54 protein-coding genes (2 of these 54 cut by a window edge) are annotated in these 56784 nt (G+C 58.9%); 23 read left to right on the top strand and 31 right to left on the bottom strand.

The window, feature by feature from the left end:
* The 8 genes from ACR0J0_RS00825 to alr all read right to left on the bottom strand — a co-directional run.
* On the bottom strand, positions 1-497 hold the 5' portion of the coding sequence (locus ACR0J0_RS00825) for a CvpA family protein (RefSeq protein ID WP_480660527.1). It extends 103 nt beyond the left edge of the window; the window shows 497 of its 600 coding nt (coding positions 1-497); the start codon lies at positions 495-497; its stop codon lies off the left edge, out of view.
* Positions 498-537: 40 nt separating this feature from the next.
* Complete coding sequence (gene radA, locus ACR0J0_RS00820; protein WP_480661200.1) at positions 538-1902, bottom strand: DNA repair protein RadA; 1365 nt, start codon at positions 1900-1902, stop codon at positions 538-540.
* A 120-nt stretch (positions 1903-2022) separates the two neighbouring features.
* Complete coding sequence (locus ACR0J0_RS00815; RefSeq protein ID WP_480660525.1) at positions 2023-2805, bottom strand: DNA repair protein; 783 nt, start codon at positions 2803-2805, stop codon at positions 2023-2025.
* A gap of 147 nt (positions 2806-2952) precedes the next feature.
* Positions 2953-3405 (bottom strand): paraquat-inducible protein A, encoded by a 453-nt coding sequence (locus ACR0J0_RS00810; protein WP_480660523.1) that lies wholly within the window; start codon positions 3403-3405, stop codon positions 2953-2955.
* Positions 3406-3507: 102 nt separating this feature from the next.
* Positions 3508-3807 (bottom strand): hypothetical protein, encoded by a 300-nt coding sequence (locus tag ACR0J0_RS00805; RefSeq protein WP_480660521.1) that lies wholly within the window; start codon positions 3805-3807, stop codon positions 3508-3510.
* On the bottom strand, positions 3807-4553 hold the full coding sequence (locus tag ACR0J0_RS00800) for an ABC transporter ATP-binding protein (RefSeq protein WP_480660519.1): 747 nt from the start codon (positions 4551-4553) through the stop codon (positions 3807-3809). The genes ACR0J0_RS00805 and ACR0J0_RS00800 overlap by 1 nt, the downstream gene beginning before the upstream one ends.
* Positions 4550-5332, bottom strand: a complete 783-nt coding sequence (locus ACR0J0_RS00795; RefSeq protein ID WP_480660517.1) for an MlaE family ABC transporter permease — start codon at positions 5330-5332, stop codon at positions 4550-4552. Before ACR0J0_RS00795 ends, ACR0J0_RS00800 begins: the two co-directional genes overlap by 4 nt.
* Positions 5329-6363 (bottom strand): alanine racemase, encoded by a 1035-nt coding sequence (alr, locus tag ACR0J0_RS00790; protein ID WP_480660515.1) that lies wholly within the window; start codon positions 6361-6363, stop codon positions 5329-5331. Before alr ends, ACR0J0_RS00795 begins: the two co-directional genes overlap by 4 nt.
* Positions 6364-6560: 197 nt before the next feature.
* On the opposite strand from alr, the gene ACR0J0_RS00785 reads away from it, so the two are divergent.
* Complete coding sequence (locus ACR0J0_RS00785) at positions 6561-7100, top strand: GNAT family N-acetyltransferase (RefSeq protein ID WP_480660514.1); 540 nt, start codon at positions 6561-6563, stop codon at positions 7098-7100.
* A 3-nt stretch (positions 7101-7103) separates the two neighbouring features.
* Here the strand turns inward: ACR0J0_RS00785 and ACR0J0_RS00780 are convergent, their stop codons facing one another.
* From ACR0J0_RS00780 to ACR0J0_RS00755, 6 genes are all read right to left on the bottom strand, one after another.
* Positions 7104-8594, bottom strand: coding sequence for a replicative DNA helicase (locus ACR0J0_RS00780; protein WP_480660512.1), 1491 nt, complete (start codon positions 8592-8594; stop codon positions 7104-7106).
* Between the two features lie 201 nt (positions 8595-8795).
* Positions 8796-9473: an orotate phosphoribosyltransferase gene (locus tag ACR0J0_RS00775; protein ID WP_480660510.1), complete on the bottom strand. Its 678-nt coding sequence runs from the start codon at positions 9471-9473 to the stop codon at positions 8796-8798.
* Positions 9474-9614: 141 nt separating this feature from the next.
* The gene (locus tag ACR0J0_RS00770; protein ID WP_480660508.1) at positions 9615-10796 is read right to left on the bottom strand and encodes an ammonium transporter; all 1182 of its coding nucleotides are present in this window, start codon (positions 10794-10796) and stop codon (positions 9615-9617) included.
* A gap of 145 nt (positions 10797-10941) precedes the next feature.
* Complete coding sequence (locus ACR0J0_RS00765; RefSeq protein ID WP_480660506.1) at positions 10942-11424, bottom strand: CinA family protein; 483 nt, start codon at positions 11422-11424, stop codon at positions 10942-10944.
* The gene (locus tag ACR0J0_RS00760; RefSeq protein ID WP_480660504.1) at positions 11421-11918 is read right to left on the bottom strand and encodes a phosphatidylglycerophosphatase A family protein; all 498 of its coding nucleotides are present in this window, start codon (positions 11916-11918) and stop codon (positions 11421-11423) included. Before ACR0J0_RS00760 ends, ACR0J0_RS00765 begins: the two co-directional genes overlap by 4 nt.
* Complete coding sequence (locus tag ACR0J0_RS00755) at positions 11915-13045, bottom strand: bifunctional 2-C-methyl-D-erythritol 4-phosphate cytidylyltransferase/2-C-methyl-D-erythritol 2,4-cyclodiphosphate synthase (RefSeq protein WP_480660502.1); 1131 nt, start codon at positions 13043-13045, stop codon at positions 11915-11917. The genes ACR0J0_RS00760 and ACR0J0_RS00755 overlap by 4 nt, the downstream gene beginning before the upstream one ends.
* A 185-nt stretch (positions 13046-13230) precedes the next feature.
* Here ACR0J0_RS00755 and dusB point away from each other — a divergent pair, with 185 nt between their 5' ends.
* The 7 genes from dusB to ACR0J0_RS00720 all read left to right on the top strand — a co-directional run bounded on the left by dusB (position 13231) and on the right by ACR0J0_RS00720 (position 22310).
* Complete coding sequence (dusB, locus tag ACR0J0_RS00750) at positions 13231-14214, top strand: tRNA dihydrouridine synthase DusB (protein WP_480660500.1); 984 nt, start codon at positions 13231-13233, stop codon at positions 14212-14214.
* Positions 14211-15278: a two-component system sensor histidine kinase NtrB gene (locus ACR0J0_RS00745; protein WP_480660498.1), complete on the top strand. Its 1068-nt coding sequence runs from the start codon at positions 14211-14213 to the stop codon at positions 15276-15278. The genes dusB and ACR0J0_RS00745 overlap by 4 nt, the downstream gene beginning before the upstream one ends.
* 40 nt (positions 15279-15318) lie before the next feature.
* Positions 15319-16686, top strand: coding sequence for a response regulator (locus ACR0J0_RS00740; RefSeq protein ID WP_480660496.1), 1368 nt, complete (start codon positions 15319-15321; stop codon positions 16684-16686).
* A gap of 99 nt (positions 16687-16785) precedes the next feature.
* Positions 16786-19074: a sensor histidine kinase NtrY-like gene (locus tag ACR0J0_RS00735; protein ID WP_480660494.1), complete on the top strand. Its 2289-nt coding sequence runs from the start codon at positions 16786-16788 to the stop codon at positions 19072-19074.
* Positions 19071-20480 (top strand): nitrogen assimilation response regulator NtrX, encoded by a 1410-nt coding sequence (ntrX, locus tag ACR0J0_RS00730; RefSeq protein ID WP_480660492.1) that lies wholly within the window; start codon positions 19071-19073, stop codon positions 20478-20480. The genes ACR0J0_RS00735 and ntrX overlap by 4 nt, the downstream gene beginning before the upstream one ends.
* 17 nt (positions 20481-20497) lie before the next feature.
* The gene (locus tag ACR0J0_RS00725; protein WP_480660490.1) at positions 20498-21091 is read left to right on the top strand and encodes a helix-turn-helix domain-containing protein; all 594 of its coding nucleotides are present in this window, start codon (positions 20498-20500) and stop codon (positions 21089-21091) included.
* Between the two features lie 43 nt (positions 21092-21134).
* Positions 21135-22310 carry an MFS transporter gene (locus tag ACR0J0_RS00720; protein ID WP_480660488.1) on the top strand — a complete coding sequence of 392 codons (1176 nt, stop codon included), beginning with the start codon at positions 21135-21137 and terminating at the stop codon, positions 22308-22310.
* 5 nt (positions 22311-22315) lie between these two features.
* Here ACR0J0_RS00720 and ACR0J0_RS00715 read toward each other — a convergent pair whose 3' ends face one another.
* Positions 22316-22795 carry a hypothetical protein gene (locus ACR0J0_RS00715; protein WP_480660486.1) on the bottom strand — a complete coding sequence of 160 codons (480 nt, stop codon included), beginning with the start codon at positions 22793-22795 and terminating at the stop codon, positions 22316-22318.
* 96 nt (positions 22796-22891) lie between these two features.
* On the opposite strand from ACR0J0_RS00715, the gene trkA reads away from it, so the two are divergent.
* The 5 genes from trkA (at position 22892) to ACR0J0_RS00690 (ending at position 27745) form a co-directional block, all read left to right on the top strand.
* Positions 22892-24268, top strand: coding sequence for a Trk system potassium transporter TrkA (trkA, locus tag ACR0J0_RS00710; protein WP_480660484.1), 1377 nt, complete (start codon positions 22892-22894; stop codon positions 24266-24268).
* Positions 24268-25806 (top strand): TrkH family potassium uptake protein, encoded by a 1539-nt coding sequence (locus tag ACR0J0_RS00705; protein ID WP_480660482.1) that lies wholly within the window; start codon positions 24268-24270, stop codon positions 25804-25806. The genes trkA and ACR0J0_RS00705 overlap by 1 nt, the downstream gene beginning before the upstream one ends.
* A 126-nt stretch (positions 25807-25932) precedes the next feature.
* Positions 25933-26172, top strand: coding sequence for an RNA chaperone Hfq (gene hfq, locus ACR0J0_RS00700; protein WP_010440340.1), 240 nt, complete (start codon positions 25933-25935; stop codon positions 26170-26172).
* Positions 26172-27443: a GTPase HflX gene (gene hflX / locus ACR0J0_RS00695; protein WP_480660480.1), complete on the top strand. Its 1272-nt coding sequence runs from the start codon at positions 26172-26174 to the stop codon at positions 27441-27443. The genes hfq and hflX overlap by 1 nt, the downstream gene beginning before the upstream one ends.
* Before the next feature lie 17 nt (positions 27444-27460).
* Positions 27461-27745 carry a putative quinol monooxygenase gene (locus ACR0J0_RS00690; RefSeq protein WP_480660478.1) on the top strand — a complete coding sequence of 95 codons (285 nt, stop codon included), beginning with the start codon at positions 27461-27463 and terminating at the stop codon, positions 27743-27745.
* Positions 27746-27757: 12 nt separating this feature from the next.
* Here the strand turns inward: ACR0J0_RS00690 and ACR0J0_RS00685 are convergent, their stop codons facing one another.
* From ACR0J0_RS00685 to hemB, 4 genes are all read right to left on the bottom strand, one after another.
* The gene (locus tag ACR0J0_RS00685) at positions 27758-28153 is read right to left on the bottom strand and encodes an ester cyclase (RefSeq protein WP_480660476.1); all 396 of its coding nucleotides are present in this window, start codon (positions 28151-28153) and stop codon (positions 27758-27760) included.
* Between the two features lie 107 nt (positions 28154-28260).
* Positions 28261-30723: a penicillin acylase family protein gene (locus ACR0J0_RS00680; protein WP_480660474.1), complete on the bottom strand. Its 2463-nt coding sequence runs from the start codon at positions 30721-30723 to the stop codon at positions 28261-28263.
* A 175-nt stretch (positions 30724-30898) separates the two neighbouring features.
* Positions 30899-31471, bottom strand: coding sequence for a lipid-binding SYLF domain-containing protein (locus ACR0J0_RS00675; RefSeq protein ID WP_480660472.1), 573 nt, complete (start codon positions 31469-31471; stop codon positions 30899-30901).
* A gap of 142 nt (positions 31472-31613) precedes the next feature.
* Positions 31614-32612: a porphobilinogen synthase gene (hemB, locus tag ACR0J0_RS00670; protein WP_480660470.1), complete on the bottom strand. Its 999-nt coding sequence runs from the start codon at positions 32610-32612 to the stop codon at positions 31614-31616.
* Between the two features lie 119 nt (positions 32613-32731).
* On the opposite strand from hemB, the gene ACR0J0_RS00665 reads away from it, so the two are divergent.
* Positions 32732-33259: a component of SufBCD complex gene (locus ACR0J0_RS00665; RefSeq protein WP_480660468.1), complete on the top strand. Its 528-nt coding sequence runs from the start codon at positions 32732-32734 to the stop codon at positions 33257-33259.
* 19 nt (positions 33260-33278) lie between these two features.
* Positions 33279-36737, top strand: a complete 3459-nt coding sequence (gene mfd / locus ACR0J0_RS00660) for a transcription-repair coupling factor (protein ID WP_480660466.1) — start codon at positions 33279-33281, stop codon at positions 36735-36737.
* Here the strand turns inward: mfd and ACR0J0_RS00655 are convergent.
* From ACR0J0_RS00655 to ACR0J0_RS00635, 5 genes are all read right to left on the bottom strand, one after another.
* Positions 36734-37408, bottom strand: a complete 675-nt coding sequence (locus ACR0J0_RS00655) for an SH3 domain-containing protein (protein WP_480660465.1) — start codon at positions 37406-37408, stop codon at positions 36734-36736. The genes mfd and ACR0J0_RS00655 overlap by 4 nt on opposite strands.
* Entirely contained in the window at positions 37405-39069 is a 1665-nt protein-coding gene (locus ACR0J0_RS00650; protein ID WP_480660463.1) for a tetratricopeptide repeat protein, read from the bottom strand. The genes ACR0J0_RS00655 and ACR0J0_RS00650 overlap by 4 nt, the downstream gene beginning before the upstream one ends.
* A 57-nt stretch (positions 39070-39126) precedes the next feature.
* Positions 39127-40335, bottom strand: coding sequence for a multidrug effflux MFS transporter (locus ACR0J0_RS00645; RefSeq protein WP_480660461.1), 1209 nt, complete (start codon positions 40333-40335; stop codon positions 39127-39129).
* 75 nt (positions 40336-40410) lie between these two features.
* Positions 40411-41070, bottom strand: coding sequence for a DsbA family oxidoreductase (locus ACR0J0_RS00640; RefSeq protein ID WP_480660459.1), 660 nt, complete (start codon positions 41068-41070; stop codon positions 40411-40413).
* A complete protein-coding gene (locus tag ACR0J0_RS00635; RefSeq protein WP_480660457.1) occupies positions 41067-42584 on the bottom strand; it encodes a class I adenylate-forming enzyme family protein in 1518 nt (505 codons plus the stop codon). Before ACR0J0_RS00635 ends, ACR0J0_RS00640 begins: the two co-directional genes overlap by 4 nt.
* 65 nt (positions 42585-42649) lie before the next feature.
* Between ACR0J0_RS00635 and ACR0J0_RS00630 the strand changes: the two genes are divergently transcribed.
* On the top strand, positions 42650-43273 hold the full coding sequence (locus tag ACR0J0_RS00630) for a helix-turn-helix domain-containing protein (protein WP_480660455.1): 624 nt from the start codon (positions 42650-42652) through the stop codon (positions 43271-43273).
* On the opposite strand, the gene ACR0J0_RS00625 is transcribed toward ACR0J0_RS00630, so the two are convergent.
* Entirely contained in the window at positions 43262-43498 is a 237-nt protein-coding gene (locus tag ACR0J0_RS00625) for a hypothetical protein (RefSeq protein ID WP_239334904.1), read from the bottom strand. The genes ACR0J0_RS00630 and ACR0J0_RS00625 overlap by 12 nt on opposite strands.
* Positions 43499-43956: 458 nt before the next feature.
* Complete coding sequence (locus ACR0J0_RS00620; RefSeq protein ID WP_480660453.1) at positions 43957-45771, bottom strand: extracellular solute-binding protein; 1815 nt, start codon at positions 45769-45771, stop codon at positions 43957-43959.
* A gap of 292 nt (positions 45772-46063) precedes the next feature.
* On the opposite strand from ACR0J0_RS00620, the gene ACR0J0_RS00615 reads away from it, so the two are divergent.
* Both ACR0J0_RS00615 and ACR0J0_RS00610 read left to right on the top strand, forming a co-directional pair.
* Entirely contained in the window at positions 46064-46837 is a 774-nt protein-coding gene (locus ACR0J0_RS00615; RefSeq protein WP_480660451.1) for a 3-hydroxybutyrate dehydrogenase, read from the top strand.
* Between the two features lie 15 nt (positions 46838-46852).
* Complete coding sequence (locus tag ACR0J0_RS00610; RefSeq protein WP_480660449.1) at positions 46853-47878, top strand: patatin-like phospholipase family protein; 1026 nt, start codon at positions 46853-46855, stop codon at positions 47876-47878.
* Here ACR0J0_RS00610 and ACR0J0_RS00605 read toward each other — a convergent pair whose 3' ends face one another.
* The 4 genes from ACR0J0_RS00605 to ACR0J0_RS00590 all read right to left on the bottom strand — a co-directional run bounded on the left by ACR0J0_RS00605 (position 47879) and on the right by ACR0J0_RS00590 (position 51103).
* Positions 47879-48556: a DUF502 domain-containing protein gene (locus tag ACR0J0_RS00605; protein ID WP_480660447.1), complete on the bottom strand. Its 678-nt coding sequence runs from the start codon at positions 48554-48556 to the stop codon at positions 47879-47881. It abuts the gene before it with no gap.
* 67 nt (positions 48557-48623) lie between these two features.
* Positions 48624-49538 (bottom strand): pseudouridine-5'-phosphate glycosidase, encoded by a 915-nt coding sequence (locus ACR0J0_RS00600; RefSeq protein ID WP_480660445.1) that lies wholly within the window; start codon positions 49536-49538, stop codon positions 48624-48626.
* Positions 49535-50428: a PfkB family carbohydrate kinase gene (locus ACR0J0_RS00595; protein ID WP_480660443.1), complete on the bottom strand. Its 894-nt coding sequence runs from the start codon at positions 50426-50428 to the stop codon at positions 49535-49537. Before ACR0J0_RS00595 ends, ACR0J0_RS00600 begins: the two co-directional genes overlap by 4 nt.
* A 54-nt stretch (positions 50429-50482) precedes the next feature.
* Positions 50483-51103: a thiamine phosphate synthase gene (locus tag ACR0J0_RS00590; protein WP_480660441.1), complete on the bottom strand. Its 621-nt coding sequence runs from the start codon at positions 51101-51103 to the stop codon at positions 50483-50485.
* 389 nt (positions 51104-51492) lie between these two features.
* Between ACR0J0_RS00590 and ACR0J0_RS00585 the strand changes: the two genes are divergently transcribed.
* The 5 genes from ACR0J0_RS00585 (at position 51493) to yghX (ending at position 56164) form a co-directional block, all read left to right on the top strand.
* Entirely contained in the window at positions 51493-51684 is a 192-nt protein-coding gene (locus ACR0J0_RS00585; protein WP_480660439.1) for a hypothetical protein, read from the top strand.
* A 93-nt stretch (positions 51685-51777) separates the two neighbouring features.
* Positions 51778-52521, top strand: a complete 744-nt coding sequence (locus tag ACR0J0_RS00580; RefSeq protein ID WP_480660437.1) for an RNA methyltransferase — start codon at positions 51778-51780, stop codon at positions 52519-52521.
* A gap of 62 nt (positions 52522-52583) precedes the next feature.
* Entirely contained in the window at positions 52584-53729 is a 1146-nt protein-coding gene (gene ctaA, locus ACR0J0_RS00575) for a heme A synthase (protein WP_480660435.1), read from the top strand.
* 5 nt (positions 53730-53734) lie between these two features.
* On the top strand, positions 53735-55204 hold the full coding sequence (locus tag ACR0J0_RS00570) for a carboxypeptidase M32 (protein ID WP_480660433.1): 1470 nt from the start codon (positions 53735-53737) through the stop codon (positions 55202-55204).
* 63 nt (positions 55205-55267) lie between these two features.
* Positions 55268-56164 carry a YghX family hydrolase gene (yghX, locus tag ACR0J0_RS00565; RefSeq protein ID WP_480660431.1) on the top strand — a complete coding sequence of 299 codons (897 nt, stop codon included), beginning with the start codon at positions 55268-55270 and terminating at the stop codon, positions 56162-56164.
* Positions 56165-56206: 42 nt separating this feature from the next.
* On the opposite strand, the gene gyrA is transcribed toward yghX, so the two are convergent.
* Positions 56207-56784: the 3' portion of a DNA gyrase subunit A gene (gene gyrA, locus ACR0J0_RS00560; protein ID WP_480660429.1), read on the bottom strand. 2146 nt of this gene lie beyond the right edge of the window; only the last 578 of its 2724 coding nucleotides appear in the window; its start codon lies off the right edge, out of view; it ends in the stop codon at positions 56207-56209.

Raw genomic sequence — 56784 nt, 5'->3', positions numbered from 1 at the left:
GCTTCGGGGTTCTGCTCTTCGATCTTGTCGCTGAATTGCTCAAACACCTTGGCCGAGCGGCTTTCGTCGACAATCGTGTAAGACTGACCTGTCATGACCGTGTCGTAGACAAAGAAAGCGATGGCAACCAGCAGGATGCCGCGTGCAATGCCAAAGAAAAAGCCCAATGCCTGATCAAGCCCGCCCAATGCGGAACGCTGAACAATGGAAGAGAACAAGGGCGTGAAGATGCTGACGATAATCAACGCAATGGCAAACACCGCTGCAAAGCCCGTGATCACGGACAATTCACAGCTGTCGCGCAGGAAATCACCGACCACCGGGATTTCTTTGACCAAAGGCACCGCCTGCGGTGCGAAAATAAAGGCCAAAACTGCCGCAGCGACCCAGCCTGCAATGGCCAGAACCTCACGCAGGAAGCCGCGTGAATAGGCCAGAATGCCTGACACGACGATGATCAGGGCGACCACCCCGTCAATAATTGTAAAACCTTCCATGGCCCTCGCCTGTTCTTTTTCTGCCCCTCAAGGCGCAACTTTAACCTGCTCCGAAGGTTTCGCCAACAAACCCCACCAAGTCAGAGGGTCGGGTGAGTGTCAGACCTGCCACAGTGCCGGTTTTGCCACCGGCCGGAGCTATGGCCGATGTGAAACCAAGTTTTTGGGCTTCTTTCAACCTGTTTTCGGTCTGCGGGGCCGGTCTAAGTGCTCCTGATAGCGAGATTTCTCCGAAAACAACGGTGTCGGCGGGCAGGGCGGTGTCTTCACGAGCGCTGAGTAACGCAGCGGCAACAGCCAGATCAGCGGCAGGCTCGCCGATTTTTAGACCGCCGGCGACGTTGAGGTAGACGTCGAGCCCGGCAAAAGGGATGCCGCAGCGCGCTTCAAGCACTGCGAGGATCATCGCCAAACGGCCGCTATCCCAGCCGACGACCGTGCGGCGCGGCTGGGAATGCGGGGAAGGGGCCACCAGAGCCTGCAGCTCGACCAGAACAGGGCGGGTGCCCTCGATTCCGGCAAACACGGCCGATCCCGGGCTCGGCGTGCCACGCTCGGACAGGAACAGGGCCGAAGGGTTGGTGACTTGGGCCAGACCTTTGCCGGTCATCTCGAACACACCGATTTCGTCTGCTGGACCAAAGCGATTTTTGACGGCGCGCAAGATGCGGAATTGATGTCCGCGTTCGCCTTCAAAATAAAGAACGGTATCGACCATGTGTTCGACCACACGGGGACCCGCAATTTGACCTTCCTTGGTAACGTGACCGACCATAATGACGGAAACGCCATGTCGTTTCGCAAACGTGGTCAATTCATGCGCAGCGGCCCGTACTTGTGATACTGAACCCGGTGCGCTGTCGACATTGTCGGCCCACATGGTCTGAATCGAATCGATAATAGCGAGCCCCGGCTTTTCGGCCTCAAGCGTCGTCAGAATGTCGCGCAGGTTGGTTTCAGCCGCGAGTTGTACCGGCGCGTCCTCCAACCCCAGACGCCGCGCGCGCATACGGACCTGTGCGCTGGCTTCTTCGCCAGACACGTAGACGGTTTTTACGCCTGCACGCGCAAACCGAGCTGCGGCCTGTAACAGCAACGTCGATTTGCCAATGCCCGGGTCTCCTCCGACCAGCAGGGCCGAAGCCGGGACCAGACCGCCACCCAAAACGCGGTCCAGCTCTTCTACGCCGCACAAAGTGCGAGGTGGTGGTGTTTCCTCGGTCGAAAGGTCCGTGAGTGCAATGGACTGGCCGCGTTTGCCACCGAGGGATTTCTTAGCTGGACCAGCCGAAAGGGGTACGTCCTGGACGATGGTGTTCCATTCACCGCACCCGTCGCAGCGCCCGGACCAACGGGTATGGGTCGCGCCACAGGCCGAGCAGGAAAAAGAAGTCGTTTTTGCCATGCGGCCCTTGGTGCCCGAGGTTGAGCGGTTCTTCAAGCCCTTGCGGGCTTTCCTCACCGCCGGTGGGGTGCCGTGTCCTCAGGCCCGATGGGCCATCGTCCACGGCGGGCGCTGAGGCGCCTACTCCGCAGCGCGGGGCGGCGACATTGCTATGACGCTCGACTTCTTGGATTCCCGTTCGCCCGAAGCCGATTGTAGCTGTGCCGACAATTCGGGCAGCAGTTCGAACAATTCGTCCCGCAGGCGCGCCAATTGCGACTTGGCAATGGATTCTTCCATCTCAATATCATGGGTCCATTGGCGCAATTCATGCTGGATGACCTGCGCTTCTTCGATCCGCTTCTGGAAAAGTTCGATCTCTTCCTGCCGCTGTTGTAGGAACATGCGGGCGCGGTTCACGCGGGCATCGCCATAGGTTTCTGCCAGTTCGTGGCTGATATGGCTCATTTGCGCGGCCAGTTCGAGAATCTGCGGCTCGAGCGATTGCAGGTCGGGGTGGTGGCGCAGGAAGGCCATTCTTTCCTTAACCGCATCAAACTCGGAGGACATCGTGAATGTATCACCGCGATCAGCAGCATGGGCCAGCTGATAAGCCTGTGAAATGTCATGCATGTTGAGTGCGAATTTCCGATGAGAGTTTTCCAGAGACATCATGCGGGCATTTGCAGGAAGGTAAAACGCCAGCATGAGAATCAGTACCGTCAGGCCGATCTGGATATACATCCCGGCGTCCACGACGGGGCCAGTGCCGAATCCGGCTTGCATTGAGAGCCAGGGTAAGACGCCCAAAGCGGCTAAAAAGCATGCGCCAACCGAGAATATCGCCGCTGTGCATATCAGGAAAAAAGTCAGCTTTAAAAAGGCATTCTGAAATTGCAATGTGATGTTGTGAAGGGCTGTCATGATAGACGAACTCCTTTAGGAACCGGAACCAACCAGCCCAAAGCGGAGAACAACTAAAGCACACAGATTGATCCGCTAAGGACCGAAACTACAAATTTTCACTGCTCGAAATATAAAGATGATACTCAGATTAACGTTTTCAATCAATTACGTCTGAGGATTTCGTGAACTGCGTGTCATTTCGGTAATGTGGCCCAATGCGAGTGAGGCCAGAATGCAGGCTGTGAACAGGTAAAGGCCCCACGCAGTTTCGATGGTCGCATAGGAGATTCCCTTGGCCAAAGTGATGTAGAGCGCGATCAGGAAAATGTCGGCCATGGCCAGTTTTCCGAGGATGTTCAGCGCAGGTTGCACACGCGGGTCCAGCAGGTCCCATTGGATCAGGGCGGTGCCGATGGTTTTGATGTACGGCGCGAAGAGGGCGAAGATGGTGACGATCAACGCCAGAAAGACGTCCGACTTCCACAGGGATTGCAGGCCGGTGACGACGCTGATCTCGCTCAGGCCGAAAATCGGCAGCAGACCCGCGCGCATCAGCGGGGCGAACCACGCGATGGGGTAGAGGATCAGGAGGGAGAGGGTGGCGAGGCGGAGGGTCATGTTTGCAGATCTAGGCACTCACGCCTTTGACGGAAAGCACAATACCTACAAGAAAAACAAAAAATATCGCGCCGACGAGGAGGTCCGACTCTGTTTTATGAGTTACTGTAGATCGCAAATTCCGATGAATAATAAACCCGAAATCACTGCCCCTCCGGCCACAGGAACCATAGAGATTGGACCACTTACGCCAAACCCGTTTGATAAGAGAGCTGCAACTAACATGCCGGGCAATAAGCCTTTTAGAATAGAGAAAATAATTGGATAGATTATTACTTCAGCCTTGAGTGCATGTGGTACACCTGACTTTTCACCAATCAAGTGAATAAGAACCCAAGCTATCGTCACTGAAACAAGATAGGAAAACAGCGCTAGGTGCAAAACAACCATCGCGTTGTCCATCACCGCACCGCCTCAATCGGTCCCTCGGCGCTGCCACTGATAAACTGCTCCACATAAGGATCACCCGAGGCGTCCATCTGGCTGACCGGGCCGGTCCATTGGATGACGCCTCCGTGCAGCATGGCCACGTTGTCGGCAATCGCGCGGACGGAACTCATGTCGTGGGTGATGGTCATCGCGGTGGCGCCCATCTCGGTCACGATCTCGCGGATCAGGTCGTTGATGACGCCGGACATGATCGGGTCGAGGCCGGTAGTGGGCTCGTCGAAGAAAATGATCTCGGGCTCGGCCGCGATGGCGCGAGCAAGTCCCACACGCTTCTGCATGCCGCCCGACAGTTCGGACGGAAATCGGTCAGCCACATCGGATTTCAGCCCAACGCGGCGCAGTTTTTCGATGGCGATTTCGCGGGCGTATTCGGCGGGGCGCTTCAACGGTCCGCGCAAAAGGCGGAACGAGACATTCTGCCAGACGGGCAGGGAGTCGAACAGCGCGGCCCCCTGAAACAGCATTCCAAAGCGGGCGAGGAACTTATCGCGGTCGCCTTTTGTGGCGTCCTTGCCGTTCACGTAGATCATGCCGCTGTCGGGTTTGATCAGACCCAAAATACACTTCAAAGCCACCGACTTCCCGGTGCCCGATCCACCGATGATAACCATCGAGGTGCCTTTGGGGATCTCAAGGCTCATGCCCTGCAGAACCTGATTGTCGCCAAAGGCTTTCGTTACGTTCTCCATCCTGATCATACCGAGAAGAACACCCCTGTGAGAATGAAGTTGGCGGCCAGAATCATGATCGCGGCGGATTCGACCGAGGACTTGGTAGCGCGGCCAACACCCTGCGCACCGCGGCCCGAGTTCATGCCGTAGTAGCAGCCCATGACTGCCGCAATCAGACCAAACGCAGCGCCTTTGACCAGCGACGATACGATGTCCTTGACCTCAAGGAAATTGACGGTGTTCAGAAGGTATGTCGCTGCGTTGAAGCCAAGGTTTTGCGTTGCGACCACATAGCCGCCTGCGATGCCGATGATGTCTCCGATCCCGACCAGAATAGGCACAGTGATCAGGGCCGCCAGAACGCGCGGGGCGGTGAGGTATTTCATCGGGTGGGTCGATAGAGTGACCAGCGCGTCGATCTGCTCGGTCACTTTCATGGTGGCAATCTCGGCAGCGATGGACGAGGTCACACGCGCGGCGATCATCAGGCCGACCAGAACGGGGCCAAGCTCACGCACCATGCCGATGGCAACAATCTGAGGCACCACGGCCTCAGCATTGAAACGTGCGCCGCCTGCGTAGATTTGCAGGGCGAGTGCGCCGCCGGTGAAGATCGCGGTGAGCCCGACGACCGGTAGGGACAACCAGCCGACGTTCATCAGAGCGACCAAAAACTCGCGCGGGTAAAATGGTGGCCGAAAAACGTGCGAGATCGCGTCCAGCGCGAACACCGCCACCTTGCCGAAAGTGGCGAGCAGGGACAGGACAGCGCGGCCCAGCCCACCCAGCGCGGCCAGAGGGTTCATTCCACGTATCCTCGGGAATAACGCGCGCCGAGCGACGTCAGGATCTCATATCCGATCGTTCCAGCGGCTTCGGCCAAGTCATCGACGGTTTGGTGGCCGTTCAGGATGCGCAGGCGTTCGGGGTCTTCGGGCAGGTCTGTGACGTCGACTGTGATCAGGTCCATCGAAATGCGTCCAACCACGGGGCAGGGTTTGCCGCCGGCAAAGGCGTCGATTCCACCGCCAATCGCCCGGTGCAGCCCGTCGGCGTATCCTGCGGCCACTGTCGCGATGCGCGACGGACGGCGGGCGGTCCAGCTGTTGCCATAGCCAACCGATTCACCGACCTCGACAGAACGGACCTGAACAACGGGCAAATCGACCGTCACCACGGGTTTCGCGTCGGAAAACGGCATCCCACCATAAAGCCCGACGCCGGGGCGGCAGAATTCAAAATGAAACTCGGGTCCAAGCAGAGTACCGGCAGTTGCCGCCAGGGACCGCGGAGCAACAACGCCTTCGGTCATTTCCCGGAAGGTCTTCAGCTGTTGGCGGTTCATGGGATGCTGGGGTTCGTCCGAACAGGCAAGGTGCGACATGACGACGACAGGGTTCAGCGGCTCGGCCTTCGGGCGCAGTTCTGCCCAGTCCGCAGGTTCCAGCCCCAGACGGTTCATGCCGCTGTCCAGCTGAATCCCGAAGGGGCGGTCCGGCAGAGCTTGCTGATGGCGCAGGAATTGCTCGGGCGAGTTGATCAGCGGCGTCAGGTCGTGATCGCGCAGCAGATCGGTGTCGCCTTCCATATGACCCGAGAAAACGCCGATCATCGGACCAGGACCGATGGCCTTGCGCACAGCTGCGCCTTCCTCGGCGACAGCAACAAAGAACTTGCGGACGCCTTCTTCGGCCAGGGTCGCAGACACCGGTCCGGCCCCAAGGCCATAGGCATCAGCTTTGACCACGGCGCCGGTCTCGACTTCGGTTTTTGCATCCAGCGCCCGCCAGTTGCTGGCCAGCGCCTGAAGATTGATCGTCAAACGTGCGGTACTCATGGCTCTGTTCATGACATTGGATCACGGCAGGTCAAGGGGGTAGGCGGCGATTAATGCAATCTTGACCGGGAAGTTGGGCAACTAATGGCCAGTCGTGCAAGCCATTGGCGAAAAAGAGGTTGTGCTCACCCGTTCGAGTCTCATCCTTGTACTCAGGTGGCTGTGTTGCAGTCCGCAGGGTATGAATCGAGGTTGTGATGAAACTGACCGCAGAGAAAGAGGAATGGGTCGATGCATTGCCCGATCTGTTCAGACAGGTTTTTACTGCCTCTGAAGGCAAGGATGAGGGAAAAGCCATCAGTGAGTTGGTAAGGGATTTGCTGTCGACTACACCCGATGAAGACCTGTTCGCGGCCATCGCTCATGATGGTCCTCAGCCGCTGGGCTGCATTCTGTTTTCGCGCCTGCGTTTTGATCAGGATCCTCGCCAGGTGTTTCTGATGTCACCGGTGGCTGCTCGGACGGATCGGCAGAAGTCGGGTATCGGGCAAAGGCTGATCCGCTTTGGACTGGACGAGTTGCGTCGTCACAGCGTTGATTTTGCCGTGACCTATGGTGATCCGGACTATTACTGCAAAACGGGGTTTCACCCGATTACCGAAGGCTTCGCTCCCGCACCTTTGCCGCTAAGCCATCCGCACGGCTGGCTGGGGCAATCGCTGAAGGAGGGCGAGACGGCCCCATTTAAAGGGCCATCCCGTTGTGTCAGTGCGTTTAACCGACCTGAGCTTTGGTAGGGATCAGTACCCTTCGATCTCGCCGCCCTGTTGCCAGGGTTTGACCAGGTTACCGAAGCGAGTGAACTGAGCCTCGAACGAAAGCTCGACCGTTCCGATGGGCCCGTGACGCTGCTTGCCAACGATAACCTCGGCCTTGCCGTGCAGACGTTCCATCGCCTGCTTCCACTCTTCCATTTTTTCCAGCTCGTGATCGCCGGGCTTTTCGCGTTCCTTGTAGTATTCCTCGCGGAACACGAACATCACCACATCGGCGTCCTGTTCGATCGAGCCCGATTCCCGAAGGTCGGACAATTGCGGGCGCTTGTCGTCGCGGCTTTCGACCTGACGGCTAAGCTGGGACAGTGCGATGACCGGTATGTTCAGTTCCTTGGCGATGGCTTTCATACCCATCGAAATCTCGGCGATCTCGTTCACACGGTTGTCGGCCATACCACGGCAAAGCTGCAGGTAGTCGATCACCAGCAGGTCCAACCCATGCGTTCGTTTCAACCGACGTGCGCGTGCGGCCAGCTGCGAGATCGGCAGGGCAGGGGTATCGTCAATGAACAGGGGGCAAGCCTCCAGATCCTTAGCGGCATCCACGAACCGGCGGAACTCGGCCTCGGTCATGTCACCTTGACGGATCTTGTGCGAGGAAATCTCGGAAGCCTCGGCCAGAACACGACCCGCAAGCTGTTCCGCGCTCATCTCGAGCGAGAAGAACCCGACCACGCCGCCGTCAATCGCACCCTCGGACCCGTCCGGCTTGGTGCCGCGCTTGTAGGCTTTGGCCACGTTAAACGCCACGTTGGTCGCAAGCGAGGTTTTCCCCATCGACGGGCGACCTGCAAGGATGATCAGGTCAGATGGGTGCAGACCACCCAGTTGCTTGTCCAAGTCGGCCAGACCGGTGGAAATCCCCGCCATGCCACCACCGCGCTGGTATGCTTCATTGGTGACGTTGACGGCTTCTGTGACCGCCTTGAGGAAGGATTGAAATCCCTGTTCGGTCTGGCCCTGCTCGGATAACTGATAAAGCTGCTGTTCGGCTTCGACGATTTGCTCTTTGGGTTCGCTGCTTATATCGACCCGCGCCGCCTTGTCCGAGATGTCCCGGCCCAGCCGGATCAACTCGCGCCGGATGGCGAGGTCATAGATCATCTGGGCGTAATCGTGCACGGCAAAGGCACTGATCGAGGCACCCGCCAGCTTGACCAGATAGGCGGGGCCACCCAGTTCCTTCAGGCCTTCATCTTCGGCCATGAAGGATTTCAGGGTAACGGGCGAGGCCAGCGCATTCTTGGCGATGCGTGTGGCGGCGACCTCGTAAATCCGGGCATGGACCGGGTCATAGAAATGTTCGGCCCCGATGATCGAGGCAACCCGGTCATACAGGTCGTTGTTGGTCAGGATCGCACCCAGAAGCTGCTGCTCGGCCTCGATGGAATGCGGCATGGTTTCGGCGTTCTGAATCTGAGCCGCCGCCTGCTCGATGCTGCTTATCTCGTTCATTGCTGCTCTCATCATCCCCTTGGGCAAGGTCCATAGCGCGGCCTTGCCTCGCGGGGCAAATTGTATGTTTTCTGGGGATATTCTGTGTATATCTCCCGACCCCACTATCTTGAATTGGAAAGGGGTCGGACGTCAACATATTGTGCGAACGCGGTCAGTTTTGCCGATACTGTTTCTGGTGTGAAAACAGTTTTCGTCGCGTCAGGCTTTGTTTGCTTCCTGCCAGCCCCGCGGGTCGTTCAGAAAGGCTTCGACGCCCTCAAGTGTCTCTTGGTCAAATGCTTTCTGCGCTTTGGCTTCGGCCAGCACATCCCACCAAGTGCATAGGTGGTGCAATTGTACGCCGTGGTCGCCGAGGGTTTTTTCGGTCTCGGGGAAGATGCCATAGTAGAAAATGACCGCTGTATGCCCGCAAGTCGCGCCGGTTTCACGGATCGCGTCCACGAAGGACAGTTTTGAACCGCCATCGGTCGTCAGGTCCTCAACCAGCAATACACGCTCGCCTTCGCTCATCGCGCCTTCGATACGGGCGTTGCGGCCGTAGCCCTTGGGCTTTTTGCGAACATAGGTCATCGGCAGCGCCATGCGCTCTGCAACCATTGCAGCGAAGGGGATGCCCGCAGTCTCACCACCGGCAATATTGTCGAACGCCTCGAACCCCGCGTCACGCATCACGGTAACAGTCAGGAAGTCCATCAGGGTCGAGCGGATACGCGGGTATGAGATCAGCTTGCGGCAGTCGATATAGGTCGGGCTGGGCAACCCGCTGGCCAGGGTGAACGGCTCGCGCGAGTTGAAGTGGACGGCCTTGATCTCCAGCAACATCCGCGCGGTCAGGCGGGCGATTTCGGTGCTGTCGGGGAATGAACTGGGGATCATAACGGTACCTCTGGGCTGAATGGCATTGCGGGCTGATAGCCTGTCCCTTGGCCCAGAGTCGAGAGGGTCGCGCATAAAAGAAAAGCGGACCCCCAAGAGGTCCGCTTAGTGCCCTTGCGGGCAGAGCATGCCAAGGTGGGCTCAGCTGCTCATGTCATAGGCTCGTTCGCCGTGTACCGACAGATCCAGCCCGTTTGTTTCGGTCTCTGCGTCTACGCGAAGCGGGGTGATCAACGCAACCACCTTGATCAACACAAATGTGACAACTGCCGTAAAGACACCCACGATCACCAGCCCGCCCAACTGCGCGGTCCATGCACCCAGGCCGAAGACAGCGATCATGATGGTGCCAAAGATGCCACCCACACCGTGCACGGCGAAGACGTCCAGCGTGTCGTCAATGTTCAGCTTGTTACGGATGACGTTGACGGCCTCCTGGCACAGCACACCAGCCACCCCACCGATTATCAGCGCCTGAACCGGGTCAACATAGCCCGAAGCGGGGGTGATCGAGGCCAGACCTGCAATCGTACCGGTGACCAGACCGACCATCGACGCCTTGCCGTATTTGATGCGTTCGTACAGTGCCCATGTCAGCGACGCGGTGGCGGCCGAGATATGCGTGACGGTCATCGCCATCGCGGCACCGCCATCTGCTGCCAACTGCGAACCGCCATTGAAACCGAACCAGCCGACCCAAAGCATCGCGGCACCGATCATGACAAAACCGGGGTTGTGCGGAGGCGTCGTGCGGTTGCGGCGCGGGCCGAGCACAACGGCGATGATAAGCGCGGCCAGACCTGCAGTTTCGTGTACAACAATGCCACCTGCAAAGTCGCGGACGCCGATCTCTCCCAGAATACCACCATCGGTCAGGATACCGCCGCCCCAGATCCAGTGAACAACCGGTGCATAGCACAGCAGCATCCACAGGCCAGAGAAGATCAGGACAAATCCATAGCCTACACGTTCCACGTAGGCGCCAACGATCAGCGCCGGGGTGATGATTGCGAAGGTCATCTGGAAGGCGAAGAACAGGATCTCGGGCAGGGTTCCCGACAGGCTGTCAGCATCGACACCGTTCAGAAAGGCTTTGCCCAGGCCGCCCCAGAGGCCCGAACCGCCGTCGCCAAACGCGATAGAATACCCTGCAACCAGCCACAGGATGCTCATTAAACAGGCAATGCTGAAGCAGTGCATGAAAACACTCAGCACGTTGCGGGCGCGCACAAGGCCGCCATAGAACAGGGCCAGGCCCGGCAGTGTCATGAACAGGACCAGTGCGGTTGCTACTATGATCCAGGCGGTATCGGCTCCATTCATCAGCCGGTCTCCTCTTCAGCTTGCTTAGCGGGCGTTGAAGCCGAGAGTGAGCGGGGAAAAAAGAGGCAGACCCTGAATTTGGCGCCTGTTTTTAGAGCCTTTTGCCAACCGGTGATTAAATGGGCGTCAAAAAGCGGACGGTGCTTTAATTTTGTGCAAGGGACGAAAGCCCCTGCGATAGCAGCCCAAGAGCGTGATCGCGTGCGGCACGGCGGACATTGTCACGACCGGCTGCGCCGAATTCGACCGTCTCGGTAATCGTTGGCTGCCCGTCAGCGGCCAGGCCAAAGCACACACGCCCTTCGGGTTTGAATTCTGACCCACCGGGGCCAGCGATGCCGGTGATGGAAACTGCAAGCTGAGCGTTGGAGTTTTTTAACGCCCCTTCTGCCATTTCCTGAGCGACTTCTTCGGAGACCGCGCCATGGGCGTCCAATGTCTCTTCTCGAACGCCCAGCATCTGTTGCTTTGCCTCGTTCGTGTAGGTAACGAATCCTCGGTCGACCACCGCCGAGCTGCCGGGAATATCTGTCAGCGCTGCGGCGACCATCCCGCCAGTGCAGCTTTCGGCTGTGGCGATCATCACGCCTTGTGCCTTGGCGCGGTCTAGGAGGGCGGGGACGTTCATAGGCCCAGAACTCCGTGCGAAATGCCTGCAAGTATCAGAACACCGATACCAGCAAAGACACCCGCGATGACATCGTCCAGCATGACGCCCATCGCGTCGCCTTTGCGATCTGCCCAGCCTACCGGGCCGGGCTTGGTGATGTCGAACAGGCGAAACAGCAGGAACCCTGCCACCCAACCGGGCCAAAGCGCCGTGATCTCGATCCCATGCGCCCAAGACGGGTAGGAGATGGCCCAGAGGGCAATGAACTGACCGGCGACCTCATCAATGACGATTTCCGAAGGGTCGTGATCATCCTTGCCTGCGGTCATAACGCGGGTGGCCCAGAGGCCGGCGAAGAACGCGGCAATGGTGGCAAGGACCAGCAAGGGAAACCCGCCCATTGTGTGCAGAGCCCAAGCCAAGGGGAGGGCGACCAGAGATCCCCAGGTCCCCGGTGCAGGGCGCAGGTAGCCGACGCCGCAGACCGTACCGATCATTCGCGCGACACTCATGACTTCACCAGACATGCCGTGGCCAGCGAAGCGATGCCTTCGCTACGACCAGTAAAACCCAGGCGTTCCGATGTGGTCGCCTTGACCGAGACCTGATCTGCGCGCAGGTCCATAATCCGCGCCATTTCCTCTCGCATGGTGGGCGCATGGGGCCCGATCTTCGGGTATTCGCAGACCAACGTGCAGTCGACATTAGAGATAGCGTACCCCATCTTCGCGGCCAACTCGACCGCGTGGCGCAGGAAGATCTCGCTGGCGGCGCCCTTCCATTGCGGGTCCGAAGGCGGGAAGTGCTGGCCGATATCGCCCTGCGCCAGTGCGCCATAGATCGCATCGGTCACGGCGTGCATACCAACATCCGCGTCCGAATGACCCTGAAGGCCGCGATCATGCGGCACCTTCACACCGCAAAGGATCACGTGGTCTCCGTCGCCAAACCGATGCACGTCGTACCCGTTGCCCAGCCTTACATCCATGTCCGTTCCCAATATGCGTTCCGCCCGGGCAAAATCCTCGGGTCGGGTGATTTTGATATTATCTGCGTCGCCAGCCACAATAACCACGTCCAGACCCGCAGCGCGCGCGACTTCAACATCATCTGCCGCCCCTCCGGGATGCGCTGCATGCGCAGCGACAATTGCATCATAATGAAAGCCCTGCGGAGTTTGTGCGGCGAACAGACCGCTCCGATCCTGCGTTCCTGTCACGACGGCTCCTTCTCCGGTCCAGAGCGCATCGGTCACCGCCAGACCCGGCGCGGCGGCTGCGTGCGTGGTCAAAGCATTCAGAACATCCTGAATTGTGCGACTGCTGATACACGGGCGGGCGACATCGTGAATCAGGACGTGTTCAACCTGACGGTCGCTTAGGGCACTCAGCCCGTTCCGCACAGAACCTGCGCGATCGCTACCGCCTGTGGCCAACAGCAGGTCTGTGTCCGAGAACTCATTCCACGCGGGTGCATCATCCTCAGACAGCACTAGCACAATATGGTCCACCTGTTCTCGAAACCGGTCGATGGTCCAGTCCGCCACGCGGCGTCCTGCAAGTGGTCGCCACTGCTTTGGAACACCCCCTCCGGCGCGCAATCCGCGTCCTGCGGCGACGATGATTGCTGCGGTGGTCATGACGGCAAATTCTCCGGTGATTTGAGCGCAGTGTTTAAGCTGCGGTGAATGCAGAGGCAATCACCCACGTAAAGTTGCCTAAAAATTGTGCATATGATGATTTTGCAGGCTTGTTTGCTGCCGTTTTGTTGTTCATATGCGGGGAATTCGATATCTAAGCCGTAACTGCCCAAGGATTAAGCACGTTGACTCTGCAACTCGCTGACAAAACCCTGAACCCGCCTGTCATGCTGGCCCCGATGGCCGGGATTACCGACCGGCCGTTCCGTGATCTGGTGATGCGCTTTGGCGCGGGCATGGTCGTGAGCGAAATGGTCGCCAGTCAGGAAATGGTTCAGGCCAAACCCGGCGTGCGGGAACGGGCAGAGCTGTCCGCAGACGTCGAAAACACTGCCGTTCAACTGGCCGGGCGTGAGGCGCATTGGATGGCCGAGGCAGCCCGTCAGGTCGCCGACCGTGGCGCACGGGTGATCGACATCAACATGGGCTGCCCGGCTAAAAAGGTCACGAACGGGTACTCCGGGTCGGCCCTGCTGAAAACGCCGGATCACGCGCTGACGTTGATCGAAGCGGTGGTCGAGGCCGTAGATGTCCCTGTGACGCTTAAGACCCGCTTGGGGTGGGATGACAGCTTGCTGAACGCGCCGGACGTGGCACGCCGGGCGCAGGACGCGGGTATTCGGCTGGTCACGATTCACGGCCGAACCCGGTGCCAATTCTACAAGGGCCACGCCGATTGGCATGCGATCCGCGCGGTGAAAGAGGCGGTTTCGATCCCTGTCATCGCGAACGGTGACATCGTGGATACCGAATCAGCTCGCACCGCGTTGGACCACTCTGGCGCGGATGGGGTCATGGTTGGGCGAGGCGCGCAGGGCAAGCCATGGTTGCTGGCTCAGATGTGCCACGACCTTTACAGCGCGCAAGCGCCGGTCATTCCTGCGAACGGCGAACTGATTGACATGGTGCGCTATCACTACGAAGCGATGCTCGGCTTCTACGGTGCCGATCTGGGCCTGCGCGTGGCGCGCAAACATCTGGGTTGGTACATGGATGAAGCCGGTACGCCGGCCACTTTGCGTCGCGCAGTTTTGACGTCACGGGACACCGACGAGGTGCTGCGCCTGCTGGGGGATGCGCTTAGTGGAGATGCGGAGGCAGCCGCATGACTTCAGATCAAAGCATCTGGACCTCGCTGCCTGTTCCGGCCTTCATCATCGATGCCGACGACCGGATCGCAGACGTGAATTCCGCAGGCGAGGGGTTTTTGAACGCGTCCCGGAAATCTGTCATCGGACATCCCGTCTGGGATCAGATAGCCGTGGATGCGCCGCTGGAAGAGGCTTTTTTGCGTGCGCGTGAATATGGCACGCCGCTGTTTGTAAATGACGTGGATGTCGGTTCGGGCAATCGTGCGCCGCTGCAATGCGCATTGCAGATCGCGCCGCTGCTGGGGCATCCGGGATCGATGATCATGACAATGTCCCCGCGTGAGATGGCAGGTAGGATGACACGGGGCAACACCGTAAAGTCGGCGGCACAGTCCGCGATTGGCATGGCCGAGATGCTGGCGCATGAAATCAAGAACCCATTGGCCGGGATAACCGGCGCAGCCCAACTTCTGAGTATGAACATCAGCCAGCAAGACCTTGAACTGACTGATCTAATTGTGGCCGAAAGCCGCCGTATCGTGAAGCTGCTGGAGCAGGTTGAACAGTTCGGAAATCTCTCGAAACCGGATTTCAAACCCGTCAACGTTCATGATGTTCTCGACCGTGCACGACGCTCGGCGCTGTTGGGGTTTGGCGCGCATATGACGATTGTTGAGGATTACGACCCCTCGCTGCCCTTGGCCTATGGTGATCCGGATCAACTTTTGCAGGTGGTGCTGAACCTTCTAAAAAACGCCTCCGAAGCGGCCGATCCCAAAGGTGGTACAATTCGCCTGCGGACGTATTTCGAGCATTCCTTCCGCCTGCGACGTAGTGATGGATCAGGATATTCTTTGCCCCTTCAGATCGAAATCATCGACGATGGGCCTGGACTGCCGGACAAAATACGCAGCGACATTTTCGACCCGTTCGTATCCGGCAAGGAAAACGGCACCGGCCTCGGGCTGGCGCTGGTCAGCAAGATTGTCTCGGACCACGACGGTTGGATTTCCGCCGAGTCGGTGCCGGGCAACACAGTATTTCGCCTGTCCCTCAGACGGGCGCCTCGCGACACAACATAAGGCAGCTGGCCAAACGGCCGGAGACTAAGGAGAGCACCTGATGGATGGAACCGTACTCGTCGCAGATGATGACCGCACGATCCGAACCGTACTGACACAAGCTCTGACACGGGCCGGGTGCAAGGTGCATGCGACATCCTCGCTGACAACTCTGATGCGTTGGGTCGGCGAGGGAAAAGGCGACGTCGTGATCTCTGACGTGGTCATGCCGGACGGGAACGGGTTGGAGATGCTGCCAAAGATCGCTCAGGATCGGCCGGGGCTGCCGGTTATCGTGATCTCGGCACAGAACACTATCATGACGGCCATTCAGGCGGCTGAGGCTGATGCCTACGACTATTTGCCCAAACCTTTCGATCTGCCAGACCTGATGAAGCGCACGGCGCGCGCGTTAGAGCAGAAGCAGCGCGTACAGGCGGATGCGGTTGCACCTGCGGAAGATCGGCCCGAGGAACTGCCGTTGGTTGGACGGACACCGGGAATGCAGGCGCTTTATCGGCTGGTGGCGCGGGTGATGAACACCGACCTCTCCGTGATGATCTCTGGTGAAAGCGGAACGGGTAAGTCACTGATAGCGCGAGCCATTCACGATTTCTCGGACCGGCGGACTTTGCCGTTTGTAACGGCGACTGCCGGTGATCTGCGCGATTTGGAAGGACCTGCGCGCGTTATGGCACGGGTGCGTGGCGGCACGCTGCTGATCGATGAAATCGCCGATATCGAGGATGAGCTTCAGGCGCGTATTGTCCGCATGATGGATACGCCCGGCGATCATGTTCCGCGATTCATGGCGACCAGCCAATCGGATCTGACCGAGGCAATGGAGAGCGGTCGCGTCCGTCAGGACCTCTATTACCGCCTGTGCGGTGCAACCATCCATGTGCCGGCGCTGCGCGAACGGGTGGATGATATCACCTTGCTGGCTGATCATTTCCTTGCCCGTGAAGAGCGTGAACAGGGCGTAAAACGCTGGCTCAGCCCCGAGGCCATAGAACTCGTCCGGCGATACTCCTGGCCCGGGAATGTACGGCAACTCGAAAACGCAATCCGCCGTTTGAGCCTGACCAGCCGGGCCGAGGAAATCTCGAAAGCCGAAGTCGAGATGGTATTGGGCAGCCAGCCCGAGGCCGAACCTGTGCTGGGCGATGGAGAGCGCGAAAAACTGTCGGCCTCGGTCGCCCGCCACCTGCGCCGCTATTTTGATTTGCACGGCAATTTATTGCCACCGCCGGGCCTGTATCAGCGCATCCTGCGCGAGGTCGAAGCCCCTTTGATCGAACTGGCGCTGGACGCAACCGGCGGAAATCAGGCGAAATGTGCCGATTTGCTGGGGATCAACAGAAATACGCTGCGCAAAAAAATTACAGATCTCGATATTCAGGTGACACGGCGCCGCAAACTGATGTAATATCGCCACACAAAGCGTGGCATCCGGGTACGCATCCGGCAAGGACCACGAGATATGGCGGTAAGCCGCGCAAGCGGCACATCAGGATGAGGGCAGACGGTGGCAACCCGAGCACAGAGCGGGCTGATCCTATCGATTGATCGGTGGCGGAAATCCCGAAAACTGCGCAATATTAGCACGTTGGGGCTGGTTCTTTTGGGGCCGGTCTTGGCGCTGGCGACCTATCTGGTCATCGGCCCCTTCGATCTGGGCTCGGCAGCGCCCACTCTGCGGCTGATTCTGCTGGCCGATCTGGTCTATGTTCTGGTCGTTGCCGCACTGGTGCTGGGACAGGTAGGCAGCCTGATAGCGGCACGCCGTGCAAAATCCGCCGGGTCGCGTCTGCACCTGCGTTTGATCGGGGCGTTTACCTTACTTGCACTGGTGCCGACTGTGACCGTTGCTATCTTTGCAGGTCTTACAGTGAATATCGGCCTCGAGGGCTGGTTCTCGGACCGGGTCCGTCAGGTGGTCGGTTCATCCTTGTCCGCCGCCGAAGCCTATGAGCAGGAGCACCGCAGGGGTTTGACACAGGATGCCATCGTTCTGTCGCGGTTCCTCGACAACGCGCGGTCGCTTGACTTCTACATCTCAGATGCTGAACTGCGTGAGGTTCTGGCGCAGGGCCAGTCGCAGATTCAACGGGGTCTGCGTGAGGCCTATGTCATTGATGGCAGTGGTGAAATCAAATCCCGTGGTGATCGGTCTTATCTTTTCAACTACGAGGCGCCGACGCCGGAACAGATCGTTGAGGCCACCGACAATGGTCTGTTGATCATCGCCGATTGGCAAAACAACGAATTTCGCGCGCTGGTGCCGCTGCAAGCGTATTTGGACCGCTATCTATACGTCAGCCGCGATGTGGACGGTGAGTTATTGACGCTGCTGGACGACACCAAGGAAACGGTTCAGTTCTACCAACAGCTAGAAAGCGAGAGAGGCCGGGTTCTGTTCGAGTTCGGGCTTTTGTATCTGAGCTTTGCCGTTATCCTCATCCTTGCCGCGATGTCCTTGGGGATGTGGTTTGCCGAACGCCTGTCGCGCCCGGTCGGACGCCTGACCACGGCAGCGCAACGCGTCGGGGCTGGGGACCTGAGCGTGCAGGTCATCGAAGAGGCCAGCGACGACGAGATCGCTATGTTAGGCCGTTATTTCAATCAGATGACGCGACAACTTAAAGGACAACGCGACACTCTGTTGGAGAACACGCGTCAGATCGAACGCCGTCGTCGCCTGTTTGATTCGGTACTCAGCTCGGTAACGTCCGGTGTGGTCGGTGTGGATTCGGATGGATGCGTCACGTTCGTGAACCGGTCGGCCGAACGACTGCTGGACTGGTCGCGCGGCGAGGAACACTTGGCTATTGGCATTGCGGTGCCCGAGTTCTTGCCATTGTTCGAAAGCCTCAAGGCCAGCGGGCAAGAGGCGGTGCAGGGCGAGATCAAGGTGACTCGCAAGGGCCAGCTGGAAAACCTGCTGGTCCGAATGGCAATCCGGCGCGGCGAAGACGGTGGTTTGGAAGGCTACGTGGTGGCCTTCGATGACGTGACCGATCTGGTCAGCGCGCAGCGCATGGCCGCTTGGGGCGATGTTGCCCGGCGCATTGCGCATGAGATCAAGAACCCTCTGACGCCCATCCAGCTCAGCGCTGAACGGATCAAACGGAAATTCTCGCGCAAGCTGGACGAAGAAGATTGCGACAGCCTCGAGTCCATGACCGATGTGATCGTCCGGCAGACCAACGACCTGCGACGGATCGTGGACGAATTCTCAAAATTCGCGCGAATGCCGGAACCTGATCGACGTGAGGAGAATATTGTCGAGCTGGTGCGCGAAGCGGTCCTGCTGCAACAGGCCGGACAACCAGATGTTCAAATCGATGCGACCCTGCCGGAGCAGTCGGTTCTGGCGGATGTGGACGCGACGATGTTGAACCAGGCATTGACGAACCTGATCAAGAACGCGGGTGAGGCCATTGAAACGCTTAAACAAAAAGGCCCACCGGAAAACCTGAAGCCACAGATAAAAGTGGCGCTAACCAATGATGAAGCGGGAACGGTAATAACTATTGCGGACAATGGCATAGGCTTGCCCGAAGATCGGGCGCGACTGTTTGAACCGTATGTCACGACTCGCGACGAGGGCACGGGTCTGGGCCTGCCCATCGTCAAGAAGATCATAGAAGAACATGGCGGCGCGCTGACTTTGGAAGACGCGCCCGTATTCGACGGACAGGACCATTTCGGTGCGATGGCCGTAATCCGTTTGCCGGGGGGCAATATTTCCCAGACCGCAGCGCCACAAAAGCAGGCAATTCATACTAACAAACTGAAAGCAGGCCAAAGATGAGCGACATTCTGATCGTAGATGACGAACGCGATATTCGCGAACTGGTGTCCGACATTCTGGAGGACGAAGGCTATTCAACCCGGCTGGCGGCAAACTCGGACGAGTGCATGTCGTCGATCAATTCCGAGCCACCGGGTCTTTTGATCCTTGATATCTGGCTCAAGGACAGCCGCATGGACGGGATCGATATCCTGAAGGCGGTGAAACGCGACAATCCGGATGTGCCGGTGGTGATAATTTCCGGGCACGGGAACATCGAAATCGCGGTCGCAGCCATCAAGCAGGGGGCTTACGACTTTATCGAAAAGCCTTTCAACATTGACCAGTTGATGGTTGTGATCCGTCGCGCCATGGAAACCTCGCGCTTGCGTCGCGAAAATGCCTCGCTGAAACGCCGCGAGGTTACAAACTCGGACATGATCGGCAAATCGGCCTCGTTCCGCGCGATGCAGAGTCATTTGGACAAGGTTACCAAGTCGAATGGTCGCGTGATGCTGAGCGGTCCGGCCGGGTCGGGCAAAGAGATCGCTGCCCGCTATATCCACGCACATTCCAATCGCGCCAATGCGCCATTTGTCACCGTAAACTGTGCCGGTATCGAGCCGGAGCGGGTTGAGGAAGTGCTGTTCGGGCGCGAGTCCACTGAGCGCGGAATCGAATCCGGTCTGCTGGAAGAAGCCCATGGCGGTGTGATCTACTTTGACGAGGTCGCAGATATGCCACTGGGTACCCAGTCCAAAATTCTGCGGGTTCTGGTCGACCAGCAATTCCAGCGGGTAGGGGGATCCGACAAGGTTCGCGTCGATCTGAGGGTGATTTCCTCGACAAACCGCGATCTGGAGGCTGAGATCGAAGCCGACCGGTTCCGGGAGGAGCTGTACCACCGTCTGAATGTCGTCCCGATTGCCGTTCCGTCGCTGGAAGACCGGCGCGAGGATATTCCGGTTCTGGCGCAGCATTTCATTGAAATGTGCAATGAATCTCAAGGGTTGCCGGTTCGGGATATGTCTGAGGAAGCCGTCGCTTTGCTGCAGACCATGACATGGCCGGGTAACGTGCGTCAGTTGAAAAACCTGATCGAGCGTGTCCTGATCCTCGGCGACGGGACTGGTCCGATCGAAGCCAGGGAATTGCCTGCCGAAGAGGAAAAAACCGATGAATCCGGTCGCGTGGTTCTGTCTGGTGCGCTGGCTACGCTGCCACTGCGCGAAGCCCGCGAGGCGTTCGAACGCGAATACCTGCTGACCCAGATCAACCGCTTTGGCGGCAATATCAGCCGGACCGCCAGTTTTGTCGGCATGGAGCGCAGCGCGCTGCACCGTAAGCTGAAATCGCTGGGTGTTGTGACGTCGAACAAATCTGGTGCGCGTGTTGCGCAATTGGATGAACCGGAACCGGCGGAGTGATCCGCTGGGAGGCATGAATGGCAAAGCCAGCAGTCACGCTTCATATGACCTCAGCCGGTGCGGGGTACCCCGCGTTTGGCCCGCGTCTCAAACGGATGCGCAGGTCGGTCGGGTACAAACAATCCGTGCTTGCCGAATTGTTGCGGGTTGACCAGACGACGATTTCCAGATGGGAGAACGGTGTTCAGATTCCAGAGCCGGCCATACAGGCTGCGGTTTTCTCGGCACTTGGTTCCACCAGACGAGATGACAGCGCGCTCAAGCGGCTGGTGGCGAACTCGAACGAGTGCGTCCATCTGGTGGAAGAGGCCAGCCACAAGTGTCTGGCGTATTCGACCGGACGCGCAAAAGACTGGAAAACCAGCCAGAACTCACTGCTGGGCGTGTCTCTGTGGCAGTTTGCAACCGATGAAATCCGACAGGCAGAGGCGGAGTTGCAGGGTGAAGGCTGGTGGGATCTGCAGCACCCTGAACCCAAATCTTTCATAACTTCTGAGGCCCGGCATGATCAGATACGGATCAGCGCCGGTCAGATCATTTGGGAACGGCTGTATCTGTCTGATGGGACGCCGGTTCGGTTGGTCAGCGGGTCGCGGGACAGCCGCGCATAATTTATGCGTGTCCACAGATAAAGGCGGCCTGTAGAACGGCCTCATGACACAGCCTGTTCGCGTTTTCATTCAAGTTTTAATACTCTGGCTAGCCGGGTTGGGTGCCGCCACGCAGTTTGCCAAGATTGCGGTGCCCTTCGCCGATGTCGGGTTGCTCTATCCTGAATATGCGGGCTCTATCGGATGGATGTTGTCGATCATCAGCCTGATCGGCGCGGTGTTCGGGGCCGTGTCTGGTGCGGTCACGGGGCGGGTAGGCCCCGTCAGGCTATTGATTTTTGGCCTGTTACTTGGCGGCGCAATTTCGCTGTTCCAATCGACGATACCCGGCTTTTACGCGATGCTGACCAGCCGCGTGCTCGAAGGGGTGTCTCATCTCGCCATCGTCGTTGCGGCCCCGACGCTGATCGCACAGATCACTCATGGGAAAGCCCGAAATGCGGCGATGGTTCTGTGGAGCAGTTTCTTCGGAGTGGCCTTTGCCCTGAACGCGTGGATTGGCCTGCCTTTCGTGGATCAATTTGGCTTGCCCGGCTTTTTCGGATTGCATGGTGCACTGATGTTGGCGACCGCCGGGCTGATCATATTGATCCGGCTGCAAGTAGACATGGGGCAACCGGAAAGGATGCGATGGAGCCTGAAGTACTTTGCCGAGGTTCACCTGCAGACCTACCGCTCGACCTTTGTGGCCGCACCGGCGCTGGGGTGGTTCTTTTACACACTGACCTTTGTGTCGCTGCTGGCGATCCTGCCGGGTCAGTTACCTGAGGCGACGAGGGCCTCGATTGCTGGCCTCATGCCACTCGCGGGTATCGTGCTGTCGTGGCTGGTTGTTCCGCAGCTGTTGAACATTGTGTCCAGTGTCGTTGTCATCAACCTCGGGTTCGGGTTGGGCATCCTCACGATTTCGGCGCTGTTTTTCGGCGCTTCGCTGCCAGTTGTTTGCATCGCTCTTTTCGCGGTATTGGGATTGGTTCAGGGCGGCAGTTTCGCGGCGGTTCCGCAGCTAAATGCTTCGGCCGAGGCGCAGGCGCTGAGCTATGGCGCTATGGCGCAGATGGGTAATGGTGGAAACCTGTTGGGCACGCCGCTCTTGCTTGCAATCCTGTTGCGCACGGATGAGGCCGCAATGCTGGCTGTGGTCATAGGTATCTACGGCACCGCAATTGCATTTCACCTGTGGTTTGCGTCACGGCGCAGGCAAGCCAGATCTGTCTGAATTTGTCATGTTTGGCCGGGTGTAATGATCTGGAACGATCCGTCGTCGAATTTCACGTAGCAGGACTCGGTTCCCAACGGCGGTAGTGTCGTTGTCCGCGAAGGCGGTACCTGTGATTTAACGTTCTGCTTGCAGGGCGGCAGGCTAATGGGACGGAACCCTTTTCTGGCCATGCATTGAGCCTCGACCTGTTTGCGCAGACCGGCATTGACGTCGACAGTGTAAACCTGTCCGGGTTGCCACCAACCGGGCGACCGATGGCACCTGCCTTGGCTGTCGCAATAGGTGCGACCGGGCCAATATGTGGGCGGGCTCTGCCGTATCTGATTGGCGATCGGTACGTCTTTAACCGCCTGAACCTGACATTGTGTGGTCTCGGACTGCGCGCGCGAAACGCTTTCACCCTCGCGGTAGTACAGCGAAAGGGGGCCGGTGCAGGCGGATAGGAACATCACGGGAACGAGCAGGCGAAGTACTGATTTCATGGGCTTATCTTGCCTCAGTCTCGCAGGTATGACAATTCAATTGACCGCTATGGGGGCATCTGTCATTCAAAGATTTCAGGCAGAAGGGCCAAAAACATGAAGGTCATCATTTGCGGCGCCGGTCAGGTCGGCTGGCAGATCGCACGTCACTTGTCGGGCGAGCTGAATGACGTGACGGTAGTGGATAACAATCCCGATCTGGTGCGCCGGGCGACGGAAACGCTGGATGTGCAGGGGATTGCCGGGTTCGCCAGCTATCCTGACGTGCTGGAACGCGCTGGTGCGCGGGACGCTGATATGATCATCGCGGCGACCCATTCGGATGAGGTGAACATGGTCACCTGTCAGATGGCGCATTCGGTCTTTTCCATCCAGCGCAAGATCGCGCGGTTGCGGGCGAAATCGTATCTGCAGGCCATCCACTCGGACCTGTTTCGCCGCGACCACCTGCCCATCGATGTGGTGATCAGCCCCGAGCGTGAGGTCGCGGCCGCTGCCATGCGGCGCCTGTCGGCGCCGTCCGCCTTTGATACCGAGATGTTCATGGACGGGCAGGCGCAATTGCTGGGCATCCGCATCGAAGAGGACTGTCCCATCGTGAACACGCCGTTGCGGCAGCTGACGGACCTGTTTTCGACCCTCAGCTCAATCGTTGTCGGCGTTCGGCGCGATGGCACGTTGTTTGCGCCTGAATCCGAAGATCAGCTGTTTGTTGGCGATGAATGCTACGTCTTTACCAATGTCAAAGACGTGGACCGCACGATGGAGGTGTTCGGAAAAGCTCAAAAGAAACAGGACCGCGTGGTGATCGTTGGCGGCGGCAATGTCGGGCTGGAAGTGGCCCGGACGTTGGAAGAGCGCGAAAGTCGCGTGCGCGCCAAGGTTATTGAGCGTGATCGCCAATGCGCCGAATTAGCCGCCGAAACACTCGAGAGGACGATTGTTCTGAACGGGGACGGCCTGGACGCGGCCTTGTTGCGCGAGGCCGGGATCGAACGCGCTGACGCGATGCTGGCCGTTACCGATGACGACCGTGCCAACATGTTGGCCGCAGTGCGGGCAAAGGCCGAAGGCTGCGCGCTGGCGATTGCCCTGATCAATGACCCCAGCATGGTGGCCCTGATGGGCCCGTTGGGGATCGACGCTTATATCAACCCGCGCGCGACTACGGTCAGTTCGATCCTTCGCCATATCCGCCACGGGCGGGTACGGCAGGTTTACTCCATCGGCGATGCCGAGGCCGAGGTGATCGAGGCGGAGGTTCTGTCGACCTCTCCCATGGCGGGGCAGAAGCTACGGGACATTGATTTCCCCGAAGGCGTTTTGGTGGGCGCGGTTAGAAAAGGCGATGAACTTTTGCGCCCGACAGGCAGCCTGCGGATTGATGAAAAGGATGTGGTGGCGATTTTCGCCATGGCCAAGGACGTGCCAGAGGTCGAACGCCTGATGCAGGTTTCAATCGATTTCTTCTGATGGCGCGCGCTCGGACACAACAGATCAGACTGGTGCAGCGGTTACCGCTGTTTCTGTTGATCTCGGGTATCGTTGCATTGTCTATGTGGGTGCCGGCGATTTATGCGCTGGCGCTGGACGATCACGGTACGTCCCGATCGTTTTTCTACTCGGGTTTGTTGGGGCTGTTCATTGTGAGCAGCATCGCGCTGGCCTCGTCCAGCCGGGTTCCGCGCCGAGGAACCTTGGGGCAACTGGCCGTGCTGCTGGCTTGTTTCACCGTTTTGCCCCTGTTTCTTGCGATTCCCTTGCATGATGCCCTAGGCAACACGACCTACCTAAACGCGTATTTCGATATGGTCAGCGCCGTGACCACCACCGGCGCGGATCTGTTCCCGGATCCGGATCGTCTGACTGCACCTCTTCACCTGTGGCGGGCGCTGGTCGGTTGGATGGGTGGCCTGCTGATGTGGATTGCAGCGGCCGCCATTCTCGCCCCTTTGTCGCTGGGTGGGTTCGAGATTACGGCCCGCGGTCAGCCCGGACGCCCTGTTTCAGGCGTTGCACAAAGCGAAGCGGTCGACCCGCGCGGTCGGCTGATCCGGGTAACGCGCACTCTGACGCCCGTCTATTCCGGGCTGACGGCCGTCATATGGATTCTGCTTCTGGTCGCAGGAGAAGAGGGGCTGACCGCCGTGTGCCATGCGATGTCGACGATGGCCACGTCCGGTATTTCGCCGGTTGGGGGTCTGGAAGGGGCACAGGCGGGTATCACGGGCGAGGCGATCCTGTTTCTTTTCCTGTTCTTTGCCTTATCCCGTCTGACGTTTTCCACCGACACGGCAACAACAGGTTACTCCCGGCTGGATAAGGACCCGGAGTTCCGGATCGGTCTGATGATTGTCGGTTTCGTCGCTGCTCTGTTGTTTGCGCGGGTCTGGGCGGGTGTCCTTGAAATTGGCAATCAGCTGGAGCCGCTTCAGGCGCTTGGCGTGATCTGGGGGATGATCTTTACGGCCTTGTCCTTCCTGACCACGGTCGGTTTCGAAAGCGCGAATTGGAATGATGCGCAACAGCTGTCCGGCTTGGGGACTCCAGGATTGATCCTGATGGGCCTCGCGCTGATCGGAGGAGGCGTGGCCACCACGGCGGGCGGGGTGAAGCTGCTGCGTGTCTTTGCTTTGTATCTGAATGGCGCGCGCGAGATTGACCGACTGATCTATCCGTCATCCGTCAGTGGCATTGGTGGCGGCAATCGGCGTATTCAAAGCGATGGGGCTTTTATTGCCTGGATCTTCCTGATGATGTTTGCCCTTACGGCGGCGTTGTTCAATCTGCTGCTGGCGGCTATGGGGTCGGGGTTTGAACAAGCCATGGTTCTTAGCGTCGCGGCGCTCAGTACCACGGGACCGTTGATCGAACTGGCCACGGATGTTCCCATTCGACTGGTTGATTTACCGTGGGGGGCAAAGCTTACCATGTGCGCGGCGATGGTGATCGGGCGGCTGGAAACATTGGCGATCATTGCGTTGATTACTCCAACCCTCTGGCGAGACTGAGAATCCTCACCTTTGCTGACGCCTTATTTTTCATCTGGAATATCGGTTAACGACACTCCATACTCGGCCAGAGGGAGCGCGTTGGTCCGCAGCGCGTAGCAAGAACAATGGCGAGATTATAAAAATATGGCTTCGGACAGACAGAATCTGCAGGACGCGTTCCTGAACAATGTACGGAAAGCAAAGGTCCCGGTCACAATATTCCTGATCAACGGCGTGAAATTGCAGGGTGTAATCACCTGGTTCGACAATTTCTGCGTATTGTTGCGCCGCGACGGACAGTCGCAGCTGGTCTACAAACATGCGATTTCGACGATCATGCCGTCGCAGCCGATCAGCCTGTATGAGGGCGAAGACGCCTCTTGATGGAACATGACAGGACGCGCACCCGGGCTTGGGTGCTGCATCCGGAAATCAAATCAGATGAACAGCGCCGTGTTCCCGAACCGGCGCTGGAAGAAGCGGTGGCGCTGGCTGCCGCTTTGCCCGATCTGGATGTGATCGGGTCCGAAATCGTGCGTCTTCAGCGCGCCCAGCCGGGTCTTTTGTTCGGCAGTGGCAAGATCGAAGAGCTTGGCGCGCGATTCAAGGAAAACGAAATCGAACTGGTGCTGATCGATGGACCAGTAACGCCGGTACAGCAGCGCAACCTCGAGAAGGCTTGGAAGGTCAAGATCCTTGACCGAACCGGCTTGATCCTCGAGATTTTCAGCGATCGCGCCCGCACCCGCGAAGGCGTGCTTCAGGTCGAGATGGCTGCGCTTAGCTATCAGCGCACCCGCCTGGTCCGGGCCTGGACTCACTTGGAACGTCAGCGCGGCGGCTTGGGTTTTGTAGGTGGTCCGGGTGAAACCCAGATCGAGGCCGACCGCCGCGCCATCGATGATCAATTGGTGCGCTTGCGCCGCCAGTTGCAGAAGGTAATCAAAACCCGAACGTTGCACCGCGCTGCACGGGCCAAGGTACCGTATCCGATTGTGGCGCTGGTGGGCTATACGAACGCCGGGAAGTCGACGCTGTTCAACCGCCTGACCGGGGCGGAAGTGATGGCCAAGGACATGTTGTTCGCCACGCTCGATCCGACCATGCGGCGGGTCGAACTGCCTGATGGGCCAGAGTTGATCCTGTCGGACACAGTGGGCTTTATTTCGAACTTGCCAACGGAACTGGTCGCGGCGTTCCGCGCCACGCTCGAAGAAGTTCTGGGCGCAGACATCGTCGTGCACGTTCGCGATATCAGCCACGAAGAAACCGACGAACAGGCGCAGGATGTTGAGGCGATCCTGACCTCGCTTGGTGTGGACGAGGAACGGCCACGCCTTGAGGTCTGGAACAAGATTGACCTGCTGAGCGAGGACGAACGCGAGGCCGCATTTGCGCGGGCTGATCGCGATCCGTCGATCTTTGCCATTTCCGCGGTCACCGGCGAGGGGATCGAGCCGTTGCTGGCCGAGATCGCGGTCAAGCTGCAGGGCGTTCGGCACCAATCAGTACTGACGCTGGGATTTGCCGAAGGCGACAAACGCGCATGGTTGTTCCGTCAGGATGTCGTTCGATCCGAAGAACAGACGGAAACCGGGTTCGAAATCACCGTCTTGTGGACCGACAAGCAGGCGGCGCAGTTCAACGCACTTTGATCGGACCGCGAGGCGCAATGTCAGAGGCACGGGTTTTCCTGAAAGGCCACATAGCGGTACCTGCCGATCGACTCGCGCAGGTACGCGCTGCATTGCCTGAACATATTGCCCTGACATGCGCTGAACCCGGTTGCCTTTCATTCGAAGTTGAGGAAGACGCGGCCGTCCCGGGCCGGTTCAACGTCAGAGAAGTCTTTGAAAGCCAAGCGGCTTTTGATGCGCACCAAAGTCGAACCAAAGCATCTGCCTGGTTCGAAGTGACCAAGGGTATCCCCCGCGACTACGCGATCACAACCGAATAACTTGATTTCAGATTAATGACCGTCAATCTGACGCTGATAATCTTCGGCGTCGAACCAGCCTAGCGAAGACTGGATTTTGTTTTCGGCCGTTAGCTCCCATTCTTCCCAGCCACGGGTAACCACATGGTTGCCGGTCTTGGAATGGTGTCCTTCCAGTGTCCAGACAAAGATGGCGTGCGTTCCGGCCCACCGGAGCATATCGCAACGGACTTCAAGGTCCGGGAAGTCGGCGTAAAAACCGCGAACCATTTCCGCTACGGCGGCCCGCCCGACGATCGGTTCGCCCCGGTTGATGGTGATCTGCCCATCGGGTGCAAAAAAACTGGCAACCGCTTCAGGGTCGCCCGAACTCCAGGCGATTGCGTAATCGCGCGCGAGATTGTTCATCATGTCCCGAATACTGGCCATCTGTACCCCCGGTTCCAAATAGTCGGCCAACGGATCGTAGGCGAAAACACCCGCGCGCGTCCACGGCGGGCAAGAAAAGGGGCAAAGTCCTGCCGAAACGATAGAATTCAGCGCGGGATCAGGTTTGTCACACCAACTGCTGCCGCACGGGCCAGGTCCAGGTCCAGCGACATCGGGATATACTCACCCCGCCGCCAAAGCTGCGCCTGATCGTCGTAGTAGCGCGACAGGAAGTGGCCGGACTGACCGGTTGCCGTGATGAAGACCGAGCTGTTGGGATCGGCAAAATCATATACGCCGCGATAACCGGCCCCGTGCACGTTTTGGAACGGGTCGGGACCTTCGCCCGATGTGCGTCCGCGTAGCAGGGTATTATCACCACCGCTGGTGGACTGGCGGATGTTGACGAAGAACCGCAGAACCGGAACCGATCCCAGAACCTGGTGATCATGTGTGGCCTGATGGGCGTCGCCCCAGCGCAGGGATTCCAAAGCGCCGCCGTATTTCTCGGTGATCCAGATCAGCGCGTCGTCCAGCGCCAGCCGCGCCATATCAGTGCAGGTCTCCACGGGTGCGCTCTGGCGGACGTCGCACCAGACGGATGCGCCATCGATGTCGCGGTACACACGCTCAATAAACAGCGGTTCGACGTGCTTGTATTCGGTGGCCAGAGGTCCCAACTCGTCCGAGATCAGCCGGTTCTGCAGCGCGCGCAGCCATGCGGCGTAGATCAGTGGCTCGGGGAGGTGTTCGTTCATTTCACCGTTCCACTCAGCCAGCAGGGACAGCGCGATCTGACGTTGGCGTTCCGGGGTGCCTTCGGGAGCCGATGCCTCGGTAAACCACAAGTCCGCGCCGATCAGTGGAAGCAACGAGCGCGCGGTAAAGCTGACGGTATCAAGCTGCGCCTCGATAAAGCTGTCGCGGGTGTGTACCTCACGCGATTGCATCAGACGTTCCCACCGATTGATGCGCTGGGTGTCGCCCCATTCGTACGAGACATGTTCCGGGAAGGGCCGGTCGATGATCTTGTTGTTTGTGTTGCCCAGAATGCCACCTGCGGGGGCAACAAATTCGGGGTTGTCCGCATAAGGTAAGCGTCCTTGCCAGAGGTTTTCCGCCAACCAACCCGGTGTAGGGATGCGACCGCGGCTTTGGTTGCGGATGTCACGCTTGGGCATCGCGCCGATCAGCTTCATGCCGATGGTGTCCTTGTCAACCAGCGACAGGTTTTGCGAGGGCGCAATGAATTGTTCAGCCACATCAATGGCTTCGCGCACGTTGTCCGAATTCATCAGTGCCATCGACGCCGTCATGGATGTGTCACGGGGGCTGAGCGCTGTCCACGACAGGGACGCGACGTGGCCGGGTGGGGTGATCGTTTCCAGATCATAGTGACTGCCGGGTAGGACAGGCCCGTTTTCGGTCCAACGCAGGGTCAGGGTGATGGGCGCCTCATCCTTGATTTCGATGATCGACGGGCGGGAGCGGAATTGTTTATAACCGTCGGGTGACAGGTATTCTTCAGGGTTTTCCGGGTTCAACTGCTCGATATGGACATCCTGATCGTCCAGATAAGAGGAGGTCAGCCCCCAGCCCAGCCGGTCACTACGGCCTGTCATGACTGCCGGAATGCCGGGAATGGTCGCTCCGATGACCCCGCCTTTGGCCAGCTCCAGACGAGCCAGATACCAAACGCCGGGTGCAGTCAGGCCAAGATGCGGATCATTGGCCAGCAACGTGCCGCCAATTGCCGAGCGTGAAGGGGCGGCGGACCACGCGTTAGATGCCCCGGCCAGACCGCGCTTGGGAAATGGCGACAGGGGAGAGACGGGCATCGGGGTGCCTTCGGCATAGCGGGGCAGGCCGGGAAACAGCGCCGCGTATTCCGGCAATGCTGCGATCCCCGGGCCTGGTACATCCGGCAGGATATCGGCCAACCGTTCGGGATCGTTCAGCATCAGGGACGTGCGGGCGCGCAACACCTCGTCTTTCAGATGGCCAGACAGCTGAAGGCTCATCAGTTTGATGACCGCAATGCTGTCGCCGGGTTGCCATGGCGAAACCGGCGCGTTGAACAGGAACATCTCGGGCGCACCGCGTCCCAACGCGTTTTCGTTGATCTCATCCAGACGCGCATTGACGCCCGCAGAATAGGCCCGCAGCGCGGCCTTGGTGTAGTCGTCCTGCACCTCGACCGAGCGATGGGCGAGGCCATAAAGGTCAAAACGGCGCAGCAGTTTGTCGATGGCGACGGTGCGCTTGCCGAACACCTCAGAGAGGCGACCCTGTGCCGTGCGGCGCATCACAGTCATCTGCCACAGGCGGTCCTGCGCGTGGGCGTAACCAAGGCCAAAGAACACGTCGGGGTCGTTTTCGGCCAGAATGTGGGGGACATTGGCAGTGTCGCGCACGATTTCGACAGGTGCGCTCAGACCGTTGACTTCGACGTCCTGGTCATAGTCCGGCAAGGACTGGCTGGCGAGGAAATAGACAAGGCTCACAGCCGCCACAGCCAACAGGATCAGACCCGTTGCAATCCGAACCAGCCAGCGAAAGACAAGACCCATGAACGCCCCACGTTTTCGTACGAAAATTATGTGCTGAACACTACTTGAAGGTCCTGCGGACCGAAAGAGGAACGCCGCGCGAACGTCGAGTTATCATGTTCAAATGAAAAGCCCTGCCACAATTTCCAAGACTGTGGCAGGGCTTACCGGAGGGGGGGGGCGTGGTATCCGAGTATCAGGGAATGATGCGTGTGTACTTGGTGCCTTCGACGGTGGCACCGAATTTAAGACCGGCTTGCCCGAAAACGGCGGCCAGTACGGGTTTGCGCAATTGGTTGGTGTCGGTTGAGATTGACTCGCCGGTGGCGTCGACGACATAGCCGATATCCGCCCCCGCGGTCCAACCGCTGGAGCGGCGGAAGTCATCCAATGCGTCCTGCGTCATGAAGAACAGAACATGTGCATATTGCTGCGCGCCGATCTGCAGGCCTGCGCTGCCGGACACGGCCGAGTAGTAGTCGACCGTTGCGCCATTGATGCGCAGCGCACCCTGGCCATAGGCACCGCCAAAGATGAACCCGGCCTCGGTGATCAGCGGCATCACCAGCATGCCGTCAGATTTGTTGGCGATCTCGACGGTGTTTGGGTATTTTGTGAACATTTCGTTCAAAGTCACGTTCACGCGGGCATCAATCTGGGCCGCGTTCGAACTTCCTACGCCGTTGCCGCAGGCTGCGGTCACTGTCAGTCCGGCCATGCCAAGCGCAAAGCCACGACGGTTCAGTCGGGGAGAGTTGGAACTGCTCATGTTTTTTTCTCTGTATTAACTGCCTGAAGTGTCGGGTGTTCCCGATCTTGTGTGCAAGAATACGCCGATTGCGCCCGTGTGTCACGGGAAAGCTGGTCCGCCAGCTTTCACAATCGGCGAAAAATTGCGACCGTCCCGTGTTTTAGCCCTGAAGGATGCGTGCGACCTGAGGTGCAAAATAGGTCAGGATGCCGTCACATCCGGCACGCTTGAAGGCCAGCAAACTTTCCAGCATGACCTTCTCTCCATCGATCCATCCGTTCTGGGCTGCGGCCTGAATCATCGCGTATTCGCCGGACACCTGATAGGCATAGGTGGGCGCTCCGAACGTGTCCTTCACGCGGCGGCAGATATCCAGATAAGGCATGCCCGGCTTGATCATCACCATGTCCGCGCCTTCGGTCAGATCCCGTTCGATCAGGCGCAGGGCCTCGTTCGAATTGGCCGGGTCCATCTGATAGGTTTTTTTGTCCCCGGTCAGCGCGCCCGACGCGCCCACCGCATCGCGGAAGGGGCCATAGAAGGCGCTGGCATATTTGGCCGCGTAGCTCAGGATCATGACGTTTGTATGCCCGGCCGTCTCAAGAGCGCTGCGCATGGCACCGATGCGACCGTCCATCATGTCCGACGGACCGATAATGTCGGCACCGGCTTCGGCTTGCGCCAGTGTCATTTTGACGAGGGCGTCGACCGTCTGGTCGTTCACGATCTCGCCGTCCACAACATACCCGTCATGGCCGTTGATGTTGTACGGATCCAGCGCGACATCCGTCATAATTGCGATATCAGGTGCTGCTGTCTTGATTGCCCGAATGGCGCGGTTCGACAGGTTGTCAGGGTTCCAAGCCTCGGCGCAATCTTCAGTTTTCAAAGTCGGGTCGGTGTATGGAAAAATGCAGATCGCGGGGATACCCAGCGCCTGTGCCTCGACCGCTGCCTTCGCGATCAGGTCAACCGAGCGGCGCACCACACCGGGCATTGAGGGAACGGGTTCTTCGATACCCTCACCGTCGCGCACAAAAACCGGCCAGATCAGGTCGTCCGTGGTCAGGGTGTTTTCGCGCACCAGCCCTCGGATCGCGTCGGATTGGCGCGCTCTGCGAAATCGGGCCAGAGGATAGGGGGCGATGGTCGGTTTCATGTCGCGCTCTCCTTGAATATTTGCGCATTGGGTGGCATGAATTCCCGGTGGTCTCAAGGGTAACAATGGACGCGCCTGTGCGAAGAAGGCCCCAAGGACAGTGAACAAAGGGCTGACGCGTGGATTTGCAATCTTCGATCTTCGAACTCATCGACATGCGCAGCTTTTCGAATCTGTGGTATTGGATCGTGCTGGCGGTGCTTTGGTCGACAGCCAGCCATTGGGCGATGGGGGTTCCGTATGATCTGGTCGTGCGCGCACGTCGGGTTGGCGGACAGTCCGAACAGGACCTGCTGGATATCGTACGGATAAACCGTAACCGGTTGCTTTACATCGTGGATGTGTCCGGGCTGGTCATCCTTGCGCTGAGCTGCTTCATATTCACCGGGCTCGCGACGCTTGGGTTCTACTACGGTGTCGAATTTGCGCAGGCGGTGTTTTTACTGCTTTTCCCCGTGTGCATCGTTACGCTTATCAATATACGTGCCGCGCGTAAGCTGCAGCAGAGCAACCAGAGGTTGGAGTTTGTGACGAAGACGCTCACCCGGTGCCGCATATACACGCAGATTATTGGCATGATCTCAATTTTGATTACGTCACTTTGGGGTATGTATCAGAACGTCTCAATCGGCGTTCTCGGGGGATAAAAATCGGAAAGGCAAGGCGATGACGGCTCCGAACCATGTGACGGTTGGCGGCGCTCCCGAAGGGTTTGACGCGCAGCTTGTTCTGAACGAGATCGCGCGCTCCAGCGGGCCGGTCTGTCACGTCGCGCACGACGACAAGCGGATGGAAGCCATGCGGGCGGCGCTGGCCTTTTTTGCACCGGATATGCCGGTGTTCGTCTTTCCGGGTTGGGACTGCTTACCATATGACCGGGTCTCGCCCAACGCAGATATCGCTGCAGCGCGTGTGGCGACTCTGGCGGCGCTGATTCACCAGATGCCCGACCGGTTTGTCCTGCTGACCACGCTGAATGCCGCAACCCAGCGGGTGCCGGCGCGCGAAATTCTGCGCGAGGCCGCCTTTACCGCCCGCGTAAATCAACGCGTGGATGAAACCGCGCTGCGGAATTTCCTTGTGCGGATGGGGTTCACCCAAAGTCCGACAGTGATGGAGCCGGGCGATTACGCCATCCGCGGCGGGATCATCGACATTTTCCCACCGGGCGAATCCGGCCCGGTCCGGCTGGACCTGTTCGGCGATGTTCTCGATGGCGCCCGCCGGTTTGATCCGGTTTCCCAGCGCACGACCGAGAAGCTGGACGTCGTGGAACTGGCGCCGGTCTCGGAAGTCATTCTGGACGATGCCGCCATTACCCGCTTTCGCCAGAACTACCGTATCGAGTTTGGCGCGGCCGGTACCGACGATCCGCTTTATGAGGCCGTCAGTGCAGGCCGCAAGCATCAGGGCATCGAACACTGGCTGCCGTTCTTCCACGAAAAGCTCGAGACGCTGTTTGACTATCTGCCCGGCGCAACGGTTTCGCTGGATGATCAGGTGACGCCCGCGCGGCTGGCGCGGTGGGACACGATTGCCGATCAGTACGAAACGCGTCGGTTGGCGCTGGAAAATCGCTCTCGCATGGACACCGTCTATAAGCCTACACCGCCGGGGCTGTTGTATCTGGACGATGCTGCGTGGGATCAGGCGGTCGGCAAGCGCCGTGTCATGCAATTCAGCCCGCTGCCACAGGCCAGTGGCCCCGGTGTGATCGACGCGGGTGGCCGGATTGGTCGCAATTTCGCACCGGAGCGGCAACAGGAAAGCATCAGCTTGTTTGGTGCGCTGGCAAGCCATATCACAGACAAGATGGCCAAAGGGCCAGTCCTGATCGCGTCCTATTCCGAAGGCGCCCGCGAACGGTTGACCGGGTTGATTGAGGACGAAGGCCTGGCCGAAGCCATCCCCGTCACCGACGGCACACGGATCGGCAAACGCGGTCTGCATCTGGCGGTCTGGGCGCTGGAGCATGGGTTTGAAACACCCGGCCTGACGGTCATTGCCGAGCAGGATGTGCTGGGCGACCGATTGATCCGACAGCCCAAGAAACGCCGCAAGGCCGAAAACTTTCTTACCGAGACCCAATCGCTTTCCCCGGGCGATCTAGTGGTGCATGTGGACCACGGGATCGGTCGCTACATGGGGATGGAGGTCGTGACTGCCGCCGGTGCCGCGCATGAATGCCTGCTGTTGGAATATGCGGAACAGGCCAAGCTATACCTGCCGGTTGAGAATATCGAACTGCTGTCGAAATACGGCCATGACGAAGGGCTGCTGGACCGTCTCGGCGGCGGTGCATGGCAGGCGAAGAAGGCCAAGCTGAAAGAGCGCATTCGCGAGATGGCGGACAAGCTGATCCGCATCGCGGCCGAGCGTGCCTTGCGCAAAGCTCCGGTCATGGATCCGCCGCCACATGCATGGGAAGAATTCAGCGCACGCTTCCCCTATCAGGAAACTGACGACCAACTGCGCGCGATCTCCGAGGTGATGGAGGACATGCATTCCGGTGCACCAATGGATCGACTGATCTGCGGCGATGTAGGGTTCGGCAAGACCGAGGTCGCCATGCGGGCGGCTTTTGTGGCTGCGATGTCCGGCGTGCAGGTCGCCGTGATCGCGCCGACTACGCTGTTGGCCCGTCAACACGCGGCTTCGTTCAAGGAACGGTTCCGGGGTTTCCCACTCGAAGTACGGCAGTTGTCGCGCTTCGTCTCCGCGAAAGAGGCGCAACAGACCCGCGATGGATTGGCACGCGGGACGGTCGATATCGTGATCGGCACCCATGCTCTGCTGGCCAAAGGCATCCGGTTCAACAATCTCGGCCTGTTGATCATCGACGAGGAGCAGCATTTCGGCGTCGGTCACAAGGAGCGTCTGAAGCAACTACGCAGCGATGTCCACGTGCTGACCCTGACCGCCACGCCGATCCCGCGCACGCTGCAGCTGTCTTTGACCGGTGTGAGAGACCTATCGATCATCGGCACGCCGCCCATCGATCGTCTGGCGATCCGGACCTATGTCAGCGAATTCGACGCGGTCACCATTCGCGAGGCTCTGCTGCGCGAGCATTATCGCGGCGGGCAGAGTTTCTATGTGGTGCCGCGCATCTCGGATCTGCCCGAAATCGAGGAATTCCTGAAGGACCAACTGCCGGAACTCACCTATATGGTCGCACATGGGCAGATGGCGGCGGGTGAGCTCGATGACCGGATGAACGCCTTCTACGATGGTAAATACGATGTGTTGCTGGCAACGACGATTGTGGAAAGCGGGTTGGATATTCCCACTGCCAACACGATGGTTGTGCATCGCGCGGATATGTTCGGCCTCGCGCAGCTCTACCAAATCCGGGGCCGGGTCGGGCGGTCCAAAACCCGTGCCTATGCCTATTTGACCACGAAGCCGCGTCAGAAACTGACGGCCACGGCCGAGAAACGCCTGCGGGTTCTGGGATCGTTGGATACGCTGGGCGCTGGTTTCACGCTGGCCTCGCAGGATCTGGATATTCGCGGCGCGGGCAACCTGCTGGGTGAGGAACAGTCCGGCCAGATGCGCGACGTGGGCTACGAACTCTACCAGTCAATGCTGGAAGAGGCGATCGCCAAGATCAAAGCCGGTGAGATGGAAGGGCTGTCGGACGCTGACGATCAATGGGCGCCCCAGATCAACCTGGGCGTGCCGGTCCTGATCCCCGAGGATTACGTGCCCGATCTGGACGTGCGTCTGGGCCTCTATCGTCGCCTGTCGTCGCTGTCGACCAAGGTGGAACTTGAAGGCTTTGCGGCTGAGTTGATTGACCGGTTCGGGACGCTGCCGAAAGAGGTGAACACCCTGATGCTGGTGGTGCGCATCAAGGCGATGTGCAAACGTGCGGGCATTGCCAAGCTGGACGGCGGGCCGAAAGGGGCAACGATCCAGTTTCACAACGACAAATTCGCCTCGCCACAAGGACTGGTCGAGTTCATCCAGAACCAGCGTGGGCTGGCTAAGGTCAAGGACAACAAGATCGTCGTCCGGCGCGACTGGAAGAAGGACAGCGACAAGATCAAAGGCGCGTTCGCCATTGCGCGCGATCTGGCCGAGAAGGTTATGGCCGAGAAGAAGAAAAAGGCGAAGGCCTAGTCGCCGCTGACAAAGGTGCACAGTTGCCATTCACCCGCGTCGGATTTCGCGAACGCGGCACGGTGGCCGGACATGGGCCATAGAAAGTCGCTGTGCATGTAACCCCGCGTGCCATCCGTTAGAATTACGCGCTGGTATTTATTGGCTTCCGAGTAATCCGGGATGATGACGACTTCATGGCTGATCAGGGCAAGCTTTGGCGCATTGCGCCCTGCCGCTTGGCGCAGTGTTACATCCTTTCCGGTCACATAAAAGGCCATGTAGGGGTCCAATGAGGCGGGCAGGGTGATCTGCCACTGATGGGGCATCCAGAACTCGCCGCCTTCATCAAAATAGCCGGGCTGGGACAGGGTGTTTTCCAGATCGCTCCAATAGTTTTCACGGATTTCGTCCGCACGATGGCGGTCCTGTTCCGGCAGGCTTTCCGGATCGGGGTCAAGGTTCGCGCGTAACTCTAACGGGCCGCCATTGCCGCCGTGGCTGAGGTAGACGTCCGGGCAGGCATCAGCGATGACGCCTTCGGTATCCCGCGCGGCGACTTTGGCCAGAAACGCTTCGCGAAAGGCCGCAAGCGTTGGATCGCGGTCCGCCTGATCGACGGGAGGAAACGACTGCCGCTCGGCCAGTGCCGGGCCGCAGGCCAACACGCAAAGTAGCGCGACGCGGGTCATTCGGCCGCCCTCATAGCGGCTTGAGCACAGAAACAGGAGGCTCCGACAGCGCGGTCCGCACGAGCCAGTGCCAGATCGAGGCGCTGTTTGATCTGCTTGATTTCAACGGTTTCGCCGCGCGCCTTCAGGCAATCATGCAGCCCCTTTAGGCTCCAGACATTGTCGGGGTGGATCGAGGCGCGGCTGAGGGTTCCCCCCAGACCCAGATCCTCGCGATACACCGCCTCTGCCTCGGCTACATGCCCTTGTTCGAACAGCAATGCCCCAAGCGCATGACGCGTGGGTTGCATCCAGCCCCAGGGCTCGTCGTAAGGCAGTGTGTCGTCCAGTTCGACGGAGCGGCGCAAATGGGTGTAAGCGACGTCATAGTTGCCTTTGCGGTATTCGATTTCGCCTCGCAGCATTTCACGGGCGATTTCCAGCAGATCAACCACCCGGTTGTTGTGCAGCAGCCGGGTTTCGGGCACCCGGTCCTTGGCGGCGATAAACAGTTGCTCCTCTGCCTCAGCCTCGGCGACCTGACCGGTCGCGGCATATGCGACTGCGCGGGCGTAATGGGTGGTCGCCGTGACCGTGCGATAGAGATTCTGGTCTTCGGGCAGCGGCAAGGCTTTCGCCTCTTCCCACCGACCAAAGCGGATCAGGATATGAGGCCCCATCGACATATAGCTTTCGAAGAAATCCGCCATGGGCGGGCTTTCGATGCGCAGCATTTCCTCGGGCGTGGTGTCCCAGATGCCCTGATTGGCGCGTAGTGCGGGTTCCATCTGTCCCAGAAACAACGCGCCATAGATGGCAAAGTGATAATTGTGCTGGCGATAGCCAGTGTAGATGTTGAACGCGCCCTCACGCTCATAATATTTCAGATCGGCCTCGGTGGCCTTTTCATTCCAATAGACGACGTTGTGATAGTGTCCGCACAATACGTCGATATGCGTCGGCATATGCACCAGATGCCCCGCGTCCGGAACCAAGGTGCGCAGGACATCCCCAGCCTTCAGCGCCTTTTCTGGCGTCGGCGACATTTCCATCAGGTGAACGTAAAGATGCAGCAGGCCCGGGTGTGACATGGCTCCCGGATCGTTGGCCATGGCGTCTTCCAGCGCTCTTTGCGCTTCAAGCGTCGCGGCGCCTTCTGCGGGCTGCCCGGATTTCAGGTCCCACATCTGCCAAGGGGTCAGGTTCAGAAGGGCTTCGACATATATGGTGCGCAGGTCGAGTTGATCCGGCAGTTCAGCAAAAGCCGCGCGCATCGCGTCGGCGAAGTCGTGGTCCCAGCTGGGCATATCTTCGATAGGATCGCGCTGAGGATATCGCGCGGGAAGGGCGCGGATCAGCGCTTGTTCCACCGCAGTACTGCCGTCTGCTAAAGCCAGAGCATTCTGTGTGGCATCATAGGCCAGAGCCAACGCCTTTCTCTGACCGCGGTCGTCCAGCAATTTCCAGGGCAAGTTGTAATTCGGCCCGGCTGCATAAGCCACGCCCCAGTGGGCCATCGCGCAATCCGGGTCGAATTCGAGCGCGCGCTGAAAGCACACGACCGCTTCGTCGTGGTTATACCCGTAGGTCCAGTTCAGCCCCTGGTCGAACCACAGCTGTGCGTCTGAGGAAGCTGTTGTGACAGGGCAGGAATAGACGCCCAGATCGTAATATTCGCTCATTGAAAATCTCCCCTCGGATTGAGGGGAGGTTAGACTGATTCATCGGTTCTGCACAGGTCAGGCTGCCAGTCGGTTTTCAACACGGCCCATGTGCAGCATCAGGCCGAACCCAAGCGTGCTCATGGTCAGAATGCCTAGTGCCAGCGGCGCGATTGAGCCGTCGAAAAAAAGGCCGATCGGCGCCGCGATCGCCGCAGCCAGAACGGTCGAGATTGCCCCGATCACCGAGGCCGCCATGCCTGCGATATGGCCCATCGGCTCCATCGCAATGGCGTTCAGGTTGCCCATCGTCATACCCGCCATGAAGAACACCGCCGTCTGCCAACTGACAAAAACAGCAAAGGACATGTTGGGCGAAAGCTCTGCCGCGTTCAGGGCGATGACGGCTGTTGTGAAAACGACCTGAGCACCCAAGGCCCATGTCACGATCCGGCGCATGCCCAGTTTGATAACAAGCGCCGCGTTCAACAGGCTGGCGGAGCCAGACATCAAGGCAACGAAACCGAACCAGAACGGGAAACTGTCGGCGCTGTCGTGGATGATGTCGTAGATCGGCTGCACCATGGTCAGCATGGTGAAGAGCATGCCCAGGCACAGGGTCTGCACCATGATCGAAACCCGAACAGTCGGGTGTGCAAACATCTGGCGCGCGGCGTCCAGCATCAGTGGCAGGCGCAGGGGGCGGCGGTTTTCCGCATCAAGCGACTCGGGCAGGCGCAAACCCATCCAAACAACGGTGATCAGCGAGAACAGCATGAACGAGGCAAAGATCCCGCGCCATCCGGTCAGGGCGATCACTCCGGCCCCCAGCATCGGCGCAATTGCGGGCACCAGCGTGAAGATCATCATGGCGATGGACACGATGCGGGCCATTTCACGGCCCGAATACAGGTCGCGAATAATCGCCATGGCCACCACGCGGGGGGCCGCGCAACCGACCCCTTGGAAGATGCGGGCGATCAGCAGCATCTCAAGCGAGGAACTGGCCCACGCGGCCGCGGCGGCCAAGATGTACAGGGCAGAACCGACATAAATCACTGGTTTTCGGCCAAAGGCGTCGGAGAGCGGACCGGTGAAAAACGTGCCGATTCCCATGCCAAGAACAAACGAGGTAAGGATCAACTGCGCCTTGTTGATGTCATCTGGGCTGAGCTGAGCACCAATACTTGGCAGCGCTGGCAGCATCGAGTCGATCGAAAACGCGATCGTTGCAAACATCATTGCAATAAGTGCGATGAACTCGCCGCGAGACATGCGATTGGCCATGGCGCCCTCCTAACCTGATCGCGCTATCACGGCAGATCAGGTGACGCTAGGTGTCTAAATGCACAAGGGGCTGTGCTAATTTGCAGGAGAAGCCTCAATTTGAGACATGATCTCGGCAATCACTTTTTCCCACATTTCAGGGGGTTGCGCACCGGGAACGGCGTGCTGATTGGCCACGATAAAAGTCGGGACCGAATTCACGCCCATTTGCCGGGAATGGCTGTCGCGGTTGCTGATATCCTCGCGGTCGGCGTCGGATTTCAGAAGTTTCAGCACAACGGCGGCGTCCATTCCGGCATTGTCGGCGATGTCGGCCAGCACCTCGTGATCTCCGATGTCGCGGGCTTGTACGAAATAGGCGTCGAACAAGGCGTCCACGATGGCGTTCTGTTTACCCTCGATCCCGGCCCAATGGATCAGGCGATGGGCGTCCAGAGTGTTGGGCGTGCGCTTCATGCCCTCGAAGTCGATTTTCAAACCTGCATTTTCGGCGTGTTCGACGACCGGAGCATAGGCGTGCACGGCGCCTTCCTTGCCGCCGAATTTCCGCTCGAGGTATTCGCGGCGGTCCATGCCCGCATCCGGCATGTCGGGGTTCAGCTGGAAGGGATGCCATTCGATGACGAAGGGATGATCCGGGATTGCCGCCAGAGCCTTGTCCAAATGCGTTTTGCCGATATAGCACCACGGGCAGATCGGGTCGGACATGATATCAAGCTTGACGGTCTGGGTCATTCATTGGTCGCCTTGAAATAGGCCGGCAGCGCCCGGCGCAGAAGTTTGCCGTTCCCGCCGGCAGGCAGTTCAGGCAGATGGATGAAGGCGCGCGGTTGTTTGTAGCGGGCCAGATTTGCCTCGACATAGGTGCGAAGGGCGTTTTCGTCCAGCTTTTCCGGGCCGGTATAGAAGGCAGCTATCACAAATGTGTCCTGTTTGACTTCGACAACGGCGGCCCCGACCTGTGCGATGCCGGGGTATCTGGTAAGCACGGCCTCGACCTCGACCGGAGATACCCTGTAACCGCCGGCGTTCATCATATCGTCGTCGCGGCCCAGATAGGTGATCTGGCCGTCGACAGCCATCGCACCCTGATCGCCGGTCAGAAACCAGTCGCCCTGCATGCGGGCTTCGGCCTCGTCCGGGGCGTTAAGATAGGTCAGCATCAGGCCGGGGTCCGAGCGGTGCACGGCAATGGTGCCTTCCTGACCCTGCGGCACCGGCCCGTCCGATCCAAGGATCGCCACGCGACGGCCAGGCTGGGGTTGCCCCAGCGCATCGCCCCGCGCCGGATGTTCCGGGCTTGAAGAGATAAACGTCGAGCATTCGGACATTCCATAAGCCTCGAAAAGCTCTGTTCCCGTCGCCTGTGTCCACTTTTCGTGCAGGTGGCGCGACAACTTTTCGCCGGCGCACAGCCCGTGTCGCAGATCTGGCAGGCGGAGGTCATCCCCGGAGCTCAACGCTTTTCGGAACACACCGGGTGCGGCGGCGAAAATGGTTGCCTGATGTTGGCGCAGCAGAGCGGGCAGGGCGTTTATGTCGGTCCCGGGTTCAGGGATCAGAGCCGTCGCGCCGATGGTCCACGGGTCCATCAACCCGGTACCCAAGGTATACGTCCAATTGAACGCGCCCGCATGGCACAAACGGTCGCTTTCGCTCAGGCCGTACCAACCGTCGACCATCATCTGCCGTGCCCAGATGGCGCGATGGGCATGGGCTACGGCTCTCGGTTTACCGGACGTGCCCGACGTGTACACGACATAGGCCATACGATCCGGATCGCCCATTTGAAACTCGGCTGGGGGCAGGGCGCGCATCCCGACCAATGCGCTCAAATCAATTTGAACCGGGTGCATAGCACAGGTGACCGACGGGTCGCGCAGGATCGCGGCGGGCTTGAGGTCTTCTATCATGCGCGCCGTTTCGGGCTGTGTCAGCTGCGACGAAGTTGGAACGGGGACGATGCCGACGGCAATCGCGCCCAGATAGGCGATTGGGAAATCAACTGTGTTCCCCAACCGCATCAACGTGATATCGCCGGGCTTTAGCCCGGCATTCAGCAGCCCTGTTCCGGTGCCAAGAATAGCCTGCTTCAGGTCGCGATAGGTCCAATGCGTTGCATCTGTCGGGCCCAGAACGGACAAGGCGGTCTTGTCCGCTAGCCTGTCCGCAGAGCGTAGAACATGCGCAGCCAGATTGAACGGTTTCGGGCAGGCCGGTGGCGGCCCCTGATCGAATACAGAAAGCATAGCAACTGGCTAGCGTGACGACAGGTGCGTTGCAAGCACGACAGGCTGCGCCTATAGAATGACTCATGAGCACCCAAGATCAGACATCCTTAATCCGCATTGCACGTGACTCGGGCGAACATACGGAAGTTGAGCCGCTTGACCTTGGCGCGCGTGTGCGCGAGCTGCGAAAGGCGCGGAAATGGACGCTAGAACAGGCGGCGACGCAGGCCGGTCTGGCGCGTTCAACCCTCAGCAAGATTGAAAACGGGCAGATGTCGCCCACCTATGACGCGCTGAAAAAGCTGGCGACCGGTCTGGAGATTTCAGTGCCACAGCTGTTTACCCCGCCGCAGCGGGAACAGGTGATCGGACGGATGGCCGTTACGCGGATGGGCGAAGGGTCGGCGCATCCAACTGCCACTTACGAGCATGAATTGCTGGCCGACACGCTGACGAAAAAGCAGATGCTGCCCTATCGGGCCCGCGTCCGCGCCCGGTCAATGGAGGAGTTCGATGGCTGGGTGCGCCATGACGGCGAAGAATTTCTGTATGTTCTGACGGGGGTTGTTCGCTTGTATACCGAGTTTTATGAACCAGTCGAAATGCGCCGCGGCGACAGCGCCTATTACGACGGTAGCATGGGTCACAATGTAATTTCGGTCAGCGACGAAGACGCAATGATCCTGTGGGTGACATCACTTACTTAACGAGCGGCTAAATTCGCGGTTCAAACCTTCTGTGAACAAAAAGTCCTCAAGCTCTTCGTGGGCTTCGTTCATAGTCAGTTGGTGGCGCTCGGCCAGATACGCTTCGAAACGTTTGCGGTCTTTGCTCAACCGCACCATGTCCTGATCCCGCAGGTTCGGAAAACGCCGTTTGGCGCGCGCATACATTGCGTCCCAGTCTTGCGTTAGATCGGTCCAGTTCAACATCAGCGAGCTTTCCGTATTAAAGGTTTCACAACTGCTCGGCCCGTAGTTCAGCGTACGGACGCATCGCTAGGGACTGGGCATGACAAAATGTCGCACCCATGGATGTTTTCTGGCGAAACCGAAATTGCCCGTTGCAGTCAACCCGCAACGGGCAAACGGACCTGTTTTTGGAGTGAGTGGAGGCCGGTCCGTGAATTCGATGTGAAGCGCACCGGACGAAGAGTTACGTTTTGAAAATCAAAGCAATAATCAGTTCGCGATGTACGCTGCAATATATGTACAAGCTATATCGCCAATACCCGTTCAGTAAAGCTTTTTGTGTAGGTTTTTTATTAGGCCACTTGACGTAGGGTCAACGACAACATGTTGGCGTAGGCTGGAAATGAACCCGCAATATGCGGTGCTCGTTGGCATTGTGCCGATTTCCGCCTACGCCTCTAAAGACCGCGTCTGGCCGATTACTCTTCGTACCACCAGACCTGCGGCATATATTCCGGCCCATCGCCATAGATCGGCAGCGTTTGCGGCTGCTTAAGCTCTTTGGCATGAGCGATCCGACCTTCATCGAAGTTCCAGATCGGAATGACATAACGTCCGGCGGTCAGAACGCGATCAAGGGCGCGGGTCGCGGCAACAAAATCCTCATGGCTTTCCGAGGCCAGCATTGCGTCAATCAATCCGTCCACAACGGGCGAGGCGACACCCATCAGGTTTCGTGTACCCGGCGTGTCCGCGTTTTCGCTGCCCCAATACAGGCGCTGCTCGTTGCCCGGTGACAGGGACAGCGCGCGGCGGAAGAAGGTCATATCAAAATCCAACTCGGATGTGCGTCCGGTAAATTGGGCACTGTCGACCTGTTCTATTGTTACCTGAATCCCAAGACGCTCTAACGCGCGCGAGTAAATCTCGATGGCCGTCTGACTCTCGGTGTCGCCTTGTTGCAGCAACACGGTCATCGTAAATGCGTCACCGTTTTCGTTGCGAAGCACGCCGTCCTGAATGGTCCATCCCGCGTCGGCCAACAGTTTGGTCGCAGCGCGGATATTGGACCGGTTCCGGGCCGATCCATCGCCTTCGGGCAGGGTGTAGCCCTCTAGCGCTCCGGGCGGCAGATCGTCTTTGAAGGACAGCAATAACTCTTCGACGCGCCCCGTGGCCGGGCCAGGCAGCATCGCCAGATCTGAACCCGAGAAATAGGACGTGATACGTGGTTGTGCGCCACCTGTGATCGTGTCGTTGATGAACTCGAAGTTGAAGGCCAGCATGAGCGCTTCGCGAACGCGCCAATCGTCGAGCGGAGCCTGGCGTGTGTTCATCACGAACCCGGTCATGCCCGAGGGCTTGCCGTGCGGGATTTCGGTTTTGATGACGTCACCGCTCTGAACAGCTGGGAAGTTGTACTGTGTGGCCCACTTGTCGGCGTTGAATTCGCGTACGGCCGTCAATTCTCCGGCTTTGAAGGCCTCGAACAGAACGGTGCCATCGCCGTAAAACTCGATGCGCATCTCATCCAGGTTCATGGTGCCATGGCGGAAGGGGATGTCGGTGCCCCAATAATCCGGGTTCCGTTTCAGGTTTACGTACCTGCCAGCCTCATAGCTATCGACAACATAGGGGCCGGTGCCCACCGGAATGTCATGCAATCCGGCATTGGCGAAGTCCTTTCCTTCCCACTGCGCCTTCTGCAGGATCGGGCGCATCCCGGCGATCAGGGCAAGTTCCCGGTCGGGCTCGTTAAAGGTGATGCGCACGGACCGTGGACCGGTTTGTTCGATGCTGTCGATTTTGCCCCAAAGACCGCGATACCGCAGATGGCCTTCGGTTCCCAATGTCTCATAGGACCAGATGACATCGTCTACAGTAACAGGGGTGCCATCCGAAAAACGGGCGTTTTCCCGAAGGGTAAATTCGACCCAGGACCTGTCCGGCGCAGTCTCAACTGATTCGGCTAATAGCCCGTAAAGAGTGAAAGGTTCGTCCCAGGACCGGCCCATCAGGCTTTCGTGAGTCCAAAAACGCAACTGCCACGGAGAGCTGCCTTTTTGCACAAACGGGTTCAAACTGTTATAGCCGCCGGTATTCCCGAAAACGACTTTTCCACCTTTTGGCGCCTCCGGGTTGGCGTAGGGCAGAGACACAAAATCCGGTGGTAGCGCCGGGTCGCCATACATAGCTATGCCATGTGCCGATTCTGCATGAGCAATAGAAGTGCTCAAAAGCGCGGTGATTCCCGCAATCCAGGGACGTGCGGGGCGTAGAAAATCGGGGCTCATTTTGGAAACAATCCTGCTCTGGCCTTATTTTGTTGGGATTCACCGTAGCGATGATTTTTCTTATTTTCAAACTTTTAGCTTGGACGAAGGCGCGGAATTGCTTATAAAGGTTCCACTGCTCGATAGGTTTCTTGCCTGTATGAAACCTGCCTCAATAACTTAACGCCCGCTTCGTGCGGGCGTTTTTTTATGCGGATTTGGCCTTGGATGCGCGACCCGAGTGTTTCCCCGTTTTCTTTGCAGTTGCAGCATGGCAGTGTGTCGCCAAACTGGATTTTGAAGGAGTTCGGCCATGAGCCTTTCGGGAAAAACAGCCATCATCACCGGATCGAATTCGGGCATTGGATTGGGGGTCGCGCGTGAACTGGCCAAGGCCGGCGCGAACGTCGTGCTGAATTCCTTTACCGACCGCGACGAAGATCACGCCCTGGCTGCCGAGATCTCGCAAGAGACCGGCGCCAACGCGCGTTACATCAAGGCCGACATGTCCAAGGGTGATGAATGCCGCGCGTTGATCGAGCAGGCAGGGGCCTGCGATATTCTGGTGAACAACGCGGGTATTCAACACGTCGCGCCCATTGATCAGTTTCCGATCGAAAAGTGGGACGCGATCATCGCCATCAACATGAACTCGACCTATCACACAATGGCTGCCGCTCTGCCAATGATGCGCGCGGCCGGGTGGGGCCGGATCGTGAACATCGCTTCGGCGCATGGCTTGACGGCTTCTCCGTTCAAGGCCGCCTATGTTGCGGCCAAACATGGGGTCGTTGGGATGACCAAGACTGTTGCGCTAGAAACCGCGCAGGAACCGATCACCTGTAACGCGATCTGCCCGGGTTATGTACTGACACCGCTGGTCGAAGCCCAGATCCCGAACACGATGAAAGAATATGGCATGAGCCGCGAGGATGTGGTCAAAAACGTCCTGCTGGAGCGTCAGCCATCGAAAGAGTTTGCCACGGTCGAGCAGCTCGGCGGCACCACGATCTTCCTGTGCTCAGATGCGGCCGCGCAGATCACCGGGACCACGATTTCGGTGGATGGGGGTTGGACAGCTCTTTGATTTGGGAGGCCCACAGTGAAACGGATCAATCTGGCATTGCAGGGTGGTGGGGCGCATGGGGCCTTTACCTGGGGCGTTCTGGATCGGCTTCTGGACGAAGAGGACATCGAGGTCGCGGCGATCACCGGAACTTCGGCCGGAGCGTTGAACGGGGCCGCGTTCAAGTCCGGGATAGTTCACAACGGGCGCGACGGCGCGCGGGCAAGTCTAAACGGGCTGTGGGCTCGCATGGGCGCGGTGGGCGACATGCGCATGGCCAATTGGATGCAGGCGTTGGAGCCCGCTCAGATCGCGCAGGCGATGGAATATTCGCTGCCTTTCTCGGTCGGCGATGCCTGGTCGCGTCTGGTGTCGCCTTACGCCTACGGTCCATTCTATCGCAACCCGCTTGAACCGGTTGTGGATCGGTTCAACTTTGACGAAATCTGTACCGATGAAGGGCCGCAGTTGTTTGTCTGCGCGACCTGTGTGCGCAGCGGTAAGATCCGCGTTTTTACCGGGGACGAGATCTCGACGGATGCCATTCTGGCTTCGGCCTGCCTGCCGAACCTGTTTCAGGCAGTTGAGATATTTGACCCGAAATCAGGTCGGAAAGAGGCATATTGGGATGGCGGTTATACCGGCAACCCGGCGCTGTATCCTTTGTTCAACGCGGATCTGCCGGACGACGTGGTGATCGTGAACATCAATCCGCTAGAACGGGACGAGGTGCCCAAAACGCCGCAACAAATCCAGAACCGGATCAATGAGATCAGCTTCAATTCATCCCTGTTCCGCGAACTGCGGGCAATCAGCTTTGTTCAACGTCTGTTGGCCGAAGGAAAGCTGAAAGCCGGAGAGATGAGCCGCGTGTTTGTGCATATGATCGCAGATGACGAGTTGATGAACGACTTATCGGTGGCGACGAAAACGGTTCCGAACCCGGTGATCCTACACAAGTTGAAAGAGGCCGGGCGCGCTGCGGCGCATCGGTTCATTGACGATCACAAAAACGATCTGAGCGAACGAAGTACTGTCAATTTGCCCGAGATGTTTGGCTGATCACTCGGGCGGTTGCGTCGGGTCTTTTTCGTTGGGGTAAACAAGGCCCGCAGAAATCACCAGCTTAGCGGCGTCTTCGATGGACATGTCCAGTATGATCACGTCCTCGGCCGGAAAGAACAAAAGGAACCCCGAGGTCGGGTTGGGGGTGGTCGGGACGAACACTCCCAGCAGGTCGCCACTGGTTTCTGCCCGCTCGCTGACTTCACCCTTTGCAGCGGTGGAGACAAAGCCAATCGCCCATATGCCCCGGCGCGGGTATTGGATCAGGCAGGCTTTCTCGAAGGACCGCTCGGTCTGGGCAAACACGGTTTCCGAGATTTGCTTGATCCCGGAATAGACAGACCGGACCACCGGCATCCGGTTCACAAGACTTTCGGCAAAGTGGATCAGGGACCGGCCCAGAATGCCCTTTGCAATCCAGCCGACGATCACGGTGAAGGTCAGGAAGATGACGACACCCACGCCGCGCAGGTTGATTCCGACATATTGCTGAGGCTGAAACTGCTGAGGGATAAGCGGCAGCACCGCACTGTCGATCCAGCCGACGACTGACCAGATCAGCCATATCGTCAGCCAAACGGGTGCAATGACCACAATGCCTGTCAGGAACGACGCGCGCAGCCGGGACAGCAGTCCCGGGCGGCGATGCGGTTCTTCGTCAAATGGTGTGTTCATTATGGCCCTGAGCGGTTTTCTGCCGAGTTAGTTAAGCAGTCCGGTGTGTCGGTACAATAGGTTTATGTCAATCGTCCCGGTCGGACAGGGCACGTGCAATTCCGGCCGCCAGACGTGCATTGTTACGCACCAAGGCAATGTTGGCCGTCAATGAGCGCCCGTCTGTCTGCTCGTATATTCGTTGCAGCAGGTAGGGCGTTACACCCTTGCCGCTGATACGATGCGCATCCGCATCGGCCTGCGCCGAGGCAATGATGGGGGCCAGTTCCTCGGCTGGGATTTGATCCTCCGCTGGGATCGGGTTGGCGACCAGCTGACCGCCCGGAAGACCAAGAGCGCGGCGCGTTGCGTGGGCCTTGGCGATATCGTCCGGGTTATCCATGCGAAGCGGGGCGGCGTAGGGAGATTTCGCGGACCAGAAGGCTGGGAACTCATCCTGCCCATAGGCGATGACCGGAACGCCCAGAGTCTCCAGAACCTCCAACGTTTTGGCCAGGTCGAGGATGGCTTTGGCGCCCGCAGCAACAACCGTTACCGGCGACTGTGCCAGTTCGTGCAAGTCGGCCGAGATGTCAAAGGTCGTCTCGGCACCCTGATGAACACCGCCAATACCACCGGTCGCAAAGACCTCGATGCCGGCGTACTGTGCGGCGATCATCGTGGCCGCGACCGTGGTCGCGCCGGTGCCGCCGGTCGCCATGCAGGCGGCCATATCGGCGCGCGACAACTTGGCGACGCCCTGGGCCTGGCCCAGCGATTTCAGCTCGTCGGCCTCAAGGCCCACGTGTAGCTTGCCTTTGATCACAGCCATCGTTGCCGGAACCGCGCCCGCGTCGCGAATGTCCTGTTCGACCTGTGCCGCAACCTCGATGTTCTGAGGGTACGGCATCCCGTGGGTGATGATGGTGCTTTCCAGCGCAACGATGGGTTGGCCTGCGTCTTTGGCGGCGCGGACCTCGGCGGAATATTGAATGTCGATCACAGTGGGGTTTCTCCGGATACGTATGTTGCGGCGGCGTTCAGCGCGCGGGTCAGAGCCTCGGCGCTGGATGCGCCACCGGATTCTGAGGCGATATGGGCCGCCATGAATGTGTCGCCCGCACCGGTCACGCGGGTGACCAGTACGGATGGGGGTGTTTGGGTCAGGATTTCATCTCCGCTGCCGATGGTAGCCGAATTGCCGCCATCCGTGACCAGCACGCGCAGGGCGCCGCGATCCAGCAGGCCTTTGGCGGCGCTTTCCGAGTCTGCGAACTCACGCTGGCATAGGATGCCAGCCTCTTCGAGGTTCACGTACAGCGTGGCACGGGCGTGTTTCAGAAACGGCAGAAGCCGTTCAGCCTTACCGGGCGAGGCCGGAGCCACGCGCAGATCGGCGCGCGCGAAAGCGGGACTTTGGGCAATTTCTTCTAGCAGATTCAGCGTCAGGTTGCCGTCCAGCGCGATGGGACCTTCGAAAGGGGCGTTCTCATATCCCAGCGGTCCGTGCATCAGAGGCCGCAGAATCTTTGCTCCCGCTGCCTCAAGCGAATGCGCGTCGGCAATTGCTGCGATCAGCCCGTTTGCTCCTTCGACGGCCATATAGCGGTCGGTCGGCAAGTCCTGCGAGCGGTAGATGTGGTCGGTTACCATGCCCAAACGTGCACAGGCATTAGCCAGCTCATCGCCCTCGGGGTCGCGTCCGATGGCGGTCAGCAGGGTGGGGGTCATGCCAAAGCGCACGAGGGTCATGGCAATGTTCATGGCCACGCCGCCGGGCAGGCGGGTAATCCGCCCCGGCACGTCCGAGCCCTGTCGCATGGCGCTAGCAGACCGGCCGATCACGTCCCAAAGGACAGAGCCGATGCAAAGAATGTCGCTGTTCTGAGTCATATCGATGTCATGCCGCAGGCCAGATGCGGGCGCAAGGGTTAACGCTCACACGGTTCAGCGCATCGCGTCGGTCAAACCTTTTAGTGCGGCCAGAGGGTCTTCCTGCGTCCAGATTTCTTCACCGATGCCAAAGAAATCGGTACACGGCGCCAAGTCTCGGATCAGCTCTGGCGTCAGCCCGCCTTCGGCAACGACCGGCACTTCGATCATTTCGGACCACCACTGAAACAGATCACGTTCGGCAGTCGTGCCGTCACCCAAGGTCGACGTTCCGACCGGGCCGAAGGCCACGTAGTCAACACCCGCTTCGCCTGCCGTCATGCCGTCATGGCTGGAGGCCCCGCAAAAGCTGCCAACGATGGCGTCAGCGCCCAGTTCTTTACGCGCGGCGCGAACGGAGCGTGCGGCGTCATCAAGATGTACCCCGTCCAGTCCCAAACGCTGTGCCAGCAACACATGGTTCGAAATCACAAGTGCCACGTCCCGCGCATGAGCTACTTCACGGCATGCATCGGCTGCGCGGGCGATGGTGTCCTCATCTCCGCCAGCCAGCGCCAGGCGAATACAGGCGATTTCGGCCCCGTCCAGCACGCTGGCCAAGCGATTGGGGAATTTGCTCAACTCGATGGTCGGTGGCGTAATCAGGTAAATCTGTGGCTGCTCGGGGGTGTCCATTGGCGCGTCCTTCGCTTTCAGTCTTTTGCGCGGTTTAGCGGATTGCGGCGGGGAAGCAAACTTTTACAGAAATTTTGGGGTCAAAATTGAAGCATTGACGTCTGAATATGGGCAGTAGGTTGTTGTTTTACAGGTGCTTAGGGAATAGCTTGGTCTGAATGGGCAATTAGGCTGAAAACATGAAACAGGTAATTGCTGCGGTAAAGAATGCGTTTTTGATTGCTCGGGCGTGCAGGTTCAACAATTTGCACAGATACGATGAGGCCCTTCAATACTTGGATCGCGTTGCTCTTATCGCCGAAGATCTTGCGAAAGTGACCCTGTTACAGGCAGATTTCTTACATCGGAGAGGCGATTACCGAGAAGCGTGCAAAAAGTATGAGGATTTCTTGTCCCGCAAACTTGAAGTCATTTCCCGACCCAATGACCGCCAATACTTGGATATTTACGCGCGGTACTATCTGTATCACGCGTCCCGAAAATTCGGACTCGCGCGTTGCTTTGAGGTCGCCCTGGACGAAATGCAGGTTGCCGGGAAGTCTGCCTCGATGCTGACAAGAAGTGAATTCCCGCCGCAATGACGATTTATTCAGGCAGAGCACAGTTCAGTGAAATGATCGACTTGCCCTGCGCCGGAACGGCGATTAGAGCAGGCGGAACTTTCGGAGACAGTCATGCCCAGCGATAAATCCCAGCCCTCATTCGTGCTTGTGCGCCCGCAGATGGGTGAAAACATCGGTGCCGCCGCGCGGGCGATGTGGAATTTTGGGCTGGACCGGATGCGGATCGTCGCGCCACGCGACGGGTGGCCGAACCCCAAGGCCGTTGCGATGTCCAGCGGGGCCGGGCGTCTGTTGGATGAGGCGCAGCTGTTCGACGATCTGGCCGGCGCGCTGTCCGACAGCACATTTGTCTTTGCGACCACGGCGCGGCAACGCGGGTTGACCAAGCCCGTCTACAGCCCCGAGCGCGCGATGCAGATCGCGGCTGAGAAGGTCGCGGCTGGCGAGAAGGTTTCGGTCCTGTTCGGGCCCGAACGCGCCGGGTTAGAGAATGAGGATATCGCAAAGGCAAACGCCATCATCTCGGTGCCTGTGAACCCTGAATACGCTTCGCTTAACCTTGGGCAGTGTGTGTTGCTCACCGCTTATGAGTGGATGCGCCAATCCGGCGACGTAGTGCATGAGGCCACCGATCTGGGCAAAGGTGACTGGGCCACCGGGATCGAAGTCGAGAAACTGGTCGAGCACTACGAGGATCGGCTCGAGGCGGCTGGCTTCTTCTATCCACCCGAGAAGGCCGAAGGCATGAGGACCAACCTGCGCAACCTGTGGTCGCGGATGCGCATGACACGGGCGGACGTGCAGATGTTGCACGGGATCATGCGGCAGATGGTCCGCTGGAAAGACAAGGGCTGAGGCTGGACCTATGTTCCGCTTCACCCTAGCTTGCGACGAAATCCAAGGCACAAGAGGACAGCATGAGCGGTAAGCGCAGCATCTTCGAAGACGTCTCAGACACAGAAAAACAACAAGCCGTTCAACCGGGTATGATTGACCGCGGGCGCGGCGGTGCGCGCAAGGCCATTCGCATCTGGCTGATGATCCTGTTTGCACTTGTGGTCGTGATGATCGCTGTGGGCGGGCTGACCCGCCTGACCGATAGCGGACTGTCGATCACCGAATGGCGACCGATCACCGGGGCCATCCCGCCGATGAGCGAGGCCGACTGGCGAGCCGAGTTCGACAAATACAAGCAGATCGACCAGTGGCGCATCCAGAACCAGTGGATGGAGCTGGATGATTTCAAAACGATCTACTGGTGGGAATGGGGGCACCGCCAACTGGGCCGCGTGATTGGTCTGGTTTGGGCCATTGGTTTCTTTGGGTTCCTAATTGCTCGAAAAATTCCCGTCGGTTGGACCAGCAGACTTTTGATCCCCGGCATTCTCGGCGGCATTCAGGGCGCGGTCGGCTGGTGGATGGTCGCCTCGGGCGTGACGCAGGGCGAGGGGATGACCGCTGTCGCCAGCTATCGACTGGCAATCCACCTGGGTCTTGCTTTTGTGATCCTTGGGTTCCTCGCCTGGTACATCTTTATGCTGGGCCGTGAAGAACGTGACCTGATGCAGGCTCGCCGCGCGAAAGAAGCGCGGCTATTCTCACTGTCCACCGGCCTGATGCATTTCGCCTTTCTACAAATACTCATTGGCGCGATGGTGGCCGGGATCGACGCTGGCCGGTCCTACACCGACTGGCCGCTGATCGGTGGACAGCTCCTGCCGCCCGATGCAACGATACTGGAGCCGATGTGGCGGAACTTTTTTGAAAGCCCTGGCCTAGTTCAGTTCATTCACCGTTGCGCGGGGTATCTGCTGTTTGCATTTGGCGTGGTCGTCTGGCGTCGTGGCAGCACCAGCGCACACCCCCAAACGCGTTTTGCCTTTAACGCGGCCTTTGCCGCCCTGTCTTTGCAGGTGGTTATCGGCATCCTTACCGTGGTCTACGGAGCGCCTTGGCAGATTGCCATCTTCCACCAGTTCATGGCCGTGGTTGTCTGGACGCTTATCCTGCGCGCCCGCTTCCTGACGGCTTATCCAATCGCAACCTCTCTGCGCGGAGCCTGACACCGATGAGTGCTTACAAAGACCTGATGGCGTTCCAACGTGAAACGTCAGCCCTTGGGCAGATTGCCGGACGGCTGGGCTGGGATCAGGAAACGGTGATGCCGCGCGGTGCGGCCTCGCAGCGCGCCGAAGAGATGGCCGCGATCGAGGCAGTCTTGCACTCTCGCCGTTCCGACCCTCGCGTAGCAGACTGGCTGGAACAGGCTCGCGCTGAGGATGAGGTCGAGCACGCCCAGCTACGCGAAATTCGCCGCGCCTATGATCGGGCGGTCAAAGTTCCGGCTGATCTGGCCACGGCCATTGCGCGTGTCACGTCGGCCGCGCAAGGCACATGGGCGCAGGCCCGTGCCGACGAGGATGTCGCTGCCTTTCTACCGGCGCTCGGCGAAGTTGTCGCTCTGAAGCGTGAAGAGGGCGCAGCGCTGGCGCAAGGCGGAGACATCTACGACGCCATGGTCGAGGATTATGAACCGTACACGACCGGAACACAGATCGCAGAGATATTCGATCAGATGCGTCCCCGTCTGGTGGCATTACGCGCGGCGGTGCTGGACAAACCCGCACCGGCTGGTCTGACCGGCAGTTTTGACGAGTTGGCCCAGATGAGGTTGTCGCAGAAACTGGCCGTCACCTTCGGGTATGACCTGAACACAGGCCGTATCGACAAGGCCGTGCACCCGTTCAGCTCGGGCAGCGGGCTGGACGTTCGGATCACCACTCGCACCAGCGAGACCGATCCGTTCAACTGTTTCTATTCGACCATTCACGAGGTCGGTCACGCCGCTTATGAGCAAGGCATCGACCCTGCCTATACGCTGACACCGTTGGGGCAGGGCGTGTCGATGGGCGTGCATGAAAGCCAAAGCCGGATCTACGAAAACCAGTTGGGCCGTTCTCGCGCCTTCACCGGCTGGCTGTTTGGTCAGATGAAAGACGCGTTTGGCGATTTCGGCATAGCAGAGGAGGATGCATTCTACGCCACGGTGAACGGTGTCCATAACGGCTATATCCGAACCGAAGCGGATGAGGTGCAGTACAACCTCCACATCATGCTGCGCTTTGATCTGGAGCGCGCGCTGATGGCAGGTGACCTGCAAGTCGCGGACCTTGAGGCAGCATGGAATGACCGTTTCAAGGCTGATTTCGGTTACGCAATCGACAAGCCGTCAAATGGGTGTTTGCAGGATGTGCACTGGTCGGTCGGGCTGTTTGGGTACTTCCCGACCTATTCGCTGGGCAACGTTTATGCCGGGTGCCTGTATCAGGCGCTTCGGGTGGCCGTACCGGATTTGGATACGCAGTTGGCCAGCGGGGACACCTCGAGTGCGACAGGATGGCTGCGCGGGAACTTGCAGCAATATGGCGGGCTTTACGCGCCGCGCGAGACTATTCAGCGCGCTAGTGGAATCGAACCGGGGCCAGAGCCATTGCTGAGCTATCTCGAAGGCAAGTTCAGCACTTTGTACGACTTGTGAGTTTGCGGGCGCGCCAAGGCCGGTTACCATCGTTGCACCGATACCATCGCTTGGGAGGCAACGATGACCGGAAACGCCCGCAAGAAAGCCAGTGACTTTGATCCCCGGATCCTCGAAATCTTTGACGGATATGTGCATGGCACCATGTCGAAGCGCGAGTTTATCTCCAAGGCCGGTAAATACACCGCCGCCGGAGTAACCGGCGCCATGATCCTGGACCAGTTGCAGCCCAACTACGCGTGGGCGCAACAGGTCGCCCCGGATGATCCGGACATAGAAACCACGGTGGTCGAGTTCGACAGTCCTGATGGACACGCTCAGACCAGTGGCCTGATGGCCATGCCCGCAAATGCAGAGGGCAAGTTACCTGCGGTTCTCGTCGTTCACGAAAACCGTGGACTCAATCCGTACATTGAGGACGTTGTCCGCCGGACGGCCAAGGCTGGCTTCCTGGCATTCGGACCCGACGGGCTGTCGCCGCTTGGCGGGTATCCCGGAACCGACGATGAAGGGCGTGAGATGCAGCGTTCGATGGATCGGGAAATGCTGATGGCGGACTTCTTTGCCGCCTATGAGTTCCTGCGCGATCACGATCTTTCGACCGGCAAGATCGGCGCTGTCGGATTCTGTTATGGCGGCGGTGTGTGCAATGCATTGGCCGTGGCTTATCCGGACCTCGGGGCCTCGGTACCATTCTATGGTCGACAGCCCCCGGCCGAGGATGTCCCATCCATAGAAGCGCCGCTGATGATCCACTATGCCGGTCTGGATGATCGCATCAATGCCGGTTGGCCGGAATATTCCGAGGCGCTATCGGCCAATCAAAAGAAGTTCAGCGTGCATTTCTATCCGGATGTGAACCACGGTTTTCACAACGATACGACGCCAAGATATGATGAGGCTGCGGCCAATCTGGCATGGAAAAGAACGATTGCCTTTTTCAACACCTACCTGACCTGAACGCAACCGGGTGCCGCTGATCCGGCACCCGGGCATTTTAGTTTATTCTTCGGCTTCTTCGTCGCCCTGATCGGCAATCCAGGCGACGCTGACGACCTCTTCGCCCTTGCCGGTGTTGAAGACTTTCACACCGCCAGCCGAGCGGGACCGGAAGGAAATCCCTTCGACCGGCACCCGAATCGACTGTCCTTTGGACGTGGCCAGCATGATCTGATCCTCGATGTCGACCGGGAACGATGCCACAAGCTCACCACCGCGCATGGCCTTGTCCATGGCCGCCACGCCCATACCGCCACGACCCCGGACCGGGTAATCGTGGCTGGAGCTCAACTTGCCCGCGCCGCCAGCCGTGATCGTCAGGATCAGGTTTTCGGCCGCCGACATTTCAGCGTAACGCTCTTGTGTGATCATGCCGGGCGCTGCTTCGTCTTCGTCGGTCTCACCATCGTCGGCGATGCCTTCAACGGCCCGACGCATCTTGAGATAAGCGGCACGTTCATCCGGACCGGCCTCGAAGTGGCGGATTACCGACATCGACACCACGCGGTCGCCATTGGTCAGCTTGATGCCGCGGACACCAGTGGATTCACGCGAGTTGAAGACGCGAACATCCGTTGTGC

This window comes from Ruegeria sp. BF12, from assembly GCF_056538705.1.
This window is presented reverse-complemented; position numbering and strand designations above follow the sequence as displayed.

What these genes read in the sequence shown, in the direction of transcription:
- radA (WP_480661200.1), bottom strand. Translation starts at nt 1,902, where the DNA reads ATGGCAAAAACGACTTCTTTTTCCTGCTCGGCCTGTGGCGCGACCCAT.
- ACR0J0_RS00815 (WP_480660525.1), bottom strand. Translation starts at nt 2,805, where the DNA reads ATGACAGCCCTTCACAACATCACATTGCAATTTCAGAATGCCTTTTTA.
- ACR0J0_RS00810 (WP_480660523.1), bottom strand. Translation starts at nt 3,405, where the DNA reads ATGACCCTCCGCCTCGCCACCCTCTCCCTCCTGATCCTCTACCCCATC.
- ACR0J0_RS00805 (WP_480660521.1), bottom strand. Translation starts at nt 3,807, where the DNA reads ATGGACAACGCGATGGTTGTTTTGCACCTAGCGCTGTTTTCCTATCTT.
- ACR0J0_RS00800 (WP_480660519.1), bottom strand. Translation starts at nt 4,553, where the DNA reads ATGATCAGGATGGAGAACGTAACGAAAGCCTTTGGCGACAATCAGGTT.
- ACR0J0_RS00795 (WP_480660517.1), bottom strand. Translation starts at nt 5,332, where the DNA reads ATGAACCCTCTGGCCGCGCTGGGTGGGCTGGGCCGCGCTGTCCTGTCC.
- alr (WP_480660515.1), bottom strand. Translation starts at nt 6,363, where the DNA reads ATGAGTACCGCACGTTTGACGATCAATCTTCAGGCGCTGGCCAGCAAC.
- ACR0J0_RS00785 (WP_480660514.1), top strand. Translation starts at nt 6,561, where the DNA reads ATGAAACTGACCGCAGAGAAAGAGGAATGGGTCGATGCATTGCCCGAT.
- ACR0J0_RS00780 (WP_480660512.1), bottom strand. Translation starts at nt 8,594, where the DNA reads ATGAACGAGATAAGCAGCATCGAGCAGGCGGCGGCTCAGATTCAGAAC.
- ACR0J0_RS00775 (WP_480660510.1), bottom strand. Translation starts at nt 9,473, where the DNA reads ATGATCCCCAGTTCATTCCCCGACAGCACCGAAATCGCCCGCCTGACC.
- ACR0J0_RS00770 (WP_480660508.1), bottom strand. Translation starts at nt 10,796, where the DNA reads ATGAATGGAGCCGATACCGCCTGGATCATAGTAGCAACCGCACTGGTC.
- ACR0J0_RS00765 (WP_480660506.1), bottom strand. Translation starts at nt 11,424, where the DNA reads ATGAACGTCCCCGCCCTCCTAGACCGCGCCAAGGCACAAGGCGTGATG.
- ACR0J0_RS00760 (WP_480660504.1), bottom strand. Translation starts at nt 11,918, where the DNA reads ATGAGTGTCGCGCGAATGATCGGTACGGTCTGCGGCGTCGGCTACCTG.
- ACR0J0_RS00755 (WP_480660502.1), bottom strand. Translation starts at nt 13,045, where the DNA reads ATGACCACCGCAGCAATCATCGTCGCCGCAGGACGCGGATTGCGCGCC.
- ACR0J0_RS00745 (WP_480660498.1), top strand. Translation starts at nt 14,211, where the DNA reads ATGACTTCAGATCAAAGCATCTGGACCTCGCTGCCTGTTCCGGCCTTC.
- ACR0J0_RS00740 (WP_480660496.1), top strand. Translation starts at nt 15,319, where the DNA reads ATGGATGGAACCGTACTCGTCGCAGATGATGACCGCACGATCCGAACC.
- ntrX (WP_480660492.1), top strand. Translation starts at nt 19,071, where the DNA reads ATGAGCGACATTCTGATCGTAGATGACGAACGCGATATTCGCGAACTG.
- ACR0J0_RS00725 (WP_480660490.1), top strand. Translation starts at nt 20,498, where the DNA reads ATGGCAAAGCCAGCAGTCACGCTTCATATGACCTCAGCCGGTGCGGGG.
- ACR0J0_RS00720 (WP_480660488.1), top strand. Translation starts at nt 21,135, where the DNA reads ATGACACAGCCTGTTCGCGTTTTCATTCAAGTTTTAATACTCTGGCTA.
- ACR0J0_RS00715 (WP_480660486.1), bottom strand. Translation starts at nt 22,795, where the DNA reads ATGAAATCAGTACTTCGCCTGCTCGTTCCCGTGATGTTCCTATCCGCC.
- trkA (WP_480660484.1), top strand. Translation starts at nt 22,892, where the DNA reads ATGAAGGTCATCATTTGCGGCGCCGGTCAGGTCGGCTGGCAGATCGCA.
- ACR0J0_RS00705 (WP_480660482.1), top strand. Translation starts at nt 24,268, where the DNA reads ATGGCGCGCGCTCGGACACAACAGATCAGACTGGTGCAGCGGTTACCG.
- hfq (WP_010440340.1), top strand. Translation starts at nt 25,933, where the DNA reads ATGGCTTCGGACAGACAGAATCTGCAGGACGCGTTCCTGAACAATGTA.
- hflX (WP_480660480.1), top strand. Translation starts at nt 26,172, where the DNA reads ATGGAACATGACAGGACGCGCACCCGGGCTTGGGTGCTGCATCCGGAA.
- ACR0J0_RS00690 (WP_480660478.1), top strand. Translation starts at nt 27,461, where the DNA reads ATGTCAGAGGCACGGGTTTTCCTGAAAGGCCACATAGCGGTACCTGCC.
- ACR0J0_RS00685 (WP_480660476.1), bottom strand. Translation starts at nt 28,153, where the DNA reads ATGGCCAGTATTCGGGACATGATGAACAATCTCGCGCGCGATTACGCA.
- ACR0J0_RS00680 (WP_480660474.1), bottom strand. Translation starts at nt 30,723, where the DNA reads ATGGGTCTTGTCTTTCGCTGGCTGGTTCGGATTGCAACGGGTCTGATC.
- ACR0J0_RS00675 (WP_480660472.1), bottom strand. Translation starts at nt 31,471, where the DNA reads ATGAGCAGTTCCAACTCTCCCCGACTGAACCGTCGTGGCTTTGCGCTT.
- hemB (WP_480660470.1), bottom strand. Translation starts at nt 32,612, where the DNA reads ATGAAACCGACCATCGCCCCCTATCCTCTGGCCCGATTTCGCAGAGCG.
- mfd (WP_480660466.1), top strand. Translation starts at nt 33,279, where the DNA reads ATGACGGCTCCGAACCATGTGACGGTTGGCGGCGCTCCCGAAGGGTTT.
- ACR0J0_RS00655 (WP_480660465.1), bottom strand. Translation starts at nt 37,408, where the DNA reads ATGACCCGCGTCGCGCTACTTTGCGTGTTGGCCTGCGGCCCGGCACTG.
- ACR0J0_RS00650 (WP_480660463.1), bottom strand. Translation starts at nt 39,069, where the DNA reads ATGAGCGAATATTACGATCTGGGCGTCTATTCCTGCCCTGTCACAACA.
- ACR0J0_RS00645 (WP_480660461.1), bottom strand. Translation starts at nt 40,335, where the DNA reads ATGGCCAATCGCATGTCTCGCGGCGAGTTCATCGCACTTATTGCAATG.
- ACR0J0_RS00640 (WP_480660459.1), bottom strand. Translation starts at nt 41,070, where the DNA reads ATGACCCAGACCGTCAAGCTTGATATCATGTCCGACCCGATCTGCCCG.
- ACR0J0_RS00635 (WP_480660457.1), bottom strand. Translation starts at nt 42,584, where the DNA reads ATGCTTTCTGTATTCGATCAGGGGCCGCCACCGGCCTGCCCGAAACCG.
- ACR0J0_RS00630 (WP_480660455.1), top strand. Translation starts at nt 42,650, where the DNA reads ATGAGCACCCAAGATCAGACATCCTTAATCCGCATTGCACGTGACTCG.
- ACR0J0_RS00625 (WP_239334904.1), bottom strand. Translation starts at nt 43,498, where the DNA reads ATGTTGAACTGGACCGATCTAACGCAAGACTGGGACGCAATGTATGCG.
- ACR0J0_RS00620 (WP_480660453.1), bottom strand. Translation starts at nt 45,771, where the DNA reads ATGAGCCCCGATTTTCTACGCCCCGCACGTCCCTGGATTGCGGGAATC.
- ACR0J0_RS00615 (WP_480660451.1), top strand. Translation starts at nt 46,064, where the DNA reads ATGAGCCTTTCGGGAAAAACAGCCATCATCACCGGATCGAATTCGGGC.
- ACR0J0_RS00605 (WP_480660447.1), bottom strand. Translation starts at nt 48,556, where the DNA reads ATGAACACACCATTTGACGAAGAACCGCATCGCCGCCCGGGACTGCTG.
- ACR0J0_RS00595 (WP_480660443.1), bottom strand. Translation starts at nt 50,428, where the DNA reads ATGACTCAGAACAGCGACATTCTTTGCATCGGCTCTGTCCTTTGGGAC.
- ACR0J0_RS00590 (WP_480660441.1), bottom strand. Translation starts at nt 51,103, where the DNA reads ATGGACACCCCCGAGCAGCCACAGATTTACCTGATTACGCCACCGACC.
- ACR0J0_RS00580 (WP_480660437.1), top strand. Translation starts at nt 51,778, where the DNA reads ATGCCCAGCGATAAATCCCAGCCCTCATTCGTGCTTGTGCGCCCGCAG.
- ctaA (WP_480660435.1), top strand. Translation starts at nt 52,584, where the DNA reads ATGAGCGGTAAGCGCAGCATCTTCGAAGACGTCTCAGACACAGAAAAA.
- ACR0J0_RS00570 (WP_480660433.1), top strand. Translation starts at nt 53,735, where the DNA reads ATGAGTGCTTACAAAGACCTGATGGCGTTCCAACGTGAAACGTCAGCC.
- yghX (WP_480660431.1), top strand. Translation starts at nt 55,268, where the DNA reads ATGACCGGAAACGCCCGCAAGAAAGCCAGTGACTTTGATCCCCGGATC.